Here is a 50,505-nt window from a genome sequence, read left to right as displayed (position 1 = left end):
ATAACTACATCAGCACAGCTGACCGTGACATTGAGATGTCGAGAGCAAGAGCCGGCTCGATCGGAATGATCGTGTTTGCCGCTATATTCAACGATATCGCCCTCATCTTCGTGATACTGAACTTCATCTATGTGAAGAGACACAGGGACATCATCGAAAGCATTAAACAGAAGCAGCGCGGATATTGATCAATGCCGATCAATCTGCCAACTGTAAGCAAGGCCGGTCGATCCGGCCTTTTTTATATTCAGCACAGTTCCGCATGCGAGGCAGACCAATAACAATTGCCCCTTTATAGCTTCGCCGCTGTAAGGAAGTTTCTGTTAAGTCAGATAAACAACGCTTTCTCACCGTCAAAAAGAAGCGCACGCCATTTCTCTTAATCGAAACGACGTGCGCTTATCATTAAAATTCGGGCCGTTCAAAAACCGCCTGACACTTTAACTTAAAGCTTATTTCTTCATAGCCTCTTCAACAGCAACTGCGCAAGCAACTGTCATACCGACCATCGGGTTGTTTCCAGCGCCGATGAGACCCATCATCTCGACGTGAGCCGGAACTGAAGAAGAACCTGCGAACTGAGCGTCACTGTGCATCCTGCCCATTGTGTCGGTCATACCGTAGGAGGAAGGTCCTGCAGCCATGTTGTCCGGGTGAAGTGTTCTGCCCGTGCCGCCGCCGGATGCAACTGAGAAGTACTTGACGCCGTTCTCGACGCACCACTTTTTATAAGTGCCTGCAACAGGATGCTGGAACCTTGTCGGGTTTGTGGAGTTTCCTGTGATCGAAACGCCTACGTTCTCCATCTTCATAATAGCAACGCCCTCGGGAACGTTGTCAGCGCCGTAGCACCTTACAGCTGCTCTCGGGCCTTTTGAATAAGGAGTTTCTTTTACGATCGTAACAGATTCTGTGTAAGGATCAAAAGCTGTCTGAACATAGGTGAATCCGTTGATCCTGGAGATGATCATGGCAGCGTCTTTGCCGAGACCGTTGAGTATAACTCTAAGGGGCTTGACGCGGACTTTGTTTGCGTTGAGAGCGATCTTGATAGCGCCCTCAGCAGCTGCGAATGACTCGTGGCCTGCGAGGAATGCGAAGCACTCAGTATCTTCTTCAAGGAGCATCTTACCGAGGTTACCGTGGCCGAGACCAACCTTACGTCTGTCAGCAACAGAACCGGGGATGCAGAAAGCCTGGAGGCCTTCACCGATTGCAGCAGCAGCGTCAGCAGCTCTTGTGCAGCCCTTCTTTATAGCGATAGCGCAGCCTACTGTGTAAGCCCACTTTGCATTTTCAAAACAGATAGGCTGAATGCCTTCAACCATCTTGTAGATATCAAGACCCTTAGCCTTGCATACATCAGCACACTCCTCGATAGAGTTGATGCCGTATTCTTTAAGAACAGCGAGAATCTGCTTCTCACGTCTCTCATATGATTCAAATAAAGCCATTTTACAAGTCCTCCTTAGTCTTTTCTTGGATCAACGATCTTTACAGCATCGTCAACTCTGCCGTACTGGCCCTGAGCCTTCTGGAATGCTGTGTTTGCATCATCGCCAGCCTTGATAAAGTCCATCATCTTACCAAAGTTGATAAACTTGTAGCCGATGATCTCGTCGTCCTCGTTAAGAGCAAGACCTGTGATATAGCCGTCTGTGAGTTCGAGGTAACGTGGACCCTTCTTGAGTGTACCGTATGTTGTACCGATCTGTGAACGGAGTCCCTTTCCAAGGTCCTCAAGACCTGCACCGATAACAAGACCGCCCTCAGAGAATGCAGACTGTGAACGTCCGTATACGATCTGGAGGAAGAGTTCTCTCATTGCTGTATTGATAGCGTCACAAACAAGGTCTGTGTTGAGAGCCTCAAGAATTGTTCTGCCAGGGAGGATCTCAGCTGCCATAGCAGCAGAATGTGTCATACCAGAGCATCCGATAGTCTCAACGAGAGCTTCCTGGATAACGCCTTCCTTAACATTGAGTGTGAGCTTGCAGGTACCCTGCTGTGGTGCACACCAGCCAATACCGTGTGTAAATCCGGAAATATCCTTGATCTCCTTAGCCTTGACCCACTTTGCTTCCTCAGGTATCGGAGCAGCGCCGTGAGCAACGCCCTGTGCGATAGGGCACATTGTTTCAACTTCGTGCGAATAAATCATTGTAAATACTCCTTTCGGTTTTCAGGCAGCCGAATAACTGTCCTTGCATACTTTAACATTATACAACATTTTCCGCTTTTAATCAAGAGGTAGTAATATCATTACTGTTAGACTTATCTAACTCATATCTGCGCTTATTTTTCATTACGGCTTGATTTTTCGGAGTTTTTATTATATAATATTTCTTACATCAGTTCTAAAAAAGAGGTATTTTTATGGATCATAATCACGCTGACACTGCCTGTCAGCTTTTCGCAGACGGGCTGAACTGCGCTCAGGCAGTTCTTGCCGCATTTTCTGACGTTACAGGTCTTGACAGAGAACTCGCTATCAGACTTTCCTCTTCATTCGGCGGCGGTATGGGACGTATGCGCGAAGTGTGCGGCACCTGCTCCGCTATGTTCATGATCGCCGGTATATTATACGGCCCTGCGGAGGACTCGTCCCACGAGGATAAGACAGAGCACTATAAGCGTATCCAGCTGCTCGCTTCTCAGTTCAAGGAAAAACACGATTCTATCATCTGCCGTGAGCTTCTCAGCGGTCTGAAGGTCACAAGCACTCCAGAACCCGACAAGCGCACCGAACAGTACTACAAAGTCAGACCCTGCGTAAAATTCGTCAGAACTGCCGCAGAGATCCTTGACAAATATATTTCCGAAAATCCAGCTCATAATTAATATTTCTCACTCCCGTAAGCTTTTCCGCCTTTTTGGTAAAAAGTATACATTCTTCGCATATTCTTAACAATTTGTTTATTGCAATCATTGCCGATCTGATATATAATATATTGTATGTAACATTGACATCAAGCTTATTTCTTATATAATGAAGGGAAGTGATGTGTCTATGGGTTTCCGAAAGAGCTCCGAAATATTGCGTGATTTCGTTGCAGATCACCAGCAGCTCTTTGACAAAACACACGAAAAAATGGTTTATATCATAGGCTTTTCGGGGTGCCTGTGTATTCATATATTTTACGTGCTGATGTTCCAGATGCTCCATGTAAAGGAGCTGCTGTACTTCAACATCGCAAGCATCGTAATATACATCGTTCTTCTTATACTGACAAATTTCGTGATAAACGAACGGAATTTGCTGCTTTATGCAGCCGATCTCGAAATTATCGCCCACGCCGCTTATGCTACTCATCTGCTCGGCTGGACTCCTGATTTCGCAATGTTCATACTGCTGCTTATTCCCGCAACGTTCCTGACACAAAGCCAAAGGTTCTATATCCCGTTCATTGTGACTTTCATCGCAATGTTCACTTATATCCACCTTAAAATACACCTCGTCGATGAAAGCAACTTCAAATATCATTTTGATGACGAAAGCTTTATGAAGGCTTTACATATGGCAAACATTTTTATCGCCTCTTTTGTTCTTGCGTTCACGTCCATAGCTTATATGCTCCACCGTGAATTCATGGAGTTCCAGCTCATTGATCAGCGCGAGACCTTCAAAAAGCTCGCCTCCATCGACCCGCTCACGAATCTCTACAACCGACGTGCCATGAATGAGAACATCAGGGCTATACGCAGAAACAGCGCTACTCCTCAAAGCAAATACGTCATCGGCATCGGAGATATCGACAACTTCAAGAAAATAAACGATACTTACGGACACGATACCGGTGATAAGGTGCTCGTTTATATCTCAAATCTGCTCATCAGTACTATCCCCGACGGCGGTTACGCTGCACGATGGGGCGGTGAGGAATTCCTGTTCATCATTCCCGAATCAAACGTCGATGAGGGTGTGGCTTTTACCGAAAAGATTCACAAGTCCCTCAGAGCCCATACTTTTGAAATTGATGACTGTATGTTCGGCGTTACTATGACTTTCGGCGTAAGCGAGGGTATCCCTACAGATAAGATTGACAGCGTTATCACTCATGCTGATAAACGCTTGTATAAAGGAAAAAATAACGGAAAAAACCACACAGAGTCCACAGACTGATCTCAAAGCTCCCTTTCGGGAGCTTTTTTAATTTAAAAAGGACCTCCGCCTCGGAAGTCCTTTTTTGAAAGAGAGGGATATATAAAGGGATAAGAGGGAACCTATTCCTTTACTTCATTTCTGTCGGAAGAACCTTGACCAGCTTGAGCAGATACTGCTGGATCGCAAGTGCGTCATTTGTTGTCATGCCGTCGCCTACATTGCAGCAGTCTGCATTCGCAGTGCCCTTATCTGTGATATGATTCTTGTCGGAACCTTTCAGACCATACTTATCCGGATTTGCAAGCGCCTGCATGATAAGTACGACATCTCCCATGTCAACGCTGCCGTCACAGTTTGCATCACCGTATGATACATTTGCCGCCGGAACACTTGTTGTAGTTGTCGTAGTTGTTGCCGAGGTCGTTGTTGTCTTCGATGTCGTTGTAGTTGTTGTGCCAACGGAAGGACCTTCGCCCTGTGGATACTCATATACCACCTGTACGCTTGTATACTTCAGCGATACAGTGTCGTCTGTCTTTTCAGCAGCGTCCCACCACTTCTGGAGCTCTACCTTGCCGTCGGAAATGGTCGCTTCAAGATCCTCCGATACCTTGTCAGCGCCCTCACCTGTGGACTTTGTGAGTATGCCGTCAAACTTTACTGTTGTAGTGCCGTTTGCAAGCGTAAGACTGAAATCCTTGTATGTCCAGAAGCCTTCTCCGCTCTTGGATACTGCGTTCATACATACTGCACAGCCTGCTGTTGCCCAGCTCGAACCTGCACTCGATGTCACTTTACCGTTTATCACGATCTTTGACAGATGCTTTGCGTCTTCTATCGGAACTGTTACAAAGCCCTTGTCATTTGTCATAGCTTCTATATCCTTGAATTCCTTTGTCACAACATCTGTCTTTGTCTCTTCATATGTCTTGAGTCCGTCGAAAGCATCTGCCTTTTCCGATACTACTACCATTGCTGCCGAGAACGCCGGAAGCTCTGTCTTTACCTGATTATTCTTAACGTCCTTAATGATGTCGATAAGCTTTATCTGCTCTGTATCGCCGTATATAGCATACACCGCTGCCGACTTGTAGTCCTTGACGGAATTCTTGATGTCGATAACAGCATTCTCGCTCATGGTTCTGTTTTTATTTGTCACCATTACTGTTACCTTTGAATCATCGTCAGCGTTTACAGCTGCATATGTGCTCGACTTTGATACGTCCTCTGTCTTTGCAGGGATAAGCGTATCGCCGAAGCTGCCGCCCTTGCCGTCATAGTTTGTGTAGAGATCAATGCCTGCGAGTATATATGGCTCGCCTCCCCATAATGTTGCGAAGTATACGCCCTGATCCGCATAGCAGCCAAGTGCCTCTGCCTGCGCGATAGTGCCTGATGCGTCATCTCCGCCGCCGAAATTGTACTCCGAGATACCAAGCTTTGTGCCCGGATAGTACTTGTCGATGGACTTCTTTATTGTCGGAATTATCGGTACGTTCTCCATGCAATACTCACCGATCCAGCTGTTTTCGGAGAATCCTTCTTCATACAGTGTACGAACCGACTGTAATCTGTCCTCTATGCCCTTTCTTGCAGACTCGGAGTAATAGTGGATATCAAGTACATCAAGAAGCCTTGTGCCGCACTCCTCAGATGCCTTGTGCATATCATCAAGATAGCTGTCAAGATACCAGTGGTAGTTGTTCTTTGCCTTAACCTTCTCCCACTCGTCATGCTGAGCGTCGTCATCAAGGTGATCGTAAGCTGTGTATCCGTACAGTGCCGGTCCGAATACCTCAGCCTTTGGATCAAGCTTCTTTACTGCCTTTGCCATCTCGATAGACTTTTTGCTCAGCTCCTCAATGGTTACAGGCTCGGGGTGCATTCTGCTGTGAGTATCGTTCCAGAGAACAGGCTCGTTGTCAAGGCTGTAGCCCTGTATACCTGTTGCGGACTGCGAATCGCCAAGCTTTTTGATGATGTAGTTCACATACTCGTCCATGTATACTACACCGTCTGTGAGGTTCGGTGTTTCGTCAAATGCCGAACCCTTTGTGAGTACTACCTTGTTCCAGCGATCGGAAGGTGCCTTTTCCTCCTCTGTGACTGTGCCCTTCTTATCTGCCGAAACATAGCCTGCAAGCTGAATCGTGGTGAGCTTGTAGTTTACTCCGTACTTTGCTGCGTCCTTTGAAAGCTGCTGTACACAGTCAGCAGGATCATCAGATGATGAAAGATTGTCGTCTGAGCTGTATTTCCAGTCGGAACCTGCGTTTGAAGCGTTTGTCTCCCAGTTGTACGCTGTCATTCTGTTTCCGCCCTGACGTACAGCCGTTGCCTTTACGTCCTTGAGCTTTGCTGTATATGAGTTCACGCCATAAATGAGCGGAGAGATCTCCTTGCGCTCGCCTTTCATATCGACTGTGATGTTCATATCATAGCCGCCTGCCGCATTTGCCGTGTTCTCAGGTATCCTGCTCATCGGAGCAGTTACCGCGCAGCCCGATACGACACAGGCTGCTAAAAGTGCTGCTGTTTTTTTCATGTTTTTTCCTCCTGCTTTTGCCGCCTTTAACTCCTCAGACAGCTTTTTTCCTTTCTGTGCAGCTCATGCTGCTTATGCCTAAAGTTCGCCTTCTCCCCACCACGGGACCTGCGGGACTACCTCGTCCTGCTCGCCGTTTTCACGCCTGAACGCTCCCTGCGTCCACTCCTCTACGTTCGGATCCATATACTGAAGATAGTTGGTTATCGACTTCGCCATCACCAGAATAAGCGCGAGAAGTATCTGGTGTGTATAGCCGTATAGTATCACGGAACTTCCCGAGATATTCGCCGACATTCTCCATACAAGTCCGAAACGGTCAAGGCGGTCGATGACGTGCTGCACCTTTTCAAGAGGAATATCGAGTTTTTCGGAGATCATCTCAGCCGAAAACATCTTATTGCGCACACTCGCTCCCAGGTAGCTTATTATCTTTATAGCATCATCGTCCGCAAGAGTATTGAACAGCCGTACCATATTGGTAGTATCGCCAAAGTAGGAATTTACGCCGTTTTCGGGTATCTCCAGAAAACAAAAATACCTGAGATCGCTGCTAAGGCGTGATACTGCCAGTTCCCGATCAGTCTTCAGCGCCGCAAAAGTCTCGTGCTCAAAACTTTCACGAAGCCTGCCGACTGTATCGGTATTGGGGTTGCAGGCACACAGTGCAGTGTACATTATCTTCATGAACTTCTCAGAACGCTTTTCCGCGGGAGTCGAACGCATTTCATCATTTATAATCTGTTCGATGTCACGCTCACTGTCCATAACCTTTACCCCAAAAAGTGAATCAAGTGATGTGTTCAGCTCCTTTGCAAGCTTCGGAATGAGCTCTCCGTCAGGATAGCTCGAATTCTCCCATTTTGATACAGCCTGCGGAGAAACGTTCAGCCGCGCTGCCAGTTGTTCCTGTGTAAGCCCCAGTGCCTTTCTGCGCTTAACAAGGTTCGTTCTGAAAACGCTGTTTTTGTCCATAATGCACCTCCGCTCCATGTTTACTTTACATTTACATTCTACCACAACCTTCGGTAGAATACAAGCGAATAAAAATAGATAAAATACAACCATTGGTTGAATTCGTTCACTGTTCTATATTTTCAGATCAATTAATCAGCTGTCAATAACCTGTTCTTTGTATGTAGAATATGTTAACTCAACCAACAAATGAAGTGCGATATTTTTTACAACTCCCGCCTTATTTTTGCCAAAAAGTCAAAAGCCGTTCAGGATATGTGTCCCGAACGGCTTTCAAGATGTACTTTAAGGCATATATTTTATGAATTCAGCTTTTTTAGGTTTACTTTATTGCAGCAAATGCTCCCTCAAGTGCTGCGATAAGGTCGTCAATGTGCTCTGTACCAATGGACAGACGAATCGTGTTTGGCTTGATGCCCTGCTCTGCAAGCTCTGCTTCTGTGAGCTGTGAATGTGTTGTTGATGCAGGGTGAATAACGAGCGACTTAACGTCTGCAACGTTTGCAAGAAGCGAGAATATATCAAGATTGTCAATGAATTTCTTTGCATCGTCCTCTGTGCCCTTTACATCGAATGTAAAGATGCTTCCGCCGCCATTCGGGAAGTACTTCTTGTATACCTCATGGCTCGGCTCGCTGCTGAGCGATGGATGATGAACTGCTTCTACCTGTGGGTGATTTGCGAGGAATTCAACGATCTTCTTTGCGTTTTCTGTATGACGCTCAACACGAAGTGAAAGTGTCTCAAGTCCCTGTAAGAAGATGAATGCGTGGAACGGCGAAATCGTTGCGCCTGTGTCACGGAGAAGAATAGCACGGATATATACTGCGAATGCTGCCGCACCTGCTGCCGCTGTGAAGCTTACGCCGTGATAGCTTGGATTTGGCTCGGATATCCATGGATAGCGTCCAGACTTTGACCAGTCGTAATTGCCGCTGTCAACGATAACACCGCCGATAGCTGTACCGTGACCGCCGATGAACTTTGTTGCGGAGTGTACTACGATATCTGCACCGTACTCGATCGGACGTACAAGATATGGAGTTGCAAATGTGTTATCAACTACCAGTGGGATATTGTGAGCATGAGCAATCTTTGCGATCTTCTCAATGTCAATAGCATTTGAATTAGGATTGCCGAGAGTCTCAATGTAGAGAGCCTTTGTGTTCTCGTCGATAGCAGCTTCAAATGCTGCATCGTCCTCAGGATCAACAAACTTTGTTGTTATGCCGTAAAGCGGAAGTGTATGTGCAAGAAGATTGTAAGTTCCGCCGTAGATCGTCTTGGAAGCAACAATGTTCTCCCCTGCCTTAGCGAGTGCCTGAATGGTGTATGTGATAGCAGCTGCGCCCGAAGCTGTTGCAAGAGCGGCAATTCCACCTTCAAGTGCTGCGATACGCTTCTCGAAAACGTCCTGTGTGGAGTTTGTGAGTCTGCCGTAGATATTGCCTGCATCCTTCAGACCGAAGCGGTCAGCAGCGTGCTGAGAATCGCGGAAAACGTAAGATGTAGTCGCATATATCGGTACTGCTCTTGCGTCTGTTGCAGGGTCTGCCTGCTCCTGTCCTACGTGAAGCTGTAAAGTCTCAAAATGTAATTTATTATTAGCCATTTCTGGTTCCTCCTGATTATCTTTAATATTTATTCGTATTTACTTAATAATGATCTGTTCGCTTAACAATGATTTATTCTTTCCTTTCAGCAACATCGCTGAGTCTCTATGCACATTCGGTCTGTTCCTTTTACAATCGAGCGGAGAAAACCGAGCGCGTAAGAAGTTTTTTTCTGTTCCATTATGTCCGCTCCTTTCGTTGTTTTCGTTTGGTATGTCTATATTATACATCGGAATTATGTATTTGTCCAATGCATAATTCCCATAGCAAGTTATAGGTTTTACCTATAACTGATAAAGCATTTCGCTTCTTCTTATTAAATGCAGAATTAGTTCGTTTCTTTAATTTGTACGAAAAAGCTGAAAATCGGTCATTTTTCTGATAAGTGCCCTCTGAAACGAGATATTGATACAAATTAGAACAAAATCACTGTTTGGGTCTTGAAAAATCTGTTGTAATATGATATAATAAAAAGAAGAGAGTTTTATTCTGATAACCGGTAGCTTTATACATTTATAGCGACATTATATATTTTTAAAGGGGAAAAAATATGTGGTATTTTACTATTGTTACGTGTTCTATCGGTCTGCTCATGGCAGCCGTTTATATGCTGATATGCATAGGACGCTTTGATTTCGTCAAAAAGCTGGCAAACGGAAAACGATGGTTGAATATCATAATTTCCTTCATGATCTTTGTTTTCTCATTTACAGCTTTTTCTATAATCTTCTCACCGCTCAATGCTATTATGATATCAATGAATGTGCTGTTCATATTCTTGTTATCGGCATTGCTGATGAAAATTGTCAAATGCCTTTCAAGCCATAAATTCAAGCCTAATCTTCAAGGCTATATCGCTGTAGCGTTCTCTGTGGTCTACCTTTCGATCGGCTATTACCTGTGTAATAACGTCTGGGAGACCAATTATTCTCTTACCACCACCAAAAACCTCGGCGAACTGAAGATTGCTCTGATAGCTGACAGCCATATCGGTACTACTTTCGACGGAAAAGGCTTCGCTGAACATATCAAAACTATCGAAAAACAAGATGCCGATGTTCTGTTCATTGCCGGAGACTTCGTCGACGACCTGACAAAAAAGAAGGATATGCTAACTGCCTGTGAGGCTCTCGGCAAGACTAACTTCAAGTACGGTGTGTGGTATATCTTCGGAAATCATGATGAGGGCTTCTTTAATAAAAGGAACTTCACCGCCGCCGATCTCGAAAATGCTCTGAAAGAAAACGGCGTACATATTATGCTGGACAGGTATGAGCTCGTTGACGACCGCTTTTATGTTGTCGGACGAAACGACAGCTCCTTCAAGGAAAGAAAAGATATCGTAAACGTAATGCACGGTATAGACTCCGAGAAATACATTATTATCCTCGACCATGAACCTAACGATTACGTCAACGAAGCCGCTACTGCTGCCGATCTCGTGCTTTCGGGTCACACTCACGGCGGACAACTCTTCCCTATCATGTACCTCTGTAACTGGTTCAACATCAACGACCGCACCTATGGATACGAAAAACGCAAGGATACAGATTTCATCGTTACATCGGGTATTTCCGACGGACAGATAGTGTTCAAGACCGGTACTAAATCGGAATATGTGATGATAGATATTAAACAACTGTAATAACATAAAAACCGCATTCAATTATTGAATGCGGTCTTTTTATATTTGTTGTATTATTCTATCCAGTATACATAATTGCTTTTTCTCGGAGCAGTAGCAGGCTCTTCACAGTCTGCATATCCGAGTATGCAGTTTCCGATGCCTTCATACTCGCCTTCTATGCCGAGCTTTTTGAGTATCTCCTTGCCTTCCTCGGATTCAAATTCCTCTTTTGCACGGTGTATCCAACAGCTCGAAATTCCGTATGCGTGTGCTGCATTCATAAGATTGCCCATTACAAGGCTGCCGTCATATAAGTATGTGGGAGCAGACTTTTCCGCAAGAACTACCAGCACAACAGGTGCGCCGTAAAACGGGTCATTGCCTAAACCAAACACCGAAGCATTGAGCACTGACAGTCTGTCGCGTATCTCCTTGTTGGTAACTGCGATGATAACAGGTGACTGCAAATTCATTCCTGTTGGTGCATAAGTACCTGCTTCAATGATCTTCTCAATCGTCTCCTTCGGGATCATGTCTGACTTGAATTTCCTGATGCTTCTTCTTGTTTTTAAGTTTTCAATAGCTTCCATATTGCTTCCTCTTTTCAAAATAAAATTAATAGATATTAGATGCGGCATTGCAGATCATCTTGCGGACAGCAGCTCATTTCAGCATGGTCATACCGCTCCCGAAGATAATTTATAATATATTGTAGCATAATATATGTACAAAAACAAGTATCTTTATTGCAAAATATACGTTAATAAGTTACTTTTTTCGGAGATTCAAAGTTAACTGAATAACAAAATAATTTTTCCGACATAACGCTCAACGCAAGGAAGCTCCCAAAAACGGGAGCTTCCTCTTTATCAAGTGAGCCAATGTCAAACTGGTGATCTCAATAATTATTTATCAGACACCGAAAAGGAGCTGATCGTATGCCGGGAATGGATAATATTCCTCAGCTGTCATAGTCTCTGCCTGGTCTGCTGCTGCACGAAGCTTATCCATTGCAGGTATCATCTTGTCACGTACAAATTCAGACTGGTCAATGATAGCATCTATCTTCTTGAGGTCTGCAACTGTGCTCTCAAGTACTGTTGTTGCAGAATCCATTTCATCAATGAGAGCTGTAAGCTCTGAAACAAGCTTTGTCTCGTACTTGCAGGCAACCTCTGAAACACTCTTCTTTACTGCTACTGCTGATGCTGTATCTGCTGCAAACTTCGCAACAGCAGGGATTATCTCCTTACGTGCCATATCTATCATGGTAGCTGCTTCGATATTTACTGACTTAACATAGTTTTCAAGCATGATATCGCAGCGTGAATAGATCTCTGCCTCTGTGAAGATACCGTGTGATGTGAGCATATCTACGTTCTTCTTGTCGCATATCTTAGGCATACAGTCTGCTGTTGTCTTCAGGTTGGAAAGACCGCGCTTTTCTGCTTCCTCTATCCATGAATCATCATAACCGTTGCCGTTGAAGATGATGCGCTTGTGCTCCTTGATAGTGCGCTTGATAAGAGCGTGAAGGTCATCATTGAAGTTTGTTGACTTTTCAAGCTCGTCTGCGAACTGCTTGAGCACCTCTGCAACAGCTGCGTTGAGGTGAATGTTTGCGCATGAGATACTGTTGGAAGATCCAAGCATACGGAACTCGAACTTGTTGCCTGTGAATGCAAAAGGCGAAGTTCTGTTTCTGTCAGTAGTGTCCTTGCTGAACTGTGGAAGAACATCTACGCCAAGCTTCATCTTTTCCTTTGCTGTACCGCCGTATGGAGCATCATTCTCGATAGCTTCAAGGATAGCTGTCAGCTCATCACCGAGGAAGATAGAGATGATCGCTGGAGGAGCTTCGTTAGCACCAAGACGGTGATCGTTGCCTGCAGTCGCAACTGAAAGTCTGAGAAGATCCTGATAATCATCTACTGCCTTGATAACAGCTGCAAGGAAGAGAAGGAACTGTGCATTCTCATATGGTGTCTCACCGGGTGAGAGAAGGTTTACGCCTGTATCTGTGGAAATTGACCAGTTGTTGTGCTTACCTGAGCCGTTTACGCCTTCAAACGGCTTCTCGTGAAGCAGGCATACAAGACCGTGACGCTCTGCGACTTTCTTCATTACTTCCATTGTGAGCTGGTTGTGGTCAGCAGCAATATTTGTGGTCTTATAGATAGGTGCAAGCTCGTGCTGTGCAGGAGCAACTTCGTTATGCTTTGTCTTTGCAAGGATACCAAGCTTCCAGAGCTCCTTGTCAAGGTCTGCCATATATTCTGCAACTCTTGTCTTGATAGAGCCGAAGTAGTGATCTTCCATTTCCTGACCCTTCGGAGGCATAGCTCCGAACAGTGTACGGCCTGTCATTACGAGATCCTTACGCTTTTTGTACATCTCACGGTCTACAAGGAAGTATTCCTGCTCAGGTCCTACTGATGTGCGAACGCTTCTTACATTGTCATTGCCGAAAAGCTTGAGCACACGGATCGCCTGCTTGTTGAGTGCCTCCATTGAACGGAGAAGCGGTACCTTCTTATCAAGTGCTTCGCCTGTGTATGAGCAGAATGCTGTCGGGATATAAAGTGTGCCGTCCTTGATGAAGGCGTAGGAAGTAGGATCCCATGCCGTATAGCCTCTTGCCTCGAATGTTGCGCGAAGTCCGCCTGATGGGAACGATGATGCGTCAGGCTCACCCTTTACAAGCTCCTTGCCCGAGAACTCCATGATAACTCTGCCGTCGGGTGCAGGAGTGATGAAGCTGTCGTGCTTCTCGGCTGTTACACCTGTCATTGGCTGGAACCAGTGGGTATAATGAGTTGCACCCTTTTCGATTGCCCAATCCTTCATTGCTGCGGCTACAGCATTTGCTACGGATATATCAAGAGGTGTTCCTCTGTCGATTGTCCTCTTTAATGACTTGTATACCTTCTCTGAAAGAGTTGCCTTCATTATTCTTTCATCGAATACCATTGATCCAAAATACTCAGTTACCTTTTCCATTATAATTACCTCCATTATTTGTTTTCAAGCGAAGCTCTGATAAAGTCTGCAAAGAGCTTCTGCGGTTTATTCGGTCTGGATTTGAATTCAGGGTGGAACTGTACTCCCACGAACCACGGGTGGTCGGGAAGCTCCACTATTTCAACAAGCTTTTCATCAGGTGAAAGACCTGCTATTTTAAGTCCGTTCTCAGCAAGCACCTTGCGGTATGCATTGTTGAATTCGTAACGGTGGCGGTGACGCTCATAAATAAGCTCCTCGCCGTAAATGCTGCGGCACTTTGAATCCGCTGCAAGCTTGCAGGGATAAAGTCCGAGACGCATCGTGCCGCCTTTTTCGTGTATATTCTTCTGCTCCTCCATGATGTCGATGACGGGATGCGGTGTCTCGCCGAATTCTGCTGAATTCGCTCCTGTAAGTCCGCATACGTTACGTGCATATTCAATGACAGTCATCTGCATTCCGAGACATATGCCAAAGAAAGGCACTTTATTCTCACGGGCATACCGAATGGATTCTATCATTCCCTCAACTCCCCTGTGTCCGAAGCCGCCCGGGACGATGAGTCCATTGCAGTCCGCAAATATCTCCGCTGCATTTTCGCGTGTCACCGTTTCGGAATCTATCCACTTTATCTCAACAGCCGAATCATTAACGATTCCGCCGTGACGAAGCGCCTCAGCTACCGAAAGGTAAGCGTCATGAAGCTCCACATACTTTCCGACAAGTCCTATGGTCACGGTCTTGTTCGCATTTTCTGCGCGTCGAACCATCTCCGTCCACTCCTCAAGATCGGGAGTGCTATCCTTTATACCGAGGTGTCTGCATACAGAATGTGCAAGACCTTCGTTCTCGAGCCATATCGGAACTTCATACAATGACGGCGCCGTCAGGTTCTGTATAACATCTTCCTTGCGGATATTACAGAAGAGCGCTATCTTCTCAGCCATATCATCGGGGATCCGCTTTTCGGTGCGGCATACGATGATATCAGGCTGTATGCCTATTGAAAGAAGTTCCTTTGTGGAATGTTGTGTGGGCTTTGATTTGAGTTCCTCAGAACCTGCGATGTACGGTACAAGGGTAACGTGGATATAGCATACATTCTCGCGTCCCTGCTCAGTTCCTACCTGCCTGATAGCTTCGAGGAACGGTGTTGACTCGATATCGCCGACTGTTCCGCCTATCTCAGTAATTACGATATCGGCGTTCACATCTTTTGCAGCACTGTACACTCTGTCCTTGATCTCATTTGTAATGTGAGGTATGACCTGAACAGTTCCGCCGAGATAATCTCCGCGGCGTTCCTTTGTGATGACATTCCAGTATATCTTTCCTGTAGTTACATTGGAATGTACCGAAAGATTCTCGTCAACGAAACGCTCATAGTGTCCGAGGTCGAGATCGGTCTCAGCTCCGTCATCGGTAACGAAAACTTCTCCGTGCTGGAATGGCGACATGGTACCCGGATCCACATTGATATAAGGATCAAATTTCTGGATCGTGACCTTGTAGCCTCTCTGTTTGAGAAGTCTGCCCAATGAAGCAGCTGTGATTCCCTTGCCGAGTCCTGAAACAACTCCGCCTGTTACGAAAATGAACTTTGACATTTTTACTTATGCTCCTTGATATACATTTATGAGAAAGGCGATCTGCGGAGCTTGGGAGATTATATTGATATAGGTGTATTATATATAATTTTGCCCGCAGATGCCTTGGTCAGCTTATGATCTTTCCCACTCCTCAGAGTCATGGAGTGCGTTGTAACCTTCTTCTCCTGTACGTATCTTGATAACATTCTCTATGTCATAAATGAACATCTTTCCGTCGCCGTAGTTTCCTGTGTAAAGTGCGGACTTGGCAGCAGCTACTACCCTGTCAACAGGTACTGCACATACTGCGATCTCTGCCTTTACCTTCGGGAGGAGGTTCATTTCTACAGTAGTTCCACGGTAGTAGTTACGCTGTCCGTTCTGCATACCGCAGCCCATTACGTTCGTTACCGTGATTCCCTTTACATCTATAGCTTCCATAGCTTCTATGAAATCCTGTAATTTCTGCTGTTTGAATACAACAACAATGTTTGTCATTTTCGGTCTGCCGTCAGGCGATGGTGCTGAATAGTTCTTTACTTCAACTGCTTCGTCTACAGGTACCTTTTCAACGCTCTTAGCGTCGTCCTTTGTGTAGCCCTTCATTGAGATATCACTGAGTGCAGGTGCGAAATCTGCATAAGAGGAAATAAGTCCGTGCTCTGTTACGTCAAGACCGAGGATCTCTTCCTGCTCGGAAGCACGAAGTCCGATGGTCTTCTTTATTAATATGAATATGATCACCATGCTTACTGCTGTGAATGATGCGATAGCAACGAAACCTGTGAGCTGTCTGCCAAGGAGTCCGAAGCCGCCGCCGTAGAACAGTCCTGCAAGCTGATCGCCGTTCTGGTCAGCAAGTGAGTAACCAGGTACCTCTGGATTTGCAAAGAGACCAACTGCGATCGTTCCCCAGATACCGTTCATCATGTGAACTGCTACTGCACCAACCGGATCGTCGATGTGAAGCTTATAATCAAGGAACCATACGCCGAAGCATACAAGAAGTCCTGAAACAACACCTATGACTGTAGCACCAACGCAGTCTGTTACATCACATGGAGCTGTGATACCTACAAGACCTGCAAGTGATGCGTTAAGACACATTGAAACATCCGGCTTGCCGTATTTGATCCATGTGAATATCATACAAGTAACTGTTGCAATAGCCGGAGCAACTGTTGTTGTGAGGAATACTGAACCGAGCTGGTCTATTGAAGTACAAGCTGCACCGTTGAATCCGTACCAGCCGAACCAGAGGATAAAGCAGCCCAGAGCACCTATTGTAAGGTTATGACCGGGGATAGCGTTTACTTTGATCTCGCCTTTCTTGTTTTTCTGAAATTTGCCGATTCTTGGCCCCAGGATAGCTGCACCTACGAGTGCTGCGATACCGCCGACCATGTGAATGTGTGCTGAGCCTGCGAAATCGTGGAAGCCCCACTGGCTGAGCCAGCCGCCGCCCCAGCCCCAGTGTGCTTCGATCGGATAAACAACTGCACTGATTATAGCTGAGTATACACAATAAGAAAGGAATTTGGTTCTTTCAGCCATTGCTCCTGAAACAATTGTTGCTGTTGTTGCACAGAATACAAGGTTGAATACGAAGTTTGACCAGTCGAATGTGCCGTAAGATGTGAATATATCAAATCCAGGCTGTCCGATTATACCGACAAGGTCTTCACCGAAGAGGAGACCAAAACCTATAAGAATGAAAACTACTGTACCAATACAGAAGTCCATTAAGTTCTTCATAATGATATTGCCTGCATTCTTTGCACGGGTGAAGCCCGTCTCCACCATTGCGAAGCCTGCCTGCATAAAGAATACGAGCGCAGCGCCTATAAGGAACCATACTCCAAAGACGAGACCTTTTGTTTCGTCCATGGCCTGTTGTAAAATTGTCTGAGAGTCCATAGAAATACCTCCTTGATATTATACAGCATTAATATCAAAGGGGTGTACGATATACCGACACTTATCGGCACATCATACACCCCTTTGTGTATGGAATTAAGCGCTTAAAAAAGATAAAGCGCCGCAGATCCGTGATCCGCAGCGCCCTTGCTGTTTACAATGCCATTATAGCCCATTCCCAGCCGTTTGTCAATAGCTTTTTTCATCTTTGGCAGTATTTTATATTATTTTTTCGTAATTCAAGAAAAAATAATAGTACAATTTCACAAAATACTGCTTTTTGCCGATATACCTATTGACTTTTTCAGTTTGAAGTGATAAGATAAATACCAAGAACAATGACGTTTGTGCAGACTATCTGTCTGCCCGAACGTCTTTTTTTATTCTGCGATACAGATCAATGGCGCTCTGTATCGGAAAGGCAAGTGAATAATATGGACAATTTCAGAACAGAAGCTCCATACGAGCAGCAGGGACTTTACGATCCCCGTTTTGAACACGACAACTGCGGTATCGGTGCAGTTGTAAACATCAATGGCAAACAGTCAAGATATGTTGTTGAAAATGCTCTCAATATCATTGAGAAGCTCGAACACCGTGCAGGCAAAGATGCCGAAGGCAAAACAGGCGACGGTGTTGGAATACTTGTGCAGATGCCATATGATTTCTTTATAAGTGAAGCTAAAAAGCAGGGATATGACATCGGCAAAAACGGCGACTTCGGCGTTGGTATGTTCTTCTTCCCGCAGAGCAGACTCAAACGTGACCGTGCTAAAAAGCTTTTTGAAGTTATTCTTAAAAAGAACGGCATGGAACTCATTTTCTGGCGTACAGTTCCTACTGTACAGGATATCCTCGGTCAGAAGGCTCTCGACAGTATGCCTTGCATCATGCAGGCATTCGTAAAGCGTCCCGAAAAATGCCCCAAGGGTCTCGATTTCGACCGCAAGCTCTATATCGCAAGACGTGAATTCGAGCATTCGGACGAGAATACTTACGTTTGCTCACTTTCAAGCCGTACTATTGTATATAAGGGTATGTTCCTCGTTGACGAGCTGAGAAAATTCTACACCGACCTTCAGTGCGCTAACTTTACCTCAGCTATCGCTACTGTACATTCACGTTTTTCCACAAATACTAATCCAAGCTGGCAGAAGGCTCACCCAAACCGCTTTATCGTTCACAACGGCGAGATAAATACTATCACGGGCAATGCCGATAAAATGCTCGCCCGTGAGGAGACCATGACCTGCGAGGCTCTGAGGAACGATATGCACAAGATCCTCCCTGCTATCAATGTAAACGGCTCCGACTCCGCAAGACTGGACAATGCTCTTGAATTTATGGTAATGGCAGGTATGCCGCTCCCGCTGGCTGTTATGATAACGATCCCAGAGCCGTGGAAGAACGACAGAACCATTTCTAAGACAAAGTACGATTTCTACCAGTACTACGCTACTATGATGGAGCCTTGGGATGGTCCTGCTTCTATACTCTTCTCGGACGGCGACGTTATGGGTGCTGTACTCGACAGAAACGGTCTCCGTCCGTCAAGATACTGCATCACAAGCGACGGATACCTCATTCTCTCCTCAGAAACAGGCTGCATTGATATCGCGCCTGAAAAGATCATCAAAAAAGATCGTCTCCGCCCTGGAAAAATGCTCCTTGCAGACACAAAGCTGGGTCGTATCATAGAGGACGATGAGATAAAATCCACTTACGCTTCCCGTCAGCCTTACGGTGAATGGCTCGATGCGAACCTCATACGTCTTCACGAGCTCCATATCCCGAATAAGGGTGTACAGACATACAACAGCGACGAGCTTTCAAAGCTCCAGAAGACATTCGGCTATTCCTATGAGGACATCAGGAACAGTATTCTCCCTATGGCTGAAAAAGGCGCTGAGCCTATCGCTTCCATGGGCAGCGATATCCCGCTCCCGCCTCTGGACGAGCAGCAGCCGCCTCTGTTCAACTATTTCCGTCAGCTCTTTGCTCAGGTAACAAATCCGCCTTTTGATGCTATACGCGAGGAAATAGTAACAGATACGAGCGTATATATCGGCAAGGACGGCAATATCCTCGAAGAATGTCCCGAAAACTGCCGCGTTCTCAAGATCGAGAACCCAATACTCACTGAGACCGATATGCTCAAGATCAAGAGCATGAACGTTAAGGGGCTCAAGACTGCCGTTATCCCGATCACTTATTATATAGGTACTCCTCTCGACAAGGCTATCGAGAAGCTCTTCATAGAGACAGATAAGGCTTACCGCGACGGCGCTAATATCCTTATCCTCTCCGACCGCGACGTTGACGAGTTCCACTGCCCTATCCCGTCACTTCTTGCAGTTTCAGCCCTCCAGCAGCACCTCGTTTCCACTAAAAAACGCACCGCTGTTGCAATGATACTCGAAAGCGCTGAACCCCGTGAAGTCCACCATTTCGCAGCTCTCTTCGGCTACGGTGCCTGCGCTGTAAACCCGTATCTCGCTCATGAGACTATCCGCAGTCTCATCGAAGAGGGTACGCTCGACAAAGACTTCTACGCTGCTGAGGACGATTACAACAACGCTATCCTCCACGGCATCGTAAAGATAGCTTCAAAAATGGGTATATCTACGATCCAGTCCTATCAGGGCAGCAAGCTCTTTGAAGCTGTGGGCATATCAAAGGAACTGATAGACAAGTATTTCTCAGGCACTGTAAGCCGTATCGGCGGTATCGGTCTTGCCGATATCAGTCACCGTACAGAAGCGCTCCACACTGCTGCATATGATCCGCTGGGTCTCCACGTTGGCAGCGATATCAAAAGCGCAGGCAGCCACAAGCTCCGCAGCGGCAAGTCGGAACACCTCTATACTCCCGAAACTATCCACCTTCTTCAGCAGGCTGCATGGAACGGCGATTATGAGACCTACAAGAAGTATTCCGATTGCATCACCCGCGAGGACAACGAAATAACACTGAGAAGTCTCCTCGATTTCAAATTCGACGAAAGCAATGCTATCTCAATTGATGAAGTTGAACCCGTTGAGAGCATCTGTAAGCGATTCAAGACTGGCGCGATGTCTTACGGTTCGATCTCTCAGGAAGCTCACGAGTGCATGGCTGTCGCTATGAACAGCATCGGCGGAAGATCCAACAGCGGTGAGGGCGGTGAAAGCCCTGAGCGCTTAAAGTCCAACCGCTGCTCAGCTATCAAGCAGGTCGCTTCGGGTCGTTTCGGCGTAACAAGTGAATACCTCGTTTCAGCTAACGAGATACAGATAAAAATGGCTCAGGGCGCAAAGCCGGGCGAAGGCGGTCATCTCCCGTCAGGTAAGGTCTACCCGTGGATCGCTAAAACAAGACACTCTACCGCAGGCGTTGGCCTTATCTCACCACCTCCTCACCACGATATCTACTCTATCGAAGACCTTGCACAGCTCATATATGACCTTAAAAATGCCAACGATAAGGCTCGCATCTCCGTAAAGCTCGTTTCCGAAGCCGGTGTGGGAACTGTTGCAGCAGGCGTTGCTAAAGCAGGCGCACAGGTAATACTTATTTCAGGATATGACGGCGGTACAGGTGCTGCTCCTAAAAGCTCGATCTACAATGCAGGCCTCCCTTGGGAGCTCGGTCTTGCAGAGGCACATCAGACACTTATGATGAACGGTCTCCGCTCCCGTGTACGCATCGAGACAGACGGAAAGCTCATGACAGGACGTGACGTTCTTGTAGCAGCTCTCTTAGGCGCTGAGGAATTCGGCTTCGCAACTGCTCCGCTGGTAACTATGGGCTGCGTTATGATGAGAGTCTGCAACCTCGATACCTGCCCTATGGGTATCGCAACACAGAACCCCGAACTGAGAAAGCGCTTCCGCGGCAAGCCTGAGTATATCGTGAACTTCATGCACTTCGTTGCACAGGAGCTCCGCGAATATATGGCTAAGCTCGGTATCCGCACAGTTGATGAACTTATCGGACGCACAGACCTGCTCTGTACTAAAAAGACTGCTTCCGAAAAGAATATCGACTTCTCAAATATCCTCACAGAACAGATCCCGAACGAGAAACAGCACTTCGATCAGGCTGATATTTTCGATTTTGAACTTGACAAGACTGTGGATAAGCGTGTTATAATGAAGAAGCTGGGAAGTGCTCTCAAAAACGGTACTCCTAAAACAGTTTCCATTGATGTTATAAATACCGATCGCTCCTTAGGTACACTCTTCGGAGCTGAGATCACTCGTATCCACGGCGAGAACGTGCTCGCTGATGACACTTATACCGTAAAATGCAGCGGTAGCGGCGGACAGTCCTTCGGTGCTTTCATTCCAAAGGGTCTTACTCTTGAGCTCTGCGGCGACAGCAACGACTACTTCGGAAAGGGTCTTTCGGGCGGAAAGCTCATCCTCTTCCCTCCAAAGGGCTCGGGCTTTAAGGCTGATGAGAATATCATCGTCGGCAACGTTGCTCTCTACGGAGCTACATCAGGCAAGGCTTTCATAAACGGCATCGCAGGCGAACGCTTCTGCGTAAGAAACTCCGGTGCTGTTGCTGTATGCGAAGGCGTGGGCGACCACGGCTGTGAGTATATGACCGGCGGCAGAGTCGTTATCCTCGGCCCTACAGGTAAGAACTTTGCAGCAGGTATGTCAGGCGGTATCGCTTACGTTCTCGATGAAAAACATGATCTCTATACCCGTCTGAACAAGGCTCTCGTCTCACTTGAAACTGTCAGCGGCGAAGGTGATATCACTGAACTGAAAAATATCATCGAAGAACACGCTGCTGCTACAGGCTCGGAAAAAGCTAAGCAGATACTCGCAGACTATGAGCACTATCTGCCTTGCTTCAAAAAAGTCATACCTTATGACTATGCAAAGATCCAGTCTACAGTCGCTGACCTCATGAAAACAGGCATCAACAGCGAACAGGCTGAAATAGAAGCATTTGAACTCATCAGAAAGGAGGCGTGAGCAATGGGAAAAGCAACAGGATTTCTCGAATATCAAAGGGTAGACAGCTCCGCCAAAGAACCTTTAGAGCGTATAAAGGATTACAACGAATTTCATGTTCCGCTCTCGGACGATGACCGTCAGGAACAGGCTGCAAGATGTATGGACTGCGGCGTCCCATTCTGTCAGAACGGCAAAATGCTCTGCGGAATGATCTCGGGCTGTCCGCTGAACAACCTCATTCCCGAATGGAATGAGCTGCTGTATCACGGTCAGAAGGAGCAGGCGCTAAAGCGTCTGCTCATGACCAATAATTTCCCCGAGTTCACTTCAAGAGTCTGCCCCGCACTCTGCGAAAAAGCTTGCATCTGCGGTGTCCATGATTCACCCGTAACCGTAAAGGAGAACGAAAACTCCATCATCGAATTCGGCTTTGAAAACGGCCTTATGCAGCCCGATGTGCCTGCTGTAAGAAGCGGCAAAAAAGTTGCTGTCATCGGTTCGGGTCCTTCAGGTCTTGCAGCTGCCGACACTCTTAACAAGAGAGGTCACAGCGTTACAGTATTCGAGCGCTCCGACAGAGTCGGCGGTCTTCTTATGTACGGCATTCCAAACATGAAGCTGGAAAAACACTTCATCGAACGCCGCAAGAGCCTCATGGAGGCTGAGGGCGTTGTATTTGAGGTAAACGCTGACATCGGAAAGGATATTCCCGCAAATGATATCCTCGACAGCTATGATGCTGTTATTCTTGCCTGCGGCTCGTCAAATCCCCGTGATATAAAGGCTGAGGGCCGCAGCTCCGAGGGTATATACTTCGCTGTGGACTTCCTAAAAGCTACCACAAAGAGTCTCCTTGATTCGGGTCTTAGCGATGGTAAATTCATCTCTGCAAAAAACAAGAACGTTGTTATAATCGGCGGCGGCGATACAGGTAATGACTGCGTGGGCACTGCTGTAAGACAGGGCTGCAAGTCGGTGATCCAGCTCGAAATGATGCCTAAACTCCCCGACGAAAGAGCCGAGAACAACCCGTTCCCGCAGTACCCGAGAGTTTGCAAGACCGATTACGGTCAGGAAGAAGCTATTGCAGTATTCGGCCATGACCCGAGAATTTACTGCACTACGGTAAAAGAGTTCATACCTGACGAAAAAGGCGCTCTTTCCGCTATAAAGACCGTAAAACTCGAATTTGTCAATGACGCTGCAACCGGCAGAAAGGTTCCCCGTGAGATCGCGGGAAGCGAGGAGACTATCCCCTGCGAGCTCTGCCTCATAGCAGCAGGATTTCTTGGCTGTCAGAGCTACATCGCCGAAGCATTCGGTGTCGAACTCGATCAGCGCACCAATGTTAAGACCGAATCCAATAAGCACTCCACCAGCATTGAAAAAGTATTCACCGCAGGAGATATGCACATCGGTCAGTCACTTGTAGTTCGTGCTATTCGTGAAGGACGCGATGCTGCTTCCGAAGTTGATGAATACCTCATGGGTTATACAAACTTAGGATAACGGAGGGTAAAATGATATATTCAGAAAATGAGATATTACAGTATATTGATGAAAACGACGTTAAATTCGTTAAGCTTACATTCTGCGACCTGAATGGAAGATTGAAAAATATCTCCATTCTTTCTTCTGAACTTGCTGCGACTTTTGAACGCGGCGCAAGGATAACTGCCAAAAAGATCCCCGGATTTGAGGCGGCCGGCGGAAAGGATCTCTTCCTCTTCCCCGATGTAAATACTATGACCGTTCTGCCGTGGAGACCACAGCAGGGCAGAGTTATCAGAATGTTCTGCTATATCCGTTATGCGGACGGCTCTCCTTTTGAAGGCGACGGAAGATACTTCCTCAAAACCGCTATGAAGGCTGCTATCTCAGCAGGCTACTGCTTCCGCTTCGGTACCTCATGCGAATTCACTCTCTTCAAGAAGGACGAAAACGGGATCCCTACCAAAAAGCCCCATGATTATGCCGGATACTGTGATATCGCTCCTGACGACAAGGGCGAGAATATACGCCGCGACGTTTGCCTTACCCTTGAACAAATGGGTATCCACCCCGTTTCTTCACGTCATGAGAGCGGCTGCGGTCAGCATGAGATCGACTTCAACGCTTCATCTGCACTGAAAGCCGCAGATACTTTTCTGAGTTTCAAGTCAGCTGTAAAATCTGTTGCCGAAACTCACGGTGTTCACGCAAGCTTCATGCCAAAGCCGCTCCGCAATGACTGCGGCAACGGTATGCACATAAGCTTCAATATCTTCCCCGACAACGACCTCATGGAAGAAAAAACACCCGACAGCTATGATGTGCTGAAAAGCGCAGCAGCAGGTATTATGCATCATATCCGTGAATTTACTCTATTTACCAACTCCACTGTAAATTCATACGCAAGATTCGGAGAGTTTTCAGCTCCCCGTGAGATAATTTGGGCTAAGGACGAAGGTTCACAGCTCATAAGAATGGCCGCTGACGATACTGACTCACCTGTTGAGCTCAGAGCAGCGGACTGTATATGCGATCCTTATTTCGTTTTCGGACTTATGATATATGCAGCTCTCGACGGTATATCCGCTAAGCTGGAACTGCCTGCCGAAAACAGCGGCGCTGAATGTCTGCCTGCAACGCTTGAAGAAGCTTGCAGCTGTACACAGGATTCGGACTTCATCAAGAAGTATATCCCTGAGAATATCCTGAGCATTATCCTTAAATCAGCCCGCGAAGAATGGCGCGAATACTCTAACGCTTATGATAAGGACGCATTCGAGGAAAAGAAATATTTTTACAGTCTTTGACGGAGGTAAGCTTTGGAAAACGTTCTTGTAATTTCAAGCAATAAAAGCGCCTCTGAAGCTCTTGTAAATTTTCTTCGTGATTCGTTCAGGTGTACTCCAAAGCTTGTAGAATCGGCATATCAGGCAAAGACCTACCTCGACAGCAACCCGTCTGTTGAGCTGACCGTTATCAATTCGCCTCTTATGGACGAGTCGGGCTTTGAACTGGCTGAGTATATCATTGAAAAAACTGCTGCTAACTGTATCTTTATGATAAAGGACGAGCAAGCCGAAAAAATCAATGACAAAGCTGAAAAAATCGGCATCATCGTCATCGGAAAGCCCTTCAGCAGGACACTGCTGTATCAGCTCGTTAAAACTATAGATGTCGCCGTTAACCGTTCACTCAAGCTTTACAGCGAGAATCTGCGGCTCGAACAGAAAATAACTGAGATACAGAACATTGATAAGGCTAAATTCATGCTCATGCAGTACAAAGGCATGACCGAGGAGGAAGCTCATTCTTACCTTGAACAGTACGCCATGAACAAGCGAAAAAAGAAAAGTATTGCCGCTCTCGCTATCATTGATAAGCTTAGCGAGCAGTACCTGTAAACAGAGGTGTAACAATGTTTGACAGCATACACGAGGAGTGCGGAGTTTTCGGTATCTATGAAAATACGACTTCAAACGTAGCTGCATCAGTCTATTTCGGACTTTATGCACTCCAGCACCGCGGTCAGGAAAGCTGCGGTATTACCGTCTGTGACGACGGTATCTTCAGACACAAGCGTTCCGACGGACTTGTTTCGGAAGTATTCACTAAAGAAGAACTCGATAAACTGGGCTGCGGAAATATGGCTGTGGGCCACGTCCGCTATTCTACAACAGGCGGTCACAACCACAACAATATCCAGCCTCTCGTTATTCGCCATATCAAGGGCAATATGGCTCTTGTACACAACGGCAACCTTGTGAACGCTTCCGAGCTTCGCCGCTCATTTGAAATGGCTGGCGCTATATTCCACGGAACATCGGATACCGAGGCTATCGCTTATGAGATAGTACGCGAACGCCTTACAAGCAGCTCCACCGAGGAAGCTGTAGAACGTACTATGCCGCGCCTTCGCGGTGCATACTCATGTATACTCATGACTGCGACAAAACTCATCGCATTCCGCGATCCCGACGGCTTCCGTCCGCTCTGCATAGGCAAGACCCACGACGGCGCTTATGTCCTCGCATCGGAATCCTGCGCTCTTGAAACTATCGGCGCGGAATTCGTCCGCGATGTTGACGCAGGTGAGATAGTCGTTATCGGCAAAGACGGTCTGCGCTCTATCAGAACCAATTGCAGAGAAGACAAAAAAATATGTATATTCGAGTATATCTACTTCGCACGTCCCGATTCGGTCATTGACGGCGTTTCCGTACACCACGCAAGGCTCTGTGCAGGAAGGCTCCTTGCTCAGCACAGTCCCGTTGATGCGGATATCGTTATCGGTGTTCCCGATTCGGGTCTCGATGCGGCTCTCGGATATGCAAACGAAAGCGGTATCCCTTACGGTATCGGATTTATCAAGAATAAATACATCGGCAGAAGCTTTATCCAGCCCGAACAGCATCAGCGCGAAAACGCTGTTAAGATCAAGCTCAATGCTGTGCGCGAAACCGTTGCGGGCAAACGCGTCATCATGATAGACGATTCTATCGTCCGCGGAACGACCAGCGCAAGAATAGTCAGGCTGCTGCGTGAGGCAGGTGCTAAGGAAGTCCATGTGCGCATATCATCTCCGCCTTTCCTGCATTCATGCTATTTCGGTACGGATATCGACTCGGAAGAAAATCTCATCGCAGGCAAGTGCAGCTCAACTGAGGAGATCGCAAAGTATATCGGCGCTGACAGCCTCGCTTATCTGCCGCTTGATTCTCTCAGCGAGCTTGTGGGCAATAAGTTCGGCTATTGCAGCGGCTGCTTCACAGGTAACTATCCTGTGGATATTTCGGGAGCCGGCTGCAAGAATAAGTTCGACGAGAAAATTCATAAGTGAACATATTATTTATGGAAAATACCATTTTTAAGTGGACTGACTCTCATAATGAAGATTTCAGACGCTTTTACCTTATCACCGAGCAGTATTACAACAGCCTCGTGGGCGGCTCGGGAAACAGAAAGGGCTTCGTACCTTATAATTTATCAGACAGCATCAGCGATGTACTTATCGCTTATATAAACGGCTCGGCAGTCGGCTGCGCAGGACTGAAAAAATATTCCGCGGCTGATGCCGAGATCAAGCGCGTATGGGTAGATCCCCAATGGCGCGGAAACCACATAGCCTCTGTCATGATGGATATGGCGGAAGAAAAAGCTTTCCGCCAGGGCTTTGACAGGACTATTCTTCAGACAAGGAATATCATGACAGCTGCGGTCAGTCTCTATGTGAACCGCGGCTATCACCTGATAAGCAATTATCCGCCCTACGACAAGCTCGAAGGCGCGGTGTGCTACGCAAAAGAACTCTGATATGAGTTCTTAAAAGTCCATGCATCAATGGCGCTGCATGAACTTGAAATCACCAGTTATTCGGAGGAACAGAAAATGTGTACTATAATGGCGTACTGCGGAAAGACCGACAGTACTGAAATGGTCGCAGTGGGACTTCAGACTACAATCTCACGCGGCCCTGACGATCAGAAGATAATAAAACTTGCAGACGGTGTTCTCGGATTCCAGAGACTTTCCATAATGGGTCTGACACCAGAGGGTATGCAGCCCTTTGAACTGGGCGGAAATTACGTTGTCTGCAATGGTGAGATATATGGCTTCAAAAAGCTCCGTGACCAGCTTATCGCTAAGGGCTACAGCTTCAAAAGTGACAGCGACTGCGAGATACTCCTGCCCATGTATAAGGAATTCGGCACGGATATGTTCGCTAAGCTCGATGCGGAATACGCCTGCGTTATCTACGACGCAGCAAGTCATGACTTCATCGCTGCCCGTGACCCTATCGGCATACGTCCCCTTTACTACGGCAAGTCCGATAATGGCAATATGGTATTCGCAAGCGAGCCTAAAAATCTCGTAAAACTGTGCAAAAAAATTATGCCTTTCCCTCCGGGACACTACTATAAAGACGGCGAATTCCACTGCTACTGCGATATCACTGCCGTTAAAGAAGTACTTCACGATGATATCGACACAGTATGCAAAAATATCCATGACAAGCTCGTTGCAGGCGTTGAAAAGAGACTCGCTGCCGATGCAAAAGTCGGTTTCCTGCTCTCGGGCGGACTTGATTCATCTCTTGTCTGCGCTATCTCTCAGCAGAAAAGCAGCAAGCCTATCCGCACCTTTGCTATCGGTATGAACACCGACGCTATCGACCTTAAATACGCTAAACAGGTCGCTGATTTTATCGGAAGTGAGCATACCGAGGTAATCATTACAAAGGACGATGTTATCAACGCCCTCGATGACGTTATAAAGCTCCTGGGTACATTCGATATCACAACTATCCGCGCAAGTATGGGTATGTACCTGCTCTGCAAGGCTATCCACGAACAGACAGACATTCGCGTTCTCCTCACAGGTGAGATCTCAGACGAGCTGTTCGGCTATAAGTACACGGATTTCGCTCCGTCAGCCGAGGCTTTCCAGCAGGAATCCGTCAAGCGCGTCCATGAGCTGCATATGTATGATGTGCTCCGCGCTGACCGCTGTATCTCTGTAAACTCTCTGGAAGCAAGAGTTCCTTTCGGCGACCTCGACTTCGTAAAATATGTCATGGCTGTTGACCCTGAAATGAAACTCAACAAGTACAACAAGGGCAAGTATCTCCTGCGCCATGCCTTTGAGGGCGATTATCTCCCACATGATATCCTTTACCGTGAAAAAGCTGCATTCTCCGATGCTGTGGGTCACTCCATGGTGGACTACCTCAAGGAGTACGCTGAGAGCTGCTATTCCGATGAGGAATTCGAGCTTAAATGCACAAACTACTCTCACGCAAAGCCTTTCACAAAGGAATCACTGCTGTATCGTGAGATATTCGAGAAGTACTACAAGAACAACAGCGAAATGATCGTTGATTTCTGGATGCCTAACAAGAACTGGGAAGGCTGCAACGTCAACGACCCGTCCGCAAGAGTTCTTTCCAACTACGGCGAGAGCGGTAAATAAATTTATCCCCCTGCTGCGAACTGCACTTTCAGTTCACAGCAGGGGGTTCGTATTTATATCGGTTTTATACCCTTTTTTCTTTTGCGGCATTTCCGAAAATGCCCTATATCCCTTTACCGCACACAGGTGCTCACCTTCACCAGACTCTGAACGGCATCATATATCTTATGTGCTACATACGGATCATTCATCGTATAAAGATGTATGCCGTCAACTCCCTCGGCAATAAGATCCGTAATCTGGTCGATCGCATAGGCTATTCCTGCATCACGCAGTGCTGTCTCATTGTGCTCATATCTCTCAAGTACACGTATGAACTTCTTTGGCAGCTCTACGCCGCAAAGCTTCACCATGCGCTCTATCTGACGCTTATTCGTTACAGGCATGATACCTGCCTCGATAGGGATATCTATTCCTGCAATGCGAGCCTTTTCTTGAAAGTCACAGAAATACTTGTTGTCAAGGAAAAGCTGCGTTATAAGGTGATCCGCACCACATTCCACTTTGTACCTCAGCCATTTCAGGTCATCAACAGCACTGCTGCTCTCAGGGTGTATCTCAGGATAGCAGGCTGCGAGGATATTGAAGTCGTAATTCTCCTTTATAAAGGAGATAAGGTCGCTGGCATGGCTGAAATCTCCGCAAGTAGGCGCATCGGTCGTTCTGTCGCCGCGAAGAGCGAGTATGTTCTCTATGCCGTGCTCCTGCATACTGTCAAGTATCTCTGCTGCCTGTTCCTTCCTTAGACCTATGCAGGGCATATGCGCAACGCTCTCCACGCCGTATCTGCTCTTTATATCAGATGCTATCTGAATGGTCTTGCTGCCATTGCTGCCGCCGCCTGCTCCGTATGTAACACTGATAAAATCAGGACATATATCGGACAGCTCCTCAAGAGTATAATATATCACGCTCTCGTCAGCGTCAGGCTTCGGAGGAAATACCTCCAGCGAGAACACAGTTCTGTTATCAAATAATTCAGCAGTTTTCATTTCTTGCCTCTTTCGCAGCGTTCACGAGATTTTTAAGGCTCGGAACTGTTTCAGCATTTCCTCTTGTTTTAAGTCCGCAGTCAGGATTGATCCAGAGCTTCTCAGCAGGGATACGCTCCCTCATCTTGCTGACAGCTGCCTTGATCTCTTCCTTGGACGGAACTCTTGGTGAATGGATATCGTATACTCCCGGCCCTACCTCTGTACGGAAGTTGTTTTCCTTCAGTACATCAAGTATCGTAAGATCTGATCTTGATGCCTCAAATGTGATGACATCAGCGTCCATATCGTCGATATCTCTTATGATATCAGCAAATTCGCTGTAGCACATATGTGTATGTATCTGTGTTTCCGGCTTTACACCGCTGTGAACATATCTGAATGCAGGGATAGCCCAGTCAAGATAGTCCTCTCTCCAGTCAGACTTGCGGAGCGGAAGCTTTTCGCGCAGTGCAGCTTCATCTACCTGAATGATGCTTATGCCGTTTGCTTCAAGGTCAAGTACCTCTTCACGTATAGCAAGTGCTATCTGTAAAGCGCTCTCCTTGAGAGATATATCCTCTCTCGGGAATGACCAGTTGAGTATTGTTACAGGCCCTGTGAGCATACCCTTCATAGGCTTCTTTGTAAGGCTCTGAGCGTATACCGACCATCTTACTGTCATCGGCTTTGCTCTGGAAATATCGCCCCATACTACAGGCGGCTTTACACAGCGTGTACCATATGACTGCACCCACGCTTTTTCTGTAAAGAGATATCCGTCAAGACACTCGCCAAAGTACTCTACCATGTCGTTTCTCTCAAATTCACCGTGAACGAGCACATCAAGTCCGATCTCTTCCTGAAGTGCTAAACAATCAGCTATCTTCTTCTCAATGAATGATTCGTAATCACTGTCGGACATCTCGCCCTTTCTGTGTGCATTACGCGCTGATTTTATCTCGGCTGTCTGCGGGAATGATCCGATAGTAGTTGTCGGGAACAGTGGAAGCTCAAATCTCGCTTTCTGTATCTTCTCACGCTCAGCAAACTCAGGAAGTCTTACGAAATCCTTTTCTGTAAGTGCTGCGACCTTGTTTCTTACTTCTTCGTTCCCGCCTGATCTCGGCTCGCTGTGAAGAGCTGCATTTCTGCGGTATTCCTCAGTTTCTGTCGGACACTCGGCATCTGCTATCTTCTTTATCTCAGCAAGCTCTGTAAGCTTCTCCTCTGCGTATGCAAAATGCTTCTTGTACTTTTCATCAAGCTTTGTTTCGTTTGCAAGAGTGCATGGAACGTGAAGAAGTGAGCAGGAAGTATTCAGAACAATGTCAGCTGTATGCTTTTTCAGCTCTGTTATTACAAGAAGTGTGGAAGCATAGTTGTTGCGCCAGATATTCTTGCCGTTGACAACTCCCGCAAATAATGTCTTGTTCTTCGGGAAGCCGTTCTTCTGAACAAGCTCAAGCGACTTCTTGCCCTCGACAAAGTCAAGTCCTATACCATCAAAGTCAAGTCCGCAAAGCTCTTTGTAGCAGTCGCGCACATCTCCGAAATATGTCTGAACAAGTACCTTTACTGCACCCTTGTTCGGCAGTATCTTCTCGTAAAGCGATACGAACAGCTTTATATCCTCAGCTGTCATATCCTTGACAAGGGAAGGCTCGTCAAACTGTATCCACTCTGCTCCCAGACCTGCAAATCTTGCAAGGAGCTCGGAATAAGCTGCTGCTGTCTGCTCAGCAAAGTCCTCAGCCTTTTTGCTGCCCTTGTATCTTGCCAGCTTCAGGAATGTGTAAGCTCCTATTACAACCGGCTTTGTCTTTACGCCGTTTTCAAGCGCTTCACCGAAAAGACTGAACGGCTTATTGCCAACAAGCTTTATCTCTGTGCTGTCGTCGATCTCAGGCACCATGTAGTGATAGTTGGTGTTGTACCATTTCTTCATAGCAAATGCCTTGACATCGCCCTTTTCACCCTGATAGCCTCTTGCTGCCGCAAAATATGTATCAAGTGTTGAAAGTCCCAGAGATGTGTATCTCTCAGGAACAGCATTCAGTAGGAAAGCTGTATCAAGTACACCGTCATAGAACGAGAAATCATTGGACGGTATATAATCAAGTCCGCTTTTTTTCTGTAATGACAAATTGTAAGAACGTATCTCTTTTGCTTTTTTTTCAAGTTCATCAACTGTTATTTCTCCGCGGAAATACTTTTCACTTGCAAATTTAAGTTCACGAAGTCCGCCGATCCTTGGGTATCCGATAATTGATGTGTTCATTGCCTATTCCTCCGATATGTTTTGTTATGGCTATATTATATCATATCTTGCAGAAATGTGTTAATACCAAAAAGAAATGCTGTTCCATAGCTTGAAGCTATGTCAGGACGAGTAGTTGGCAATGTACTCTTTAAGATGCTCCAGATAGCGCTCCGTAAGCTCGTTCATAGGACGGTCTGTCGTGATTATATAACCGATCTCCATTCGCTCGCTGCTTTCAAGTGGGATAGAAACAATATTGCTGCCGTTAAGATCAGAACTGAGTATGCCTGATGATATGGTATACCCGTCAAGTCCTATGAGCAGATTAAACAGTGTCGCTCTGTCAGATACAACGATATTCTTCGGGCTTTCTGCCGTGATGTGCAGCTCCTCGGCAAAATAGAACGAGTTCCTGACTCCCTGATCGTAGGTAAGCCGCGGAAAGACTTTCAGGTCATCAAGAGTCACAGAATCTCTGCCCACAAGCGGATTGCTCCTGCTGACAAATACGTGCGGCTTTGCCGTAAACAACGGTACAAAGCGTATTTCCTCATTCTGAAGGATATGCCTTATGACCTCGCGGTTGAAGCTGCTCAGGAACAATACTCCGATGTCGCTCCTGTGTGTGCGCACGTCCTCGATTATCTCCGCTGTTTTCAGCTCACGCAGCGAGAATTCGTACTTTTCCTGCCCGTACTCCCTTACAAGCTCAACAAACGCGTTGACAACAAATGCGTAATGCTGTGACGATACCGCAAATGCTCTTCTCGGCGGCGCTGTGGACTTGTACTCGTTTTCAAGAAGCTCCGCCTGCTCGACTATCTGCCGCGCATAAGACAGGAACTTTGTACCGTCCTCCGAGAGGTATACTCCCCTGTTGCTGCGGTTGAAGATAGTGATGCCCATTTCCTTTTCCAGCTCAGCAACAGACTTCGACAGGCTGGGCTGTGCAATGAACAGGCGCTGTGCAGCTGTAGTTATAGAGCCTGTTTCGGCAATGGCGATAATGTATTTCAGTTGCTGTAATGTCATTTTTTCTTCCTCCCGTTTTCCTGATTATACCATATTTTCCGCGTAAATTCAAGATTTTTAAGGCTCTATCGAGCACGAAAAAACTGAATTTCATAATATTTGTATATGCTAACAACAATATATTATTTATTAACCAAACATAATAGTATTTATGCCGAAATGCGTTGAAATCACTTGACAAATGTCCAAATATGTGATAACATATGAACAGACGCTCATAAGTTCATTTGAAAGATGTTGCGTTCATATGAACTTATCTGTAGTTTGATCTTTGCATATGATATAAGGAGGACGGAAAAATGAGCAATGAAGAAAGAAAATTTCTGGAGGTCCGCGAACTCAAAAAAAGCTTCGGCAGCGGCGATACCAGACAGGAAGTGCTGAAGGGGTTGGACTTCACTGTCGCAAAAGGAGAATTTTGTGTACTCCTTGGCCCGTCGGGTTCGGGCAAATCCACTCTTCTTAATATACTCGGCGGCATTGACAGCGCCGATTCGGGAGAAATATTCATAAACGGCGATAAATTGGCTGAAATGAGCGAAAAAAATCTTACAGGATACAGACGCAAACACCTGGGCTATGTTTTCCAGATGTATAATCTTATCCCAAACCTTAACGTAAAGGAAAACATCGAAACAGGTGCTTATCTGTCGGATAAACCGCTGGATATCGACGAGCTCCTGAAAATACTCGGTCTTTATGAGCACCGCCACAAGCTCCCTAATCAGCTTTCGGGCGGTCAGCAGCAAAGAGTGTCCATAGGACGCGCTATCGTCAAGAATCCTGATATCCTCCTCTGCGACGAGCCAACAGGCGCTCTCGACTACAAAACATCAAAGGAGATCTTGCAGCTCATCGAGGAGGTCAACAAGAAATACGGTAATACCATTATCATGGTTACTCATAATGAGGCTATAAAACAAATGGCTGACCATGTTATAAAGCTCCGCGACGGAAAAATCAGACATGATATCATTAATAAGGAAAAGCTCACCGCCGCTGAGATAGAGTGGTAAGGAGTTGACGTTATGGAGAATAATAAGATCGCATTCGGCAAACGCCCTAAAAATCCACTGCACAGACGTGTGTGGAAGGATATGCTCCGCGACTGGAAGCGCTATCTGATGATATGTATCATGCTCGTCGTTACTATCGGTTTCGTTTCGGGTATGTATGTCGCAAATAACAGTATGCTGAATACTCTCGATATAAATGTCGATGCCATGAAACGTGAGGACGGTCATTTCCTGCTTTCAAAAAAGGCTGATGAAGCTGCTCTCAAGGCTATATGCTCTGGTGAGCTCGCCGATGTACCGACAGTATACCGCGAAAGAGCTTATAAAGAAGCTGCCGACGAGGTCGAAAAAGCTGTAAATGATGCTTTGGAAGAAAAAGTCGAAGAACAGGTAAAAGAAGCAATAAAAACTCAGGTCACCGCAGCTGTTGATGAGCAGATAAACTCCGCAAAAGCAATGGGGGCTGCTGTCTCAGATGCCGAGCTTGAAAGTATGATAAGCTCAGCTTACGACACCGCGATCGCCGAGAATTACGACAAGGCTTACCGCGAGGCGTTAAAGTCCGCAAAGAGCTCCGAGGACTACTCAAAGGCGCTCGCTGACGCTATAGACGAAGCTAAAAAAGAGATCAACAAGGAGATCGACGATAAGTACGACGAGCTCGCCGACCGCTACGGTCTGAACGATAAATTCGACGCTGTGCCTGTTACCGTATATGAGCTTTTCTACAAGGATACCAATGAAGCTCTTCCGTCTGACAGCAATTATTCAGGCACTATCCGCGTCTACGGTCAGCGCAGCGACATTGACCTCTACGATATCCTGAAGGGACGCGCTCCGCAAAACGAAAACGAAATACTCATCGACCGTATGCACGCCGATAATGCAAATATCAAAGTCGGTGATACCATATCAGTTGGAAATAAGGATTTCCAAGTCGTCGGTCTTGCTGCTTTTGTGGATTACAGCGCATTATACGAAAGCAACACCGATACCATGTTCGATGCCCTTACATTCGATATCGGAATGACAACAGACGAGGGCTTTGAACAGATACGCGCAAATACAAACGCCAATTATGCATTCACTTACGATCATAAGCCTGCCGATGAATATGAGGAAAAAACTCTCTCAGAGAATTTCCTCAAGGCTCTCATTACACAGACCGCTGTATCCGATACGGAAGATCTCGAAATAAAGGACTATGTTCCATCATATGCCAATCAGGCTCTTACCTTTGCAAATGATGACATCGGTAAGGACAAGGTAATGGGCGAGATACTCCTCTATATCCTTACTGCTGTACTCGCGTTTATCTTCGCTGTTACTATCAGCACTACCCTTGAACAGGAGTCCTCGGTAATAGGCACTCTCAGAGCATCCGGCTACACACGCGGCGAGCTCCTTCGCTATTACATGAGCGCTCCCCTGCTTATCGTCATCATTGCTTCTGTTATCGGCAACGCCCTGGGATATACAGTGTTCAAGAAAATAGTCGCAGATATGTACTACAGCAGCTACAGCCTGCCCGGCTTTGAAACCCTGTGGACTCCCGAAGCCTTTATCAGAACCACTCTTGTTCCTATCGTACTCATGCTCATTATCAATCTCATCGTGATAACTAAAACACTGAAGCTCTCACCACTGAGATTCCTGAAACATGACCTGAAACAGAAAAAGAGAAAAAAAGCAATAAGACTCCCGAAATGGAAGTTCTTCCAGCGTTTCAGAATACGCGTGTTTATGCAGAATATCCCGAACTACCTCATGCTTTTCGTTGGCATAACCTTTGTTATGCTCCTTATCACAATGGCTGTCGGTATGCCCGAAACACTGTCCTATTATCAGGATTCAATGGGCGACATGGCCTTTGCAGAGGATCAGATCATACTCAGCAGCACCGAGGACGACGACGGTAATACTATCACAACCAACACCGACGGTGCGGAACGTTTCTCCATCGCTTCCCTGCAAAGAAAGTCCGATGCATATAACGAAGAGGTCGCGATCTATGGCATCATCGAAAACAGCAGATACGTAAAGCTGAACAGCTGCGACGATAACTCGGTATATATATCACGCGCCTTCTCAGAAAAGTACAACGTTAATATCGGTGATACCATTACTCTTTCCGAAAAATATGAACACAAGGACTACAAGTGGAAGGTTTACGATATCTATGACTACTCCGCAGGTGTGGCAGTTTTCATGAACAACGAACAGTTCAACAGGATATTTGAAAAGGACACTGATGATTTCAGCGGATATATATCCGATAATAAAATAACCGATATCAGCAAGGAATACATCGCTAAGGAGATAACCTCTCAGGATATGATGAAGGTCGCAGATCAGCTCGATCACTCTATGGGCTCGTATATGACATACTTCCAGTACGTCTGCTTTATAGTGGCTGCCATTATCCTGTATCTGCTCACAAAAATCATCATCGAGAAAAATGAGCGCTCTATTTCCATGACAAAGATCCTCGGTTACGAAAACGGCGAGATAGCTTCCATTTACCTCGTCCCGACTGCCGTCGTAGTGTTCTTCTCGGAGTTCCTTGCATTATACATCGGATATAAACTCATGGCTTTCTTCTGGAAACTCATCATGATGAAAATGAGCGGCTGGTTCGCATTCATCCTTCCTGCATCGGGATTTGTGAAGGAATTCCTCCTGGTATTCGCGGCTTACCTGCTCATAACTGTCATAGACTTCATTCGCATTCGCAAGATACCTAAGGTGCTTGCTTTGAAAAATATGGAATAAAAGTCAACAAAAAACTCTGCATAAGCGGAGTACTCATAAAAACTTTACACGGAATTATCGGGGGAAACCTTTCTGAAGAAAGGTTTCCCCCGTCCCGTTTTTCCTCAATATCTCACGTAATACTTCTGTACAAGCACCTCGCTCAAAACTGCTATGAAATGTGTATATGTTCAGTTCAGACCTATATCATGATAAAATAATTAACTCAGCCACAAAAAGCTCTTTTCTTTGCGAATGGTGTGTAAAAAATATTTAAGTAGTTGATTTTTATTTATAAATATGATACAATATTATCAGATGGAATTGAAAGGTAGGTACTTAAAATGGATAAAATAAACATTATTGATGAACTCAAACGCAAAAATGAGATCCTACCTTATGAGTTTGACGGAACATATCGCTCGGTACATGAAGCGTTAGAATTATATGCAAAGGTCAGAAAACTGTCGCTGATCGATTACTGCGACCTCGACCTGCTTTATTATCTGACGCTCGGTATCTGGAAAAACGACAAAAGCGAACGGCGATTCCACATTCAGAAGAGCCATCTGCTCCACAATGACAAACTCCTGTTGGAAGAAAAGCTCGAAAAAATATGGAGCAAAAACTCTCGAATGCTGTTCAGTCATGTAATTGGCAAACAAGAACTGGAATTCCTTACTGCTCATGTTTCGTTCAAGGATTCTCCTGTCGCTAAAAAAGCCGAACCTTTACAGCTGTTTTTCAAGCTTTGTGTTGACCTTTTTGAACTTGAAAACGACGACAAGATACTTGATATTGCTCAGAAGGTACTCAATTCACAGTTAAGCGATTCGGGACTGCCTGTATTTGCGGTCTCAAGAATACTTCACTGCATCAAGCCTTTTACCTTCCCTATTCTCTGTGAAAACGTCATGAATTTCGTCGTTTTCAAGAATCTCGGTCTGGAGCTCGTCAAGCCTGAGGATATCACGCAGTATATCACCAACTGCCGCAAAATATTGGATTTTCGCAATTCTCATTTCAAATTCCAGAATATGCGTGTCTTCGATGTGCTTTCATGGGAGCTGATAGTTTCCAGAAGCGCTCCGCCTAAGCCTAAGGAGTCCCTTTCCGATCAGCAGCTCAGCAATTTAAAAGCTCCTCTCAACCAGATACTCTACGGTCCTCCCGGAACAGGTAAGACCTATAATATCGTAAAGTACGCAGTCGAGCTTATCGAAGGCAAAAAAATTGCCGATACCGAGCCTTATTCTGCCATAAAATCACGATACGAAAAGTATTTTGCTTCGGGTCAGATAAAGTTTACTACCTTCCACCAGTCCCTGAGCTATGAGGAATTTGTTGAGGGTATCCGCCCTGTTGTAGTTGACAAATACGGTAAGGATACCAATACTGCCCACGCGGATACTACTATCGTTTACCGCCCATATAACGGCGTTTTCAAGTCGCTTTGCGAAAAAGCTTCCAAAAGCCCGAATATGAAATTCGTTGCCATCATGGACGAGATCAACCGCGGAAATATCTCAAGGATCTTCGGCGAGCTCATTACCCTCATCGAGGAATCCAAACGAGGTACTGCTGTTATACTGCCTTACTCGCAGACAGAGTTCTCTGTTCCCGAAAACCTCTATATTCTCGGTACTATGAATACTGCCGACCGATCTATCGCTATGCTCGATACCGCTCTGAGAAGAAGATTCGATTTCATAGAAATGCTGCCTAAGCCCTCTCTGCTTGGAGACTGCGACGGTGTAAATCTGTGTGAGCTCCTTACAGCTCTCAATGAGCGTATCGAATACTACTACGACCGCGAACACGCAATCGGTCATGCATATTTCATGAATAAAAACGGCTGCATCAAAAATCTCCATGAACTGAGAGTGGTATTCTCTACAAAGATAATCCCTCTCCTCCAGGAGTACTTCTTCGATGACTACGAAAGGATCAAGCTTGTCCTGAACGATAAGAATACTTTCATAGAGTGCCTTACTCCAAAGTATATCAAGCATTTCGATTCGGGACAGAAGCTTTACCGCCTCGGCAACCCCATGAACTGGAACAAGGAGCACTTCATAAACATCTACAGTGACATTTCCTGATGAATGGAGAATATCATGTATACCAGACTCTTATGCGTATCAGCTAATCAAAGCTTTGCTGCATCAGATGACCAGAACAGCGGTTTTTACAAAATGCTCGGCGAGCTCGCCGAAGCCTGCAAGTCTGACGGCAGAAGGATAATCTCTTCAAGCAGCAAAGATGGGATAAATTATTTCTCAGCAGGCAATTACTGCGGCTTTGCCTGCCTTACTGACGGAACTCTTATCGAAATACTTCCGTATGCAAAAGGCGGCGCAGCAGAAGCAAGAAAATTGCTGTGCGCCGAGTTTTGCAGGCGATGCGGTGCTGTTTTCGATGCGTCAGGCTTCGATCCTGATATGAACTTCATGGAATACCTCATATCGGTGTTTGCAGGCGAGACAATGAAGATAATCAAAAGCGGCGTTCTCTCGGCCTACGCAAGCATCGAGGAGAATGTCACTTCGGTGCAGGGCACTATCCTGTTCTCAGAAAATAACCGCCGCAACCTCGTTCACAGAGAACGTATCTACGTCCGTCATGAGGTCTTTACTTCCGACCGCGCAGAAAACCGCATCATTAAAGCGGCTGCAACAATATTCAATAAAAATACTGCCAATTCACACAGCTCTCATCTTCTGAAAGAAGCATTGTCTTTCCTCGATGATGTCCGCAAGATCTATGATGTAAAAGCCGAGTTCAGCAAATGCATAAATGCCCGAAATACAAAAAAGTACAACACCGTCCTCAGCATTTGCAGAATGATCTTCGATAAAGATGAGGGTACTGCTTTTACGGCAAAAAATATCTCCTGCGCTCAGTTTTACGAAATGATGCCGCAGGAGAAAAAACAAAAGGTCAAAGTTGTGCCCGTAAGTAAACGTGAACGGACATGATATAAAAAGGGACTCTCCGATAAGCAACGTCCTTTCGGAAAGTCCCTGTTTTTTATGTCGCCTTGAATATGAATCTTATGAAGTTGTACATGAGCGGAATGACCGTGCTGCTGTCATGTCCGCCGCCCGGTACGGAAATATATATATTTTCCGTGCCGTGCTGTGTGAACAGGTCACTGTACTGCTTCGGGAAATCATTTACCATGCCGTCACTCGTTCCGCCTGCGATCATCAGCAAATATGGCGAATAAGGCGGGTCTATGCGCATATCGTCCTTGCTCATTACTCCAGGGTGCGTCATAAACAGGTCTTTTGTCGGGAATATGCCCGGTGCAGGTGCTCCTCCGCCGATATATCCCACCTTATCACAGCATTTTATACCGATATACAAGGATTCTCTGCCGCCCATGGAAAATCCTGCAACAGCAGTGTTTTCACGCCCCGTCTTTACAGGATAATGCGACTCGATATACGGCATCAGGCTGTCAGGAAGATCTTCGACAAAGTTATCGTAACCGGGTACATCTGCCTGACCATTGCCCGTCTGCTTTTCATGATTGAGGTCTGTATACTGATTCGTAAATACAATTATCATCGGCACAGCATCGCCACTCTTGATAAGGTTTGTGGCTATCTCGCGCACTCCCATACCGTTGAGCATCGCGGACTCGTCGCCGCCGTATCCGTGGTTCACATAGAATACAGGATACTTTTTGCTGCTGTCATATCCCGGTGGAAGCCATACATTCGCGCCCTTGTTTCGGTTCGCCTTCTTCGAGAAATACGTGATATGCTCGACCTTGCCCTCCGCATTTTTCAATACGTTCGACGGAACTTTTACCGTTATCTTGTCGCGTATGCTTGCCATATAGTCCCCTGTGTAAGTAGTTGTGGTAACAGGCGGCTTTGTGGTGGTCGAAGTCGTTGTAACGACAGGCTGCGGGAACGCCTTTACCTGTCCGAGGATATACTTTGAAAGCACGACCAGATCATTTATCGCAAAACTGCCGTCTCCGTCAACGTCTGCCGCCCCCATGCTGATGCCAGTCAATGTGCCCCCTGTGTAACTGAGCAGTGCTCTCCTTGCAGGGATCATATCAAGCGAGTCAACTCTCTCATCTCCGTTAAAATCGCCTTGTATAGCCTTAGCTGTATCTTCCGTGACTATTTTTGTGCCTGCCTTTGCTGCGGCTGCCTCGTCAATAATGAAGTCTGCCGTACCTGACTCGGTCTCAACATAGATAATAAAATCCGTACCATTCGGGAGTTTGTATTCAGCATTCGCAAGAAGTACAAATTCGCCTGCGGAAACTCCGTTTGCTATATGATCGTAATTAGTCTTGCCCGATGCGTCTGTGTACTGGAGAGAAAGCATCATATTCCCCGAACCTGAGGCTGCCACGCTGAAACTGTACTCCTCACCTGCCTTGAATACTGACGGATCAAGCATCTTCATTGCACCATGCCACGAGCTTCCCCTGTCAGTGACCATGAGCGCCTTGCTGCCAGCATATGCTTTTCCCACCGAAGATACAGAAGCTCCGCCTCTGCCCTCCCAGTCATCTGTACCACTCTCAAAGGTATCGTGATAGTAGAAGCTGTCTGCATCGAGTCCCTGTGCGGATATCCCAGTTGGGATCGCAGCAGCCGCAGAAAATGCAACTGCTCCTGCCAGCATTCCTGCAAACACTGCCCTGATCGTTTTTTTCTTGCGCATGACTTTTTCCTCCTTTAATGTCCGATATTTTTTATGAAAAACTAATTACAAAACTATATCCATTATATAATATATATGAAATATATTAAACCCATTTTTCACGGTTTTGGGTGGAGAAAAAACGGTTTTGCATCAATTAGATGCGCTTGAAAAAGCGCCGCGATATTCTCGCAGCGCTGATTTTTATTTATTATATGTATCCCTCGGGTATTTTAGCCTCTTACTACCTCGGAATATATCTTCTCAAGCAGTGTTATTGCTCCTCTGTAGCCAATGTAAGTGCGGTTAAGCACGACCTCAAAGTTGTTCGGAGTTCCGATCGGAACAAAAAGTCCCTTATGCTTGCGCACAACGTCAAGATCCCAGCTCGTAGCAAGGAACAGCGGCTTGCCGTAACCGTAATCCGCTTCATCAAATTCCTTCTCAATGGTGTAGCCGTCCTCGATGAACTGCACATCTATGCTCGTATCATCGGAAATATTCCTGAACTCCTCGGCAATAGCATCTCTGTATTTGAGCGGAGTATTATCCGAAACGATAACTTTTGCAGGGATAAGTCCTATCTGATCTGCAAGGAACTTCGATATTCCGAGAGTTGTCTGTGCATCGGCTGCTATGAGGAAACGTGCCGGAAGTCCGAACCAGTATTCCGAAATGAATTCCGAAATATGCTCGTAGTAATAATAGTACTGCTCGGTTTCTTTCTGAATGAATTTCTCGGCTTTTTTATTGTCGATGCCTGCAAATTCTACTACCCTGCGTATAAATGCTGTGGTCTCCTTCTCGCCTACAGGCACTACAGGTATATGCAGGAACGGCTGATCGTATTTTTCCTGCAAAAGCTCCGCTATGCTCAATCCTACCCACGGCGATACCACCAGATTGAACTGTGCCTTCGGTATCTTCTTCCAGCTCTTTACACCCTCCGATTCTATGCCGAAAAGTATATTTACTTTAAAGCCTGCTCCTTCAAGTATCCTTTTAAGCTCGCTGTAATTTCCCTTCCAGTTTGTATCAAAATAAGGAACATCTGCCCAGAGATTGATAAGTCCCTTTGTTTTCTCTGTCTTTACATCTCCTACGTACTGTTCGATTATAGCCTTGACTACAGATTCGTGTCCTACGAGGTTGTTGCCTCGGAAGCCTGCTGCATCTGCATGGACTATCGGATAGCCCTGCTTCCGGAATCTTCTCACTACCGCTTCAACGTCATCGCCGATAAGCGAAGGTGCGCAGCCTGTAAGTACCACATAAAGGTCGCCGTCCATTATCTTGAATGCGGACTTTATCGTTGTTTCAAGCTTCTTCACGCCGCCGAATACTATCTCATTCTCGCCCGTATTTGAACTTGGTACTGCTCCGCCGCCTGCAAAGTCTGCTCCCTGGAAGCCGTTGCTGAACGACATTGTGATGAACTGCTTATCAGCACAGCCAGGACCGCAGTTTGCGATAGGTATTGCTCGTCTTATAGCCGATACTGTATTTACGGCTCCTATTGCACAGGCATATCTTGCATGTGTTATGCTTGTTGCTTTTTTCTTTTTCTCTGCCATTTTATTTTACACTCCGTTTTTTAGTTTTCTTTGTAAATCTGTCGGGTGCTTCCTCAATTATCTCAGGATGCTTTGCGATTATAAAAGGATCATCCTGCGAGAGCCACCATTCTGTATATGGCAGCTTAACGTGCTCTTTAAGCGTTTTTGCAAATTTACGTCTGGAAAGTATCTCAAGAATAGCTTCTCCGACTCTTATCATGCCGTCATAGCCGACTGCCATGTGCTCGTCACCCATAGGCAGTGAAGGTATGCCCATTCTGATAGATACAGGTGCGATTGCATTGTGACGTATGATAATAAAATCAGGTGACACTCTTTTGAGAAGTCCGAAGAGCTGGAACTGCTGTGTCTTGCTTACTGTATAATCAGGGATATCTCCGTATGTTTCGGTAAGATGCTTCAGCGAATTTTCCTTCGGGTCGCCGCTGTCATAAACAGGATCGTGATGGAATACAAGTGAACCGTCAACCTGTACGCCAAGCTCTCTTATTACTTCGATGATCGCATGAGCATAAGCAGATCCTGTTGCAACATAGCCCTTCATGCCTTTAAGCTGCTCCCTGAGTTCATTTATTCTCGGCAGTACTCTTTCATGCTCCGATCTGATGTAGTCTTCTATGATATCTTCTTTTCCTGTTACCTTTGCTATCTCCCTCAGCCATGCATCTGTGCCCTTGAAGCCGTAAGGCATAGGCGAATGTATCTGCGGTACATTGAAGTGCTCTTCAAGAGCTGCTGCAAAATATGAACCAAGTGTATGACAGAAGGTGGTCGTTGCAACAGCTTCCGAAGCCTGTGCTATCTCATCATAGCTTGCTCCGTCGATTATGTAATTCACTCTCAGTCCAAGCGGTTTGAGAAGAGGTGTAAAATAATCCGATCCGTAAAGAGCAAAAATATTTATAAGATCATTCTGTCGCTTCTTCGGATTTTTTCTCACGATGCTTCTTAAAACAGCGTGTTGTGCTATATCAAAGCCCGTGCTCCAGTGCTTGCTCCTGAATCCCTCACATTCAAGCGGTATAACAGGTATACCAAGCTCGTCCTGCAATTCGTTTGCCGCACTGATTATATCTTCACCGATAATTGCCGTCGTACAGGCAAGCGAAATGAATATCGCCTTCGGTGAATACCTTTCATAGGCTTCGCGCACTGTCCTTTCAAGCTTTGCTGTTGCTCCGAAAACCATGTCGTTTTCCTGAAGGTTGGTGCTGAGAACACGTATCATCTGCGGTTCTTTTCCTCGTCTTGCAAGAGTCTGGTTATATGTGATATTTATTCTCGGCAGACGTGCGGAACATCCGATCGGTGAATGCTCAACAAGCACACAGTCTGTGATGTTTGTTACCTGTGTTTCGATTATAGCATGACAACACATCGTCTGCTGCGAAAACGGCAGGTTGAGTTCGCAAAGCTTACAGCCTTCCCCTTTGCTGCCGCAGCAGCCCTTCTTCTTTTCACTTCTTCCTTCATAATTTGATTCTTTCAGCAATTCCTCAGTAGAGCCGTTCCATGATATTATCGAACCAAGTCTAAGTTCTCTGCTTTCAACTGTCGGCAAATTAAGATCAATTCTTTTTGCTGCCATAAAAATCTCCTTTCACAATGCGATTTCATTGTTCGTGCAATAATTATTTTAATACGATTCCCTCATCCTGTCCAATACCCATTTATGAGAATCACATATAGGAAAAACAGATACCCTGCTTTATAATCAATGCCCCATTATTGCATGAGGCATTACGCTTATTATTCGTATCTGTCAAAATGTTCCTTCAATGAAGTGTATATCGGATCATCGGGAGATTCTTTCAGTATACTTTCAAGTGCTTCCTTGTATATTTCTGTGTTGATCTGCGATTCAAGATCAAAATCCTCGTATATGCCTACTTCTACAGCTCGATCCTTTACGTTGATGGTAGCCTGCTTGTCAGGATCGGGATTTGATATGCTGTATCCGCCGTATACCTCTGTACGAATGTCATCTTCTGCTATATCAATGTATTTCTTTACGTCTTTTACTGTCTTGTCTTCGTTCTCCTGATAGAATTTATACGCCTTTATCATTGCCCTCTCAAATGCTACATAGGCGTCCTTGTCTTTTTGCAGATCAGATGTCTTTGCAGTCTGTCGGCAGCATGGGATATTCTTGAAAATATCAAAATCCACATCATAGTAAACAAGCTGATAGCCCTGACTCTGTCCAAGAGAAGCATACGGAGAGTATACGTGCGTTGCATCTATATCATCATTGAGAAGCGCTGCATATGAATCCTTCTGCGAATCAAAATATATGATATTTACCTTATCCTTGCCTTCACCGATATCAATGCCTTTTTCCTTCAGAAGTACCTGTAACTCAAGATCATCGGTGGAATTCTTTGTAACTGCTACGTTCTTTCCTTTCAGGACATTGATATCATCACGCTCATATCCAACTGCTGATTCAGGCTTTATGATATAACCGTGTCCGTTTGTCATCGCTCCGCCAAAGTAAGTGATATCATGACCGCTGCTCTGGAACGCCATTCCTCCAAATGCACCAAGCAGTACAGCATCAAGCTTATCTGATTCAAGACCGTTTACAAGTTCTGTTGAGTTCGTCATCTGACTGAGCGTTACATTCAATCCTTCCTCATCAAAGAAGCCTTCTTCTTTCGCTACAAATCCAAGAAGATGAGCTGTCGAATTAAGATGTCCGAGATTAAAGTCTCTCTTTTTTGACTGTTCCTTTTCTTTTTCACTGCCGCAGCCTGTAAACGAAGCTAATATCAGGCTTGCTGACAATATTCCTGTTATAATCCTTTTCACGTTTATCCATTCCTTTCATTTTCTGCCCGGGAAGTAATTTTTATTATAATCTCTCACCTTGCAATTGTCCAATATTGATTTCCGAGTACTGATTATAGTTTTTTCCGAGATGCGCAATATCATGGGATATTCCTTGATACTATGCTCCATTATCGGATAACAGTATTGGGCACATAAGCTTCTTCGTGTTATAATATCATCAGCTTACAGCAAAATAACTAAAAAAATCAGGACCCCATTGCTGTGATCCCGAAAAACGATGTGGCACTCTTCTGACTTTCCAAATACCTCAGCCGACATCTCATGCAAAAAGCGCTCCACACTTGTGGAGCGCCTCAATATGTAATATGCAGTTCTTTGAGAAAAGTCTGTGCGTTGTTCAGCTTTTATTTCAGCTCTGTCATACTGCGCAGTCCAATGGCAAGCGTCGATGCATTATGCAGCAGAGCAGATGTCGCCGGCGGCAGGACTCCCAGCACACCAAGTCCGATAAGTCCGCCGTTAAAGCCGATTATAGTCCTGTAATTCCAGCCGATACGAGACATAAGCGCATTGCTGAGCCGTTTCAGCTCTACAAGTGCATACAGGTCGTCCGCTGATACCGTGATATCCGCTATCTCACGGGCAATGGCAGCTCCTGTGCTTATGGCTATGCCTGCATCGGCTTCGCTCAGTGCAGGTGAATCGTTCACGCCGTCGCCTATCATTACGACCTTTCTTCCCGCTTCATGCTCGGCACGTATAAACGCTGCCTTGTCTTCGGGAAGTACTCCTGCGTGATACTCGTCAACTCCTACTTTTTCAGCAACCGCTCTTGCTGTTCGCTCATTATCACCTGTCATCATGACAACTCTGGATATGCCGTATTCATGGAGCTTTTTCACCACGTCAGCTGCTTCCTCCCGAAGCGGGTCTTCTATGCAGATCACCGCAGCAACTTCTCCGCCTATGGCAAGATAAAGGTGCGAGTACTCCTTGGGCAAATGCCTGAAAATACGCTCGTCAGGCGGAGTACAGCCCTCGTCCTCGATAATGAAATGGTGACTTCCTATGAGTACCCTCTCATTCTCAACCATGCTCGATATACCGTGTGCGACAACGTACTCTACCTTTGAGTGGAACTCCTCATGCTCAAGCCCTTTTTCAGCTGCCGCAGCGACTACGGCATTAGCAATAGAGTGAGGATAATGCTCCTCAAGGCAGGCTGCCAGACGCAGCATTTCGTCCTTGTCACGTCCGCCGAAGGTTATGACCTCTGCTACTCTCGGACTTGAATGAGTGAGCGTTCCCGTCTTGTCGAAAACAATCGTATCGGCTTCCGCAACAGCTTCAAGGAATCGTCCGCCCTTTACGGTTATCCCTGCACGGCTGCAATCTCGCATAGCCGACAGTACTGATATCGGCATTGCAAGTTTAAGTGCGCAGGAGAAGTCCACCATAAGTATGGACAATGCCTTTGCAACATTCCTCGTCAGCAGCCATGTAAGCAGCGTTCCGCCAAGACTCCACGGTACAAGCTTATCCGCAAGATGCGATGCCTTGTCTTCGGCAGAGGATTTCAGCTTCTCGGACTCCTCTATCATCTTGACGATACGGTCATATCGTCCGCCGCCTGCGGTATTCTCAACGCTGACAGTACACTCGCCGTCCTCAACAACAGTACCTGCGTACACATACGCTCCCGCGCTCTTGTGAACAGGCACGGATTCGCCTGTCATAGAGGACTGATTTACCATGGCATCGCCCGATATTACTTTGCCGTCCAGAGGTATCATAGATCCCGTTCTGACTACTATCATATCACCCTTACGCACTTCGTTCACCGACATGAGAACTTCCTGTCCGCCGACTGTTTTTGTCCAGACCTGCTCCACTCCGAGAGCCATAGTCCTTGCAAGGTCGTCTATGGACTTTCTGTGTGTCCACTCGTCAAGGATATCTCCCACATTCAGCAGGAACATCACCGAACCTGCGGTCTTGAAATCTCCGCGGAGAAGCGAAACTCCTATAGCTGTCGCGTCAAGAACTGACACTTCAAGCTTTCCCTTCAACAGACATTTCAGTCCGCGAAATATGTACCTTACCGCTTTGATAACAGCTGTTATCCTGCGTATGGGCTGCGGCAGTATCAGTTTATTGAAGCATCTTCTGATAACAACAGCCGCAATCTTTTCCTCATACTGCTTGTTCAGCTTCCTTCCGGTCTGCTCGGGAACAAGAATTGTATTCTTCTCATCATCGAAGGAGAAACATGAGAGCTTCTGTACGATCTTGTCCCTGTCACAGGTGTATGCAATGACCACATCGCAGGTGCGGTCATATACCTGAACCCGCGTTACTCCTATTACGGCAGACAGTGCATATTCCGCAATATCTGCCTGATTTACGGTCATACGCTTTATGCAGAAACGCACTCGCATACGCCCTTTGGATTCGTGCAGTATCTTACATTTCATATTTATCACCTCTTACAAAAACAGACCGTCAGTGCGGTCTGTTTCGGTTTTATTCTTCACTTGTGTCTGCTATTTCTTCGCACTCATCTGCAATGACAGCTGCTTCTTCCACAAGTGCCCTCTGCTCGTTTATGTCCTTTGCATCGGCAAGGATATCATCACAGTTCTCACGTACCTTTGATGCTGTTGCCATTACGTCCGATTTTGCACGGAGTACAGCCGCAGTTGCGTGTGTGTAGCACTTCTTCGCATCCTTGCTGGAAAGTACTCTGATACCTGCTGTGCCGAAAAGAACTCCGCCTGCAAAAAGACCTATTTTTTTCCATGGGATATCATTGAATTTCATAAGATCACCTCAGTATTTAGTCGAAGGTTTTTGTTCCGCTAATATTATGATACCATATCATAAGGCTTTTTTCTGCTCTGAACAGAAAAAGTTGGTATACGATACTAATATGAAATATTTCCCGATACAAAGCCGCTCTGCTGAGCAAGAAACTTTTTGCGCTCCATTTGGTAATACTTGGGATTAACTCCTATTACTTCACGAAATGCGCTCGAAAATTTGCTTGCATTGCTGTAGCCTACTTCCTCCGCAATATCAATTATCCGCATATCAGATGTGCTCATAAGCTCCGCTGCACGGAACATTCTTCTGTTCTTTGCATAGGAATAAATCGGACAGCCATGATACTGCTTGAACGCGCTTTTCAGCGTTGTCGGATTGATCCCGAACTTCTCCGAAAGCTCGGAAATAGTATAGTGATCCGATACGTTCCTGCATATAAATGCTCCAACCTGTTCTATAAGCTCCTGCTGCTCGCAGTGTGCTGTTTTCTGTTCACTGAGCAGCATTAGCAGTTCCAGCACCTTGATCCTCAGTATAGCTGCTTTTGAAGCTGCCTGTTCTTTGTATATATCCGCAAAAAGCTTCTCCGCCTTTTCATCTGCACTGAATATGCACCTTTCACCGCGAGACATTTTCCTCATTATATCCTGCATATCAAGAATATCCGAAAAAGCGGCGCTTTTTAACTGTGAGTCTATCAGCAGTGTGATACCGCAGTAATCAGAGGAGTATGATATTGCAGTTTCAGGATCGCCTCGCATAACGATGCAGTTCTTGGCTTTCAGGTAATAGTATTTTCTCCCGACAGAATATTCGCATACTCCGCTGCTGCAAAAACTTATTTCTGTCGCGTTCGCTGCTAAGGGAGTGTCATGCCTGCCGATCATAAGTTTTATATCGGGAAACAATTGATATTCCGCCACTTTCTCACCGCCCTTTGTTAGTGCTTTATAACATTTAAATATTATCACTTCAAAGTTATGGTGTCAATGATAAATACCTATTTTTGTATTGTTATCTATAGCAAACAAACTAAAAGCAAGAATTTTTGTTAGTATATACAAATTTCAAGATTGTGTCTGCTCCGTACATACTGTCATGCAAAAAGCATCGGAAATAACTATAATACCGATATAGAAGCTTATATTTATTTATCGGAAAAAACCTTTCTGAGGAAAGGTTCAGCTCGTCAAAAAACCCCGCATTAAACCTCAAATAACAACAAAAAAGCTCTTCATGAAGCCACATGGAGAGCATATTTTTTGATATTCATTGTAGCAAACTTAAGCCTGACCCATTTTGAAACTTGGGAGAGGCCTCTG

Annotated in this window: 34 protein-coding genes; 15 read left to right on the top strand and 19 right to left on the bottom strand. The window is 46.0% G+C overall.

Going from position 1 to position 50,505, the window contains the following annotated elements; all coding sequences use genetic code 11:
* The coding region (locus K6G33_RS12850) for a hypothetical protein (protein ID WP_296780182.1) at positions 1-188 on the top strand (188 nt) is incomplete at its 5' end.
* 264 nt (positions 189-452) lie between these two features.
* Here K6G33_RS12850 and K6G33_RS12845 read toward each other — a convergent pair.
* Together K6G33_RS12845 and K6G33_RS12840 are read right to left on the bottom strand one after the other, a co-directional pair.
* Positions 453-1,454 (bottom strand): GGGtGRT protein, encoded by a 1,002-nt coding sequence (locus K6G33_RS12845; RefSeq protein ID WP_296780179.1) that lies wholly within the window; start codon positions 1,452-1,454, stop codon positions 453-455.
* A 14-nt stretch (positions 1,455-1,468) separates the two neighbouring features.
* The gene (locus K6G33_RS12840) at positions 1,469-2,161 is read right to left on the bottom strand and encodes a hypothetical protein (protein ID WP_296780176.1); all 693 of its coding nucleotides are present in this window, start codon (positions 2,159-2,161) and stop codon (positions 1,469-1,471) included.
* Positions 2,162-2,376: 215 nt separating this feature from the next.
* Here K6G33_RS12840 and K6G33_RS12835 point away from each other — a divergent pair, with 215 nt between their 5' ends.
* Together K6G33_RS12835 and K6G33_RS12830 are read left to right on the top strand one after the other, a co-directional pair.
* Complete coding sequence (locus tag K6G33_RS12835) at positions 2,377-2,841, top strand: C-GCAxxG-C-C family protein (protein ID WP_296780174.1); 465 nt, start codon at positions 2,377-2,379, stop codon at positions 2,839-2,841.
* Between the two features lie 169 nt (positions 2,842-3,010).
* Positions 3,011-4,123, top strand: a complete 1,113-nt coding sequence (locus K6G33_RS12830) for a GGDEF domain-containing protein (RefSeq protein ID WP_296780171.1) — start codon at positions 3,011-3,013, stop codon at positions 4,121-4,123.
* Positions 4,124-4,232: 109 nt separating this feature from the next.
* Here the strand turns inward: K6G33_RS12830 and K6G33_RS12825 are convergent, their stop codons facing one another.
* From K6G33_RS12825 to K6G33_RS12815, 3 genes are all read right to left on the bottom strand, one after another.
* Positions 4,233-6,650 (bottom strand): glycoside hydrolase family 44 protein, encoded by a 2,418-nt coding sequence (locus K6G33_RS12825; protein ID WP_296780170.1) that lies wholly within the window; start codon positions 6,648-6,650, stop codon positions 4,233-4,235.
* Between the two features lie 78 nt (positions 6,651-6,728).
* Positions 6,729-7,625 carry a helix-turn-helix domain-containing protein gene (locus K6G33_RS12820; RefSeq protein ID WP_296780167.1) on the bottom strand — a complete coding sequence of 299 codons (897 nt, stop codon included), beginning with the start codon at positions 7,623-7,625 and terminating at the stop codon, positions 6,729-6,731.
* Positions 7,626-7,947: 322 nt separating this feature from the next.
* Positions 7,948-9,237, bottom strand: coding sequence for an O-acetylhomoserine aminocarboxypropyltransferase/cysteine synthase family protein (locus K6G33_RS12815; RefSeq protein WP_296780165.1), 1,290 nt, complete (start codon positions 9,235-9,237; stop codon positions 7,948-7,950).
* A gap of 551 nt (positions 9,238-9,788) precedes the next feature.
* On the opposite strand from K6G33_RS12815, the gene K6G33_RS12810 reads away from it, so the two are divergent.
* Entirely contained in the window at positions 9,789-10,883 is a 1,095-nt protein-coding gene (locus tag K6G33_RS12810) for a metallophosphoesterase (protein ID WP_296780164.1), read from the top strand.
* Positions 10,884-10,936: 53 nt separating this feature from the next.
* Here the strand turns inward: K6G33_RS12810 and K6G33_RS12805 are convergent, their stop codons facing one another.
* From K6G33_RS12805 to K6G33_RS12790, 4 genes are all read right to left on the bottom strand, one after another.
* Positions 10,937-11,455 carry a nitroreductase gene (locus K6G33_RS12805; RefSeq protein WP_296780161.1) on the bottom strand — a complete coding sequence of 173 codons (519 nt, stop codon included), beginning with the start codon at positions 11,453-11,455 and terminating at the stop codon, positions 10,937-10,939.
* Between the two features lie 322 nt (positions 11,456-11,777).
* Positions 11,778-13,865, bottom strand: coding sequence for a glutamine synthetase III (locus tag K6G33_RS12800; protein WP_296780159.1), 2,088 nt, complete (start codon positions 13,863-13,865; stop codon positions 11,778-11,780).
* Between the two features lie 14 nt (positions 13,866-13,879).
* Positions 13,880-15,475 carry a CTP synthase gene (locus tag K6G33_RS12795; RefSeq protein WP_296780157.1) on the bottom strand — a complete coding sequence of 532 codons (1,596 nt, stop codon included), beginning with the start codon at positions 15,473-15,475 and terminating at the stop codon, positions 13,880-13,882.
* 114 nt (positions 15,476-15,589) lie between these two features.
* Entirely contained in the window at positions 15,590-17,374 is a 1,785-nt protein-coding gene (locus K6G33_RS12790; RefSeq protein WP_296780155.1) for an ammonium transporter, read from the bottom strand.
* A 434-nt stretch (positions 17,375-17,808) separates the two neighbouring features.
* Here K6G33_RS12790 and gltB point away from each other — a divergent pair, with 434 nt between their 5' ends.
* The 7 genes from gltB to asnB all read left to right on the top strand — a co-directional run bounded on the left by gltB (position 17,809) and on the right by asnB (position 29,283).
* Positions 17,809-22,344, top strand: a complete 4,536-nt coding sequence (gltB, locus tag K6G33_RS12785; protein ID WP_296780152.1) for a glutamate synthase large subunit — start codon at positions 17,809-17,811, stop codon at positions 22,342-22,344.
* Between the two features lie 3 nt (positions 22,345-22,347).
* Positions 22,348-23,835, top strand: a complete 1,488-nt coding sequence (locus K6G33_RS12780) for a glutamate synthase subunit beta (protein ID WP_296780150.1) — start codon at positions 22,348-22,350, stop codon at positions 23,833-23,835.
* Positions 23,836-23,846: 11 nt separating this feature from the next.
* On the top strand, positions 23,847-25,124 hold the full coding sequence (locus K6G33_RS12775; protein ID WP_296780148.1) for a glutamine synthetase family protein: 1,278 nt from the start codon (positions 23,847-23,849) through the stop codon (positions 25,122-25,124).
* Positions 25,125-25,136: 12 nt separating this feature from the next.
* The gene (locus tag K6G33_RS12770) at positions 25,137-25,718 is read left to right on the top strand and encodes an ANTAR domain-containing response regulator (protein WP_173449203.1); all 582 of its coding nucleotides are present in this window, start codon (positions 25,137-25,139) and stop codon (positions 25,716-25,718) included.
* Between the two features lie 14 nt (positions 25,719-25,732).
* A complete protein-coding gene (purF, locus tag K6G33_RS12765; protein ID WP_173449202.1) occupies positions 25,733-27,154 on the top strand; it encodes an amidophosphoribosyltransferase in 1,422 nt (473 codons plus the stop codon).
* Between the two features lie 11 nt (positions 27,155-27,165).
* Positions 27,166-27,627, top strand: a complete 462-nt coding sequence (locus K6G33_RS12760) for a GNAT family N-acetyltransferase (protein WP_296780143.1) — start codon at positions 27,166-27,168, stop codon at positions 27,625-27,627.
* A gap of 75 nt (positions 27,628-27,702) precedes the next feature.
* Complete coding sequence (gene asnB / locus K6G33_RS12755) at positions 27,703-29,283, top strand: asparagine synthase B (protein ID WP_296780141.1); 1,581 nt, start codon at positions 27,703-27,705, stop codon at positions 29,281-29,283.
* A 113-nt stretch (positions 29,284-29,396) separates the two neighbouring features.
* Here asnB and metF read toward each other — a convergent pair whose 3' ends face one another.
* The 3 genes from metF to K6G33_RS12740 form a co-directional block, all read right to left on the bottom strand.
* The gene (metF, locus tag K6G33_RS12750) at positions 29,397-30,275 is read right to left on the bottom strand and encodes a methylenetetrahydrofolate reductase [NAD(P)H] (protein ID WP_296780138.1); all 879 of its coding nucleotides are present in this window, start codon (positions 30,273-30,275) and stop codon (positions 29,397-29,399) included.
* Positions 30,262-32,535 carry a 5-methyltetrahydropteroyltriglutamate--homocysteine S-methyltransferase gene (metE, locus tag K6G33_RS12745; RefSeq protein ID WP_296780135.1) on the bottom strand — a complete coding sequence of 758 codons (2,274 nt, stop codon included), beginning with the start codon at positions 32,533-32,535 and terminating at the stop codon, positions 30,262-30,264. The genes metF and metE overlap by 14 nt, the downstream gene beginning before the upstream one ends.
* Before the next feature lie 102 nt (positions 32,536-32,637).
* Positions 32,638-33,549 (bottom strand): LysR family transcriptional regulator, encoded by a 912-nt coding sequence (locus K6G33_RS12740; RefSeq protein ID WP_296780133.1) that lies wholly within the window; start codon positions 33,547-33,549, stop codon positions 32,638-32,640.
* Positions 33,550-33,848: 299 nt separating this feature from the next.
* On the opposite strand from K6G33_RS12740, the gene K6G33_RS12735 reads away from it, so the two are divergent.
* The 4 genes from K6G33_RS12735 to K6G33_RS12720 all read left to right on the top strand — a co-directional run bounded on the left by K6G33_RS12735 (position 33,849) and on the right by K6G33_RS12720 (position 40,294).
* Positions 33,849-34,565, top strand: coding sequence for an ABC transporter ATP-binding protein (locus K6G33_RS12735; protein WP_173449196.1), 717 nt, complete (start codon positions 33,849-33,851; stop codon positions 34,563-34,565).
* Between the two features lie 12 nt (positions 34,566-34,577).
* Positions 34,578-37,337, top strand: a complete 2,760-nt coding sequence (locus tag K6G33_RS12730; RefSeq protein WP_296780128.1) for an ABC transporter permease — start codon at positions 34,578-34,580, stop codon at positions 37,335-37,337.
* Positions 37,338-37,660: 323 nt separating this feature from the next.
* Entirely contained in the window at positions 37,661-39,418 is a 1,758-nt protein-coding gene (locus K6G33_RS12725; RefSeq protein ID WP_296780126.1) for an AAA family ATPase, read from the top strand.
* Between the two features lie 15 nt (positions 39,419-39,433).
* Complete coding sequence (locus tag K6G33_RS12720; protein WP_296780123.1) at positions 39,434-40,294, top strand: hypothetical protein; 861 nt, start codon at positions 39,434-39,436, stop codon at positions 40,292-40,294.
* A gap of 52 nt (positions 40,295-40,346) precedes the next feature.
* On the opposite strand, the gene K6G33_RS12715 is transcribed toward K6G33_RS12720, so the two are convergent.
* The 7 genes from K6G33_RS12715 to K6G33_RS12685 form a co-directional block, all read right to left on the bottom strand.
* On the bottom strand, positions 40,347-42,011 hold the full coding sequence (locus K6G33_RS12715) for a carbohydrate binding domain-containing protein (protein ID WP_296780121.1): 1,665 nt from the start codon (positions 42,009-42,011) through the stop codon (positions 40,347-40,349).
* 212 nt (positions 42,012-42,223) lie between these two features.
* A complete protein-coding gene (locus K6G33_RS12710; RefSeq protein ID WP_296780119.1) occupies positions 42,224-43,564 on the bottom strand; it encodes a nitrogenase component 1 in 1,341 nt (446 codons plus the stop codon).
* Position 43,565: 1 nt separating this feature from the next.
* Positions 43,566-45,155 (bottom strand): nitrogenase component 1, encoded by a 1,590-nt coding sequence (locus K6G33_RS12705; protein ID WP_296780118.1) that lies wholly within the window; start codon positions 45,153-45,155, stop codon positions 43,566-43,568.
* A gap of 161 nt (positions 45,156-45,316) precedes the next feature.
* Complete coding sequence (locus K6G33_RS12700; RefSeq protein WP_296780115.1) at positions 45,317-46,378, bottom strand: ABC transporter substrate-binding protein; 1,062 nt, start codon at positions 46,376-46,378, stop codon at positions 45,317-45,319.
* Between the two features lie 386 nt (positions 46,379-46,764).
* On the bottom strand, positions 46,765-48,834 hold the full coding sequence (locus K6G33_RS12695) for a heavy metal translocating P-type ATPase (RefSeq protein ID WP_296780114.1): 2,070 nt from the start codon (positions 48,832-48,834) through the stop codon (positions 46,765-46,767).
* 49 nt (positions 48,835-48,883) lie between these two features.
* A complete protein-coding gene (locus tag K6G33_RS12690; RefSeq protein ID WP_296780112.1) occupies positions 48,884-49,180 on the bottom strand; it encodes a DUF6110 family protein in 297 nt (98 codons plus the stop codon).
* A gap of 104 nt (positions 49,181-49,284) precedes the next feature.
* On the bottom strand, positions 49,285-50,106 hold the full coding sequence (locus K6G33_RS12685; protein ID WP_296780110.1) for an AraC family transcriptional regulator: 822 nt from the start codon (positions 50,104-50,106) through the stop codon (positions 49,285-49,287).
* Between the last annotated feature and the right edge of the window lie 399 nt (positions 50,107-50,505).

This window comes from Ruminococcus sp., from assembly GCF_024691275.1.
In the GTDB taxonomy this organism is placed as follows: domain Bacteria; phylum Bacillota; class Clostridia; order Oscillospirales; family Ruminococcaceae; genus Ruminococcus.
Note: the sequence above shows the minus strand (reverse complement) of the source record. Positions and strands in the feature narration are given on the sequence as shown.

Coding starts and splice junctions, on each gene's coding strand:
- K6G33_RS12845 (WP_296780179.1), bottom strand. CDS start 1,454: ATGGCTTTATTTGAATCATATGAGAGACGTGAGAAGCAGATTCTCGCT.
- K6G33_RS12840 (WP_296780176.1), bottom strand. CDS start 2,161: ATGATTTATTCGCACGAAGTTGAAACAATGTGCCCTATCGCACAGGGC.
- K6G33_RS12835 (WP_296780174.1), top strand. CDS start 2,377: ATGGATCATAATCACGCTGACACTGCCTGTCAGCTTTTCGCAGACGGG.
- K6G33_RS12830 (WP_296780171.1), top strand. CDS start 3,011: ATGGGTTTCCGAAAGAGCTCCGAAATATTGCGTGATTTCGTTGCAGAT.
- K6G33_RS12825 (WP_296780170.1), bottom strand. CDS start 6,650: ATGAAAAAAACAGCAGCACTTTTAGCAGCCTGTGTCGTATCGGGCTGC.
- K6G33_RS12820 (WP_296780167.1), bottom strand. CDS start 7,625: ATGGACAAAAACAGCGTTTTCAGAACGAACCTTGTTAAGCGCAGAAAG.
- K6G33_RS12815 (WP_296780165.1), bottom strand. CDS start 9,237: ATGGCTAATAATAAATTACATTTTGAGACTTTACAGCTTCACGTAGGA.
- K6G33_RS12810 (WP_296780164.1), top strand. CDS start 9,789: ATGTGGTATTTTACTATTGTTACGTGTTCTATCGGTCTGCTCATGGCA.
- K6G33_RS12805 (WP_296780161.1), bottom strand. CDS start 11,455: ATGGAAGCTATTGAAAACTTAAAAACAAGAAGAAGCATCAGGAAATTC.
- K6G33_RS12800 (WP_296780159.1), bottom strand. CDS start 13,865: ATGGAAAAGGTAACTGAGTATTTTGGATCAATGGTATTCGATGAAAGA.
- K6G33_RS12795 (WP_296780157.1), bottom strand. CDS start 15,475: ATGTCAAAGTTCATTTTCGTAACAGGCGGAGTTGTTTCAGGACTCGGC.
- K6G33_RS12790 (WP_296780155.1), bottom strand. CDS start 17,374: ATGGACTCTCAGACAATTTTACAACAGGCCATGGACGAAACAAAAGGT.
- gltB (WP_296780152.1), top strand. CDS start 17,809: ATGGACAATTTCAGAACAGAAGCTCCATACGAGCAGCAGGGACTTTAC.
- K6G33_RS12780 (WP_296780150.1), top strand. CDS start 22,348: ATGGGAAAAGCAACAGGATTTCTCGAATATCAAAGGGTAGACAGCTCC.
- K6G33_RS12775 (WP_296780148.1), top strand. CDS start 23,847: ATGATATATTCAGAAAATGAGATATTACAGTATATTGATGAAAACGAC.
- purF (WP_173449202.1), top strand. CDS start 25,733: ATGTTTGACAGCATACACGAGGAGTGCGGAGTTTTCGGTATCTATGAA.
- K6G33_RS12760 (WP_296780143.1), top strand. CDS start 27,166: ATGGAAAATACCATTTTTAAGTGGACTGACTCTCATAATGAAGATTTC.
- asnB (WP_296780141.1), top strand. CDS start 27,703: ATGTGTACTATAATGGCGTACTGCGGAAAGACCGACAGTACTGAAATG.
- metF (WP_296780138.1), bottom strand. CDS start 30,275: ATGAAAACTGCTGAATTATTTGATAACAGAACTGTGTTCTCGCTGGAG.
- metE (WP_296780135.1), bottom strand. CDS start 32,535: ATGAACACATCAATTATCGGATACCCAAGGATCGGCGGACTTCGTGAA.
- K6G33_RS12740 (WP_296780133.1), bottom strand. CDS start 33,549: ATGACATTACAGCAACTGAAATACATTATCGCCATTGCCGAAACAGGC.
- K6G33_RS12735 (WP_173449196.1), top strand. CDS start 33,849: ATGAGCAATGAAGAAAGAAAATTTCTGGAGGTCCGCGAACTCAAAAAA.
- K6G33_RS12730 (WP_296780128.1), top strand. CDS start 34,578: ATGGAGAATAATAAGATCGCATTCGGCAAACGCCCTAAAAATCCACTG.
- K6G33_RS12725 (WP_296780126.1), top strand. CDS start 37,661: ATGGATAAAATAAACATTATTGATGAACTCAAACGCAAAAATGAGATC.
- K6G33_RS12720 (WP_296780123.1), top strand. CDS start 39,434: ATGTATACCAGACTCTTATGCGTATCAGCTAATCAAAGCTTTGCTGCA.
- K6G33_RS12715 (WP_296780121.1), bottom strand. CDS start 42,011: ATGCGCAAGAAAAAAACGATCAGGGCAGTGTTTGCAGGAATGCTGGCA.
- K6G33_RS12710 (WP_296780119.1), bottom strand. CDS start 43,564: ATGGCAGAGAAAAAGAAAAAAGCAACAAGCATAACACATGCAAGATAT.
- K6G33_RS12705 (WP_296780118.1), bottom strand. CDS start 45,155: ATGGCAGCAAAAAGAATTGATCTTAATTTGCCGACAGTTGAAAGCAGA.
- K6G33_RS12695 (WP_296780114.1), bottom strand. CDS start 48,834: ATGAAATGTAAGATACTGCACGAATCCAAAGGGCGTATGCGAGTGCGT.
- K6G33_RS12690 (WP_296780112.1), bottom strand. CDS start 49,180: ATGAAATTCAATGATATCCCATGGAAAAAAATAGGTCTTTTTGCAGGC.